The sequence below is a fragment of the Streptomyces sp. NWU339 genome (genome assembly GCF_003143855.1).
In the GTDB taxonomy this organism is placed as follows: Bacteria; Actinomycetota; Actinomycetes; order Streptomycetales; family Streptomycetaceae; genus Streptomyces.
This window is the reverse complement of record NZ_QFRK01000055.1, coordinates 1-50,972: the sequence shown is the minus strand read 5'-3', so window position 1 is coordinate 50,972 and position 50,972 is coordinate 1. Positions and strand designations below refer to the sequence as shown.

Below are 50,972 nucleotides of genomic sequence, written 5' to 3'. Positions count from 1 at the left end.
TGTCGCAGTCGACCGTCTCGCGCATCTGGCGCACATTCGGCCTCAAACCTCACATGGTCGACACCTTCAAGCTGTCCACCGACCCGCAGTTCATCGACAAGGTCCGCGACATCGTGGGCCTCTACCTCGCCCCGCCCGAGCACGCCCTGGTGYTGTGCGTGGACGAGAAGTCCCAGATCCAGGCGCTGGACCGCTCGGCACCGGTGCTGCCCRTGATGCCGGGCATGCCCGAGCGCCGCACCCACGACTACCTTCGCAACGGCACCACCACACTCTTCGCCGCGTTGAACGTGGCCACCGGGGAGGTGATCGGCCAGCTGCACCGCCGCCACCGGGCCACGGAGTTCAAGAAGTTCCTCGCCCGCATCGACAAGGAGGTGCCCGAGGGGCTGGAGGTACACCTGATCTGCGATAACTACGCTACGCACAAGACACCGGCGATACAGCGTTGGCTCGCGGAGCACCCGCGCTTCCACATGCACTTCACCCCCACCTACTCCTCCTGGCTCAACCAGGTCGAGCGGTGGTTCGGACTGCTGACCGAGCGGCAGATACGCCGCGGCGTCCACAAGAACGTCCAGGCTCTGGAACGCGACATCCGCGCCTGGATCAAACTGTGGAACGAAGATCCGCGGCCGTTCGCCTGGGTGAAGACCGCGGACGAGATCCTCGAACGCCTCGCCGGATATCTTCAGCGAATCAAAGACTCAAGACACTAGTGCCCGCGTGCGGGAAGTCCCACGGGGCATGCGCGGAGAAGTGACGACCAGCCGGTAACCCGTCCGGAACTCGGCTTTTACCAGAAGGCCATCCGAAGTAACAGCCACTTCCTCCAAGTTCGCCCGTTTTAGTGATCCCTGGTCGCTGAGGACACGGAAAACAACCCTCTTATCGGTCTCCCCAACCAGCACATCGTGGGCTTAACTTATGGCCATGACCTCCCCCCGCTCCACTTATGGCGGCGGCTACTACTCCGCCTCCTTCCCGGACACCCCGATCTACGACTCGCTCGTGGCCGAGCGGGGCACCCCGCAGATCGCCCCGATCCGGGTCCCCTCCGCCTACGACGTGCCGGGCAGCCATCTCCCTGCACTTCCCTCGGCGTTGCCCGCCCTCCCGGCGGCACCCTCCCAGCCCGCCTACGGTTACCCGCAGGCGCAGCAGCCGGCCCCGCTCCAGCAGGCGCACGCGCCGTACGTCCCGCAGCAGGCCACCGCGTACATCCCGCAGCAGGCGACCGCACCGCGCGGCTATCCCCAGCCCCAGTCGCAGCCGCCGCGTCCGGCCGCTCCCGGCTCGGGCTACGAGGCGATGCGCCCCGCGGCCCCGCGGCCGGCGCCCGCCCCGTACCAGGACCCGTACAACAACCAGCAGTACCGAGGCTACTGATCCCCGGACACGGAGCCGTTCCGCGGGCCGCCCTGCCCCATGGAGCCGTCGCCGCCGGCCGGCACGACGACTCCATGGGGACCGCACTGCTGCACTCGATTCACGTACATCCGGTCAAGGCTTTCCGGAGCCTGTCCCTCCGGGAGGTCTCCGTGGAGCCCTGGGGACCGGCCGGGGACCGGCGCTGGATGCTGATCGACGACGGGGGGAGGGTCGTCACCCAACGCGGGCATCCACGCCTCGCCCTGGCCGCCGCCGACCTCCTGCCCGGCGGCGGTCTCCGGCTGTCCGCGCCCGGAACGGATCCCGTCACGGTGCCCGTCCCTCCTTCGGGCCGCACCGAGCGGGTGCGGATCTTCCGCGACGACATCGAGGTGGTCCCGGCCGCCGACGACGCCGTGCACGCCTGGTGCAGCGCCTTTCTCGGCATCGGCGTACGCCTGGTGCACCTGGACGACCCGGCCACACGACGGCCGGTCGACCCCGAGTTCGCGCTGCCGGGCGAGACCGTCAGCCTCGCCGACGGCTACCCCCTGCTGCTCACCACCACCGCGTCCCTGGACGCCCTCAACGTCCTCGTCGCCGAGGGCGACCACGCGGGTGAGGGGCCCCTGCCCATGAGCCGCTTCCGGCCGAACATCGTGGTCGGGGGGACCACCGCCTGGGCCGAGGACACCTGGTCGCGCATCACCGTCGGCGAGGTCGTCTTCCGTGTCGCCAAGCCCAGCGGACGGTGCGTGGTGACGACCACCGACCAGCGCACCGCCGAGCGCGGCCGCGAGCCCCTGCATTCGCTCGGCCGACACCGCCGGCTCGACGACAAGCTGGTGTTCGGTCAGAATCTGGTCCCCCTCTCCCCCGGCACGATCCGGGTCGGCGATCGGGTCACGGTCCTCGCCTGACCTCCCCGCCCGGTCGGTCCCGTGCGTGGGCCGCGTCCGCCGGCGAAGGGTGATGTCCCTCTCTCTTCCACGGAACCTCGGACGAACCGCTCCGCCGGGAGCTATCACGGAGGTGGGAATCACGGAAGCGGGAAGGCGGTGCGGCCGGTGCGGGCGATCAGCGGACTGTGGCGCTGGCGGCACAACCCGCTGTGCCGCCCGACCGATCTGGCCGAGGGCTGGGTGGGGCTCGTGGCGCTGTTGCTCGTCGTCCTCGCCGCCCCGGCCGCCGGGGTCCTCGCCGGGGGCGCCACCGAGGACGTCCTGCAGCGTTCCGTGCGCGAACAGCACGAGAACCGGCACCAGGTACGGGCCACGGTGATACGCGAGTTGGACCCCTCCCCGCTGAGCGTCGACCCGGAGGGCTCCGTCGGCGGGGAGCTGCGCACCCGGGTCCTCGCCCGCTGGACCGCCTCCGACGGCACCGGGCACAGCGGCCCGGTGTCGACGCGCCTGAAGGACCCTCGGCCGGACGACCGCTTTCCCCTGTGGACCGACGCCGAGGGCCGCATCACAGCACGGCCGATGGACACGGTGACGGCGACGACGCACGCCGTGCTCGCCGGCTTCGGCGTGACCCTGCTGACGGCTGTTCTGATCGAGGGCGTCAGACGGCTGATCGTCCGGCACATGGTCCACCACCGGTACGTCCGCCTGGACCGGGCCTGGGAGCGGGCGGGCCCCGACTGGGGCAGGACCGGCACCGGAAGCTGACGGCCTGGTGCCTCTGGTCAATGCGACAGCCGTACGCACGCTACGGTGGTCCGGCCGGAGCATTCGACGGCAAACCCGCGTACGACAAGGTGGGGGCACAGCTACGCCATGGCACAGGGCACGGTCCAGGTGACGCACACCGGCACATCGCGATGGCGGCGCCGCACAGGTGAATACGCGTCGCTCGCCGCCGCCCTGGAGGCCGCGGCCGAGGGCGACATCCTCACCGTCGCTCCCGGGACCTACCGGGAGAACCTCGTCGTGGAGCGGGCGGTGACCCTGCGCGGACCCGAGGGCTCGCCCGGCTCGGTGCGCATCGCCCCGGTGGACGGGGTCCCGCTGACCGTACGCGCGTCCGCGATGGTCCAGGACCTGCATGTGGAGGGGCAGGACTCCGCGGCGCCGGCCCTGCTGATAGAGGAGGGCGCCCCGGAACTGCGGGACGTACGGGTGGTCACCCGGTCGGCTGTCGGCATAGAGGTGCGCGGCAGCGCCCGGCCGACGGTCCGCCACTGCACGGTCGACAACCCGGCGGGGGTCGGCATCGCCGTACTCGACGGCGGGGGCGGGGTGTTCGAGGAGTGCGAGGTCGTCGCCGCCGGGCAGGCGGGCGTCGCGGTGCGCGGGGGCGCGCACCCCCGGCTCGAGCGCTGCCGCGTGCACCACACGGCCGGCTCGGGACTCACCGCCACCGGGGAGGACTCGGCGCTGGAGGCGGTGGGTTGCGAGGTCTACGAGGTGCGGGGCAGCGGTGTCCAGGTGACCGGCCGGGCGACCGCGCACCTCACCGACTGCGAGGTGCACCGCACCACCGGCGACGGTGTCACCCTCGACACCGACGCGGTACTGACACTGGCCGACTGCCGTATCCACGACATCCCGGAGAACGCGGTCGATCTGCGTTCCCGCTCCGTCCTCACCATGACCCGCACCGTCGTTCGGCAGTTCGGCCGCAACGGCCTGTCGTTGTGGGACCCGGGCACCCGCGCGGACGCCAACCAGTGCGAGATCTCCGACAGCACCGGCGACTATCCGGCGGTGTGGGTGAGTGACGGCGCGACCGTCGTACTGGACTCCTGCCGGGTGCACGACGTGCCGGACGCCCTGTTCGTCCTCGACCGCGGTTCACGCGCGGACGTGGTCGACAGCGACCTGTCGCAGGTACGCAACACCGCGGTGTCGGTGAGCGACGGCGCCACCGCGCAGCTCGACGACTGCCGGATCCGGGAGGCGGCCACGGGAGCCTGGTTCCGGGACCACGGAAGCGGCGGCACCCTCAGCAACTGCACCCTGGACGGCATGCAGACAGGTGTGATCGTCACCAAGGGAGCCGATCCGACCGTCGAGCGCTGCACCATCGATTCCCCGGCCGAGGCCGGTGTCTACGTCTCGGCCGGTGGCCGCGGCAGCTTCCTGGGCTGCCGGGTCACGGGCAGCGGCGGGTACGGCTTCCATGTGATAGACGGCAGCCGGACCACGCTGCGGAAGTGCCGCACGGAGCGCTGCGCGCGCGGTGGTTACGAGTTCGCCGAGAGCGGCGGGGCGACCGGGGCGGGCGGTCCCGTGGTGGAGGACTGCACCAGTGACGAGAGCGGCCATCTCGCGTCGCCGACGGCACCGGAACCGGCCGTGCAGACCGTGGCCCACTCCCCCGGTCTGCTGGGCGCCGTTCCCGGGCCCCGTGCCGAGCAGGCGCCGCCCGCCCCCGCCGCCGAACCGGAGAAGGAGCTGCGGCCGTCGAAGACCGTGCTCGGTGAACTCGACGCGCTGGTGGGCCTGGAGAGCGTCAAACGGGAGGTGCGGGCCCTCACCGACATGATCGAGGTGGGCCGGCGCCGGCAGCAGGCCGGACTGAAGGCGGCCTCCGTCAAGCGCCATCTGGTGTTCACGGGCTCCCCCGGCACCGGCAAGACCACGGTCGCCCGCCTGTACGGCGAGATCCTCGCCTCCCTCGGCGTGTTGGAGAAGGGCCATCTGGTCGAGGTCTCCCGGGTCGATCTGGTCGGCGAGCACATCGGTTCCACGGCGATCCGCACCCAGGAGGCGTTCGAGAAGGCGCGCGGCGGTGTGCTGTTCATCGACGAGGCGTACGCGCTCTCCCCCGAGGACTCCGGGCGGGACTTCGGCAAGGAGGCCATCGACACGCTGGTGAAGCTGATGGAGGACCACCGGGACGCGGTCGTGGTGATCGTCGCGGGATACACGGCGGAGATGGAGCGGTTCCTGTCCGTCAACCCGGGGGTGGCGTCCCGTTTCTCCCGGACCATCACCTTCGGTGACTACGGGTCCGAGGAACTGCTGCGCATCGTGGAACAGCAGGCCGAGGAGCACGAGTACCGGCTGGCGGCGGGTGCCTCGGAAGGGCTGCTGAAGTACTTCACGGAGATCCCCAAGGGTCCCGCGTTCGGCAACGGCCGCACCGCGCGGCAGACGTTCGAGGCGATGGTGGAGCGGCACGCGAGCCGGGTCGCCCAGCTGCCGGAGCCGAGTACGGACGACCTGACCCTGCTCTACGCCGACGACCTGCCCGAGCTGCCCTGATCCCGCCGCCGCGCGTCACGCGGCGCGGGCCTCACGCGGTGGGCGCGCCGGAGCCGCTGTGGACGCCGCCGTCGGGTTCTCCCGGGTGCCGCGGTGCCGGAACCTCCGGCCGCAGCCGGGCCAGCAGCCGTCGGCGTTCCTCGGCGAAGGCCGGGTCCGCCTGGTAGTCGGAGTGGCCGAGGATCGGCGCGGGCAGCGGATGGGCCTCGGTGCGGCCGTACGCCAGGGGGTCTCCCAGCGGAGGGCGGTCCACCTCGGGACCGCAGTCGCCGGGCAGCCGCACCGGGCCGCCGATGGGGTCGGTGAGCCGGTGGAGGTTGCGCCAGCAGTCGACCTCCTGATGCAGGGCGCCGAGAGCGGCGGGTCCGAAGTGGGCCGGGAACCAGCGGCCGTAGAGCCGCTCCAGCGGGGACCCGTAGGTGAGCAGTGCGACGCGGTTGCGGGTGGCGGGGGTGAGCTGCCAGGCCGCGGCGGCGGCGAGGACGCTTCCCTGGGAGTGTCCGGAGAGCACCAGCCGTCCGCCGGTGGACCGCGTCCAGGTCTCGATCCGCCAGGTCAGGTCCGGCACCGCCCGTTCGGCGTAGCAGGGTGGTGCGAAGGGGTGGGCGGCGCGCGGCCAGAAGGTGCCGACATCCCACAGGATGCCGATCGTGCGCCGCGCGGAGGCGTCCTTGTAGGCGCGCCGGCCCCAGGTGACGAACAGGATGAAGCCGAGTCCGATCAGCCAGGAGCCCAGTGCCTGCGCCGTCTCGGCGGCGCCGTGCACCACGGCGTAGGTGCCTTGTGCGGCCTGGCCGGGCGTCCGGTCGGTGGTCAGGGCGCCGACGAGGGCGCCCGCGCCCAGCAGCAGGGTCGCGGCGGAGGTGACGGCGACGATGCGGGGCGCCCGGTCGGTGAGGGTGGCCATGGCGCGGGCGTAGGCGATCCGCCGGGTACGGGCGGGGTCGCCGGTCTCACCCGGGAACTCGTGTGCCACGGCGGCGCGCTCGTCGCGGGCGATGTGCCAGGCCCGCCGGGCCAGCCAGCCGCAGAGCCCCAGCAGCAGGACGAGCAGGGGCGGGATCACGGACGCCTGCCAGGTGAGCACCACCGGTGGCCCGGGAATCGACGCCCCGGTGCCGTCCAGCCAGTCGGAGACCCGCTGGGCCACGCCGCCGGACATCACGCCGCCCAGTGCGCAGGCCAGCATCGCGACCGCGGGTCCGGCCAGTCCCCGCATGGCGGCACGCCGGTCGGGGGCGCTTCGGTGCAGGGCGTGGGCGACTCCGGCGAGCACGATCACGAGGAGGCCCTGTGCGAGGGTGATGGTTCCGAAGGTCGCATCGCCGGACAGCCGGCCCGCCGACTCCCAGCCGGGGCGCTGCCATCCGGCGTACACCAGGGTCAGGACGAGCAGGGCGAGTGCAGCAAGGGGCAGCAGGCGCACCACGCGGGTGTCGAGTTCGCCGTCCAGTCGGCGGTCGGTGCGGCCGCGGCGGCAGACCACCCACACCACGACGGCCGCGCCGGCGAACAGCGCCGCCTCGAGGAGCGGGCCGAGGACACCCAGCACCACGGGGCCGCCTGGAGCACGGTCGTGGCGGGCGGCCGCGCTGCCGACCGCGGCGGCGACGGTGAGCAGTCCGGCGGCGGTGTGCGCGGCGCGCAGCCGGGCGACCAGGCGACGGCCGTACCAGAAGCCGGGCCGGCCCAGGGCGGTGGGGCCGGCTTCCTCCTCGGGCCCCTCGGGCTCGATCTCGTGGGTCATCGGCTGCTGGGACTCGTACGCGCTCCAGGTGCGCAGGGACAGGTACCACAGCAGCCCGGTCAGGGCTGTGGGCACCAGGGCGGCGAGGGCGAGCCGGCGGCCCGGCAGGCTCCACCAGCCGCCGTCCGAGGCCTCGGGCGACAGGAAGCCGAGCCAGGAGTGCCGCGCGGCGCACGCGTGCGTGCCCGCGCACTGCCAGGCCGCGAGGTCCAGGGCGACCTCGCAGGCGGCCGCGACGAGCAGCACCGTCAGGCTCAGTCCGGCCAGCCGCACCAGCAGTCCGTACAGCCTCACGAGGCGTCTGCGGCCCCGGGCCGTCGGGCGCATCCAGTGGGCGAGGTTGACCACCATGAAGGGCAGCAGCAACAGCCACAGGGCGCGGGTGCCGTTGCCGGAGGTGAGGTTGCACCAGACGTACGCCTCGGGGACCGGGCCGTCCTGGCGGTCGGCGGGCCGGCGCTCCGCGTCGGCGTCGGCGTCGTCGGCACGCCGGAACACGGCGGCGATGTCGTCACCCGTGATCCGCACCGTGCGCGGATCGTTCAGCATCTCCTGCGGGGTGGTACCGCCCACCCCGTGGACCAGGAGTTCCAGGGCCGCTCCGGCTTCCCCGGCCCGCTCGGCCGGGTCGCCCGCGCCCCCGGCCGGTCCGTGTTCCCGCGCACGCTCCACTGCTTCGCACTTCCCCCGTGACACGCCGTCGGATCCGTCCGTGCGGGCACAGGATCTCCCCTGCCGGAGCGGCCCACACCTGTTCTCACGGAATCTCCCCGATCCGGGTGAGGTTCGGGCGGCCCGCGGAACGAATCCACGGGACCACGGTGGCATGTCCGCGACGAACAGCCGAGTGCGCTGCCCTTGTACCGGCATGCGAGGATGGGACGCCGACGCACCGGTGACCAGAAGAACGTGCCAGTCGGACCGGGCGTGTGCGGCGTGTCGGACGGCTTGGCGGCGAAAGGACCGGAGCGTACGTGAGCGAGAATCAGAACCTCCTCGCGGAGCAGCGGCGCGCCCTGATCCTCGACGAGGTCCGGCGCCGCGGCGGAGTCCGGGTCAACGAACTGACCCGCAAGCTCGGCGTGTCGGACATGACGGTCCGCCGCGACCTCGACGCGCTGGCCCGGCAGGGCGTCCTGGAGAAGGTGCACGGCGGCGCGGTCCCGCTGGTCGAGGCCAGCACGCACGAACCCGGTTTCGAGGCCAAGTCGGGTCTGGAGCTGAGCGCGAAGGACGACATCGCGCGGGCGGCGGCCGAACTGGTCGCCCCGGGTGCGGCGATCGCCCTCTCGGGCGGCACGACGACGTACGCGCTGGCCGGCCGGCTGCTCGAGGTGCCCGACCTCACGGTGGTCACCAATTCGGTGCGGGTGGCGGACGTCTTCCACGCGGCGCAGCGCACCTCGGGCCCCCGGCAGGGCACGGCCACCGTCGTGCTGACCGGCGGTGTACGCACGCCGTCGGACTCACTGGTGGGGCCGGTGGCCGACCAGGCGATCGCGATGCTCCACTTCGATCTGCTGTTCCTGGGGGTGCACGGCATATCGGTCGAGGCCGGGCTGTCGACGCCGAACCTCGCGGAGGCCGAGACCAACCGGCGTCTGGTGCAGTCGGCACGGCAGGTGGTCGTGGTCGCCGACCACACCAAGTGGGGCACGGTGGGTCTGAGTTCGTTCGCGTCTCTGGACCAGGTGGACACGCTGGTGACGGACTCCGGGCTGCCGGCCGAGGCCCGCCTCGAGGTCTCCGAGCATCTGCGGCACCTGGTCGTGGCGGGGGAACCCGACGACCCTGCGGATCCCGCGGACGGCTGACCCCGCCGTTCGGACCGCCCGAAAGCCGTCAGTCCGGCCAGGCCCCGGTGCGCAGCAGCGTCTCGATCGACGCCGTGTGCGGGGCGATCTCCAGACCCTGGTCGGCCAGCCACGCGTCCGAGTAGTACTTGTCGAGGTAGCGGTCCCCCGGGTCGCAGAGCAGCGTCACCACGCTCCCCTGCCGTCCTTCGGCCACCATCTCCGCGACGATCCTCAGCGCGCTCCACAGCCCGGTACCGGTGGAGCCGCCCGCCTTGCGGCCGATGGCCTGCTCCAGGGCCCGTACGGCGGCGACGGCGGCCGCGTCGGGCACCTTCATCATCCGGTCGATGGCACCGGGCACGAAGCTCGGTTCCATCCGGGGCCGGCCGATGCCCTCGATGCGGGAACCGCTGTCGCAGGTGACGTCCGGATCGCCGGTGGTCCAGCCCTCGAAGAAGCAGGAGTTCTCCGGATCGGCGACACAGACGCGGGTGTCGTACTGCATGTAGTGGACATAGCGCGCGAGGGTCGCCGAGGTCCCGCCGGTGCCGGCCGTGGCGACGATCCACTCGGGCACCGGGAACGGCTCCGACTCCAGTTGGCGGAAAATGGATTCGGCGATGTTGTTGTTCCCCCGCCAGTCCGTGGCCCGTTCGGCGTAGGTGAACTGGTCCATGTAGTGGCCGCCGGTCTCCGCCGCGAGGACGGACGAGGCCTCGTACATCGTGCGGGGGTCGTCCACGAAGTGGCACCGGCCGCCGTGGAACTCGATGAGGCGGCACTTCTCGGCGCTCGTCGTGCGCGGCATGACGGCGATGAAGGGCACGCCGATCAGCTTCGCGAAGTAGGCCTCCGACACGGCGGTCGAACCGCTGGACGCCTCGATCACCGGGCGGCCCGGACGGATCCAGCCATTGCACAGCCCGTAGAGGAAGAGGGAGCGGGCGAGCCGGTGCTTCAGGCTGCCGGTCGGATGCGTCGACTCGTCCTTGAGGTAAAGGTGGACGTTCCACCGCTCGGGCAGCGGGAAGCGCAGCAGATGGGTGTCGGCCGACCGGTTGGCGTCGGCCTGCACCCTGCGCACGGCCTCTTTCAGCCAGTCGCGGTAGCCGGGGTCGCTGTGGTCGACATCGAGGGTGACGCCGCTCGGGGGCTGTTGGGGGGTACTCACTGCAGGCTCCTTACGCTGAGCGCCGACGGCGTCCCGCGCGGCCGACACCCCCGATCATATGCACCCCGGAATCGCCCCTCACCTGCATAAACACCTCTTTGAGCGGCCCAAAGGCAACCCTGGTACCCCAATCTTGGCCCCCCTGCCGGGGGCGCCCGGGGCGCGGCTGTGGGGGCGCATTCGCGCGAGTGCTTCGGGCACCGCGGGGAACGGAGGTGCGTGCACTGGTGCTCGGCGGCGGGGGCGGGCAGACTGCACCGGCGGAGCAGGGTCCCGGACGGGGGCACACTGGATCTGGACATGAGCCGGCCCGCGGAGCACGGTCCGGTACACCGACGCGCACAAGGGGGCGGGTGGCATGGCCGAGCCGGAGTTCACGGCCAGGGGCGTGCGGATCGGCAGGCGGCTGCGGTCGCTCACCCGGGCCGGGCAGGTCCGGATCAGCGACGGCAGGCTCGAGTTGCTCACCAGCCACGGAACCGAGATCGACAGCGCGCCGGTGCAGGCCGTACGCGCCTCCCGGCCCTGGTTCGCACCCGAGGACCGTGCCCTGGCCGACCTCAACGGCCATCGGTACCTGCTGACGCTGGGCGACCACGACCCGGCGCCGGGCGAGCCGGGACCGCCCGCGGCCCGCCGCTTCATCGAAGCCGTACGCCGGGCTTCGGGCCGCGGCGCCTGAGATGCCCGTGAGTTGCGTCACTTCGGGCCCTGCGTCACGCTGTTTTCACGTCACTCTGGGTTTACCGGCGATAACGCTGCGAACCAGCCCGCCGGCCACGACAGCAGGCGGCCATGTCACGCGGGCACCCTGCTGGATCCGTACTCCGTGTTCTTCCGGACGTCCGTCCGGGCCTGACACCGGGGAGTCGCAGCTGTGATCACTCACCCAAGCAGACACTGCACGGTGGAGCTCCAGGCTCTGCCTTCGAGGATCGGCCAGGTCCGCAGAATCGTATCTGCGCAATTGCGCTACTGGCATATGGAGATTTTGATAGACCGGGCCTCGCTCGGTGTGACGGAGCTGTTGTCCAACGTCCACCGGCACGCCCAGCCCGACAAGATCTGCACGGTCGAGCTGGAAGTACTGCTCGACCGGCTCAAGGTCTCGGTGCGCGACCACGACCCGCGGCTGCCGGTCGTGGCGGACGCCGGTCCGCTCGCCACCTGCGGGCGGGGGTTGGCCATGGTGGCCGCGATGAGCGAGAGCTGGGGCGCGCTGCCGGACGGCGAGTCGGGCAAGGTCGTGTGGTTCACGCTGCCGACGCCGTCCGCGGCTCCCGTCGCGGACTGGGAGCGGTGTCCGAGGATCGACGCCGTCGAGCACTCCGCACACCGGTTCGTGGAGGTCGCACTCGTCGAGCACGCCGTCGAGGGACACCGGCACGAACCGGAACCCGCCCGGTCCGCCGTTGCCGGCTGACCGGGCGGTGACTCCGGTGGTCATGCCGCACCGCCCTTGCCGCGCCGGCCGAACTCCTCGTCCAGGACGGAGAGCCGCCGCCCGTACTCGTCCTCGCCGATCTCGCCGGAGGCGAAGCGGTGGCCGGACACCTTGACCGGCGAGTCGTCCGCCACGGCGGGCCGGCCGGGGCCGGGCCACGGCATCCCCGCCGTACCGTGCGGCGCAGCAGTGCGATGCCGCCGCCGATGACCAGAGCCCGGATCAGGGGGGAAGAGCAGGATCCACGGGCCGGGCCCTCCGGCACCGAAGTGCGCCAGGGTCTGCATGATCGTTCAACTCCTCGGATGCGCTGTCGCGTCGTGGTGACGCGACACTTCCGAGAGTCGTCCCCCAGGGGTACCGGGTCGTCGTACGGCCGGCGGTACCGCGTGTACCCCACGGGAAGTGCCCGGGACGACGGCACCTGCTCCCCTCCCCCCGTCGGGTTCAGGTGGACGACTGGTCGCTGTCCTTCATCGCGCCCCAGCCGTGCCAGCGGTCGACCTCGATCCAGGCGCTGACCCGGGCCCGGGCCCGGTTCGGATACGGGTTGCCGGTGTAGTGCCGGGAGAGGCGGTCGATGTCGGCCAGGCCCTCGTCGTCCTTCAGCTCGACGACGCGGCCGATGAGGGTGACATGGGTGTACCAGTTGTCCTCGTCCAGCACGGTGAGGGTGACGCGCGGGTCGCGGCGCAGGTGCTTCAGTCGGACCCTGCCCTCGTCCAGGCTGATCAGCGCGCGGCCGTCCTCCCACACGTACCAGGTGGGCGTGGAGACGGGTGTGCCGTCGGAGCGGAGGGTGGCCATGACGCAGGGGTTGGGGCGGCGCAGCAGGTCGTCGGCCTCGGAAGGCAGCGGGGGCTTGGACACTACGGACTCCTCGGTGGGTCGTCGGACGGTTCCCCGGACGCTTCGTACCGGGTGCTCAGGTGGTGGACTCGTCGTGACGGGCGAAACTGGCGTAATAGGCGGCGGCCATGTCCTCATCACCGTGGCCTTGGGCCGCGGCGCGTTCCAGGCGTTCGGCGCCGGCTGCGGCCACGTCCAGGCGTACACCGTGCTGTTCGCCGGCCCGGACGATCAGACCGGCGTCCTTGGCGGCGGTGGTCACGGCGAACTGGGCCGGGGTCAGCGGCCCGTCCAGGATCAGCCCCGCCTTGGCGCGCAGGTAGCCCATGTCGAGCGGGCCGCCCGCGATGAGGTCGAAGAAGCCGCCGGGGTCGACGTCCAGCGCCTCGGCCAGGGCGAGGGTCTCCCCCACGGCGGAGGTGACCGCGAGGATCCAGCTGTTGACCACGAGTTTGAGCCGGGTCGCGCTGCCGGCCGCCCCGTCCTCGCCGGTCCACACGGTGCGGGCGCCGACGGCGTCGAACACCGGGGTCACCGTGGTCCTGCCTTCGGCCGGTCCGGCGGCGATCACGGTCAGCTGTCCGGCCTCGGCCGGCTGCCGGGTGCCCAGCACCGGGGCGTCGTAGAAGATCAGGCCGTGCTCGCGCGCGAAGCCGGCCAGCTCGGCGACACCCTCGAGACCGGCGGTGGTGGACTGCGCCCAGACGGTGTCGCGCCGCAGGGCGGGGGCGGCCAGCCGCATCGTCTCCAGCGTGGCGGGACCGTCGTAGAGCATGGTCAGGACGACGTCGGCGGACTCGACCGCCTCGGCGGGGGTGCCGGCGACGTGTGCGCCGTCGGCGGCGAGCGGGTCGGCCTTGGCGCGGGTGCGGTTCCAGACACGGACGGCGTGGCCGGCCCGGGCGAGGTTGCGGGCCATCGCGGCACCCATGATGCCGGTGCCCAGGACGGTCACGGTGAGCTGGTCGGTCATGGCCTCGGCTTTCTGCGGGTCGGGGCGGTCGCTCCGTGTGCGGTGGGCAGTGCCGCGTGCTCCGGTCCCGGGTCCGGGGCGAGTGTCCCGGGCTCGGTCGGCGCGCGCACTGTCCGTCAGTGCTTCGCCGATCACTTTTCGTGGATCATTGTGCGGTCCCCGGCCGTGGTTCCGCCTGTCGACTCGGGCATCCGCCTGCCCACCGGCCGGACCGTCATGCCAGGGCCCCCAGCGGATCGTCGAGGACCGGCTGCCAGGCCAGTTCGGCGGCGCCGACCAGGCTGTTGTGGTCCAGGGTGCAGGCCAGGATCGGAACGCCGCCGCTGCGGCCCCACAGGCTGCGGTCGGCAACAACGGCGCGCAGCCGGTCCGGGGCGGCGTCCAGGAGGGTGCCGTGCAGGCCGCCGAGGATGATCCGGTCCGGATTGAGGATGTTCACCAGGCCGGCGAGACCCAGCCCCAGGCGGTCGACGAGGGTGGCGACGGCGGCGCGGACGGCCGGGTCGTCGTAGTGCTCGTGGATCAGTGTGTCGGCCTGTTTGAGAAGGGACATCTCGGGGCCGGGTTCGCGTCCGGCCGCGGTGAGGAAGGCGAGCGGGTCGGCCTCCACGTCCAGGCAGCCCCGGCTGCCGCAGTAGCAGGGGCGGCCCCCGGGGTTGACGGCGAGGTGGCCGACCTCCAGGGCGAGACCGGAACTGCCGGTGTGCAGACGGCCGTCGAGCACCAGCGCGCCGCCGACGCCCCGGTGGCCGGTGGCCACGCACAGCAGGTCGCGCGAGCCGCGCCCCGCGCCGTGCCGGTGCTCGGCGAGGGCGACGAGGTTGACGTCGTTCGCCGCGAAGGCGGGGCCGTCGAGACCGGCGGCGCGCACCTGCTCGGCGAAGATCTCCCGCACCGGGGCACCCGTGGGCCAGGCCAGGCGCAGCGGGCTGAACACCAGCCCCTCCGGTTCGGCCACCGCGGACGGCACGGAGAGCCCCGCTCCGACACACCGGCGTCCGGTCTCACGGAGCAGTTCGGCGCCGGCCGCGACGACGGAGCCGAGCACCTTCGCCGGGTCGGCGTCGAGGACCTCGCTGCCGGGCGCGGTGGCGACGATCCGGCCGCCGAGGCCGACGAGGGCGGCCCGGAACCCGTCGGAGTGCACCTGCGCGGCCAGTGCCACCGGTCCGTCCTCGGCGATCGAGAGCCGGTGCGAGGGCCTGCCCTGCGAACCGGCGGCCGCGCCGGGCCGGGCGTCCACCCTGATCAGGCCGAGTGCCTCCAGTTCGGCGGCGACGGCGCCGGCGGTCGCCCGCGTCACGCCCAGTTCCGCGGTGAGCACCGCACGGGTCGGGGCACGTCCGGTGTGCACGAGCTCCAACGCGGGCCCGAGCGCTCCGCGTCCCCGGTCCAGCCGCGTCCTCGAGGTGGTTCCTTCCCCCGCCGGCCGGGGGTCCGCCTTCCCGCTCATGAGGGTGAGTCTCCCATGATCCGAAACGCCGGCGGGCTGTCGGCCGCCCGCCCGGAGCGGGATGCTCGGCCGCCCGGCAGGTCCCCACTCCGGTGGTGCCGTACCCGTGTGCACGCGTGGGCCCCCGTGGTGGGCGAGCCGTGACGGCCCGTCGAAACGGAGGACACGGGCGTCACCGAGGTCGGGCTGTTCCCCCCGGGCCCGGGGGGAACAGCCCGGTGCCCGAGGTCTCCCTCCCGTCCGACACCGCCCGAGCTGGAACTCCGGGCTCCGCTAGCCTGGTCGCACGATGAACGACCGTATGACGACTCCGTGGGGCGCGCCGGTGCTGGCCCGCTTCCCCGAGGACCCCCGCGACAGGCTGCGCGCCTGGGACGCCTCCGACGAGTACCTCCTCGGGCATCTCGACCGGGAGCCGATCCCGCTGGACGGCACGGTCGTGGTCGTCGGAGACCGCTGGGGGGCGCTGGTCACGGCGCTCGCCGCGCACCGGCCGACGCAGATCACCGACTCCTGGCTGGGGCAGGAGGCGACCCGCGCGAACCTGGCCCGCGCCGGTGTCGAGCCGGGCACGGTCCGACTGCTCACCACACAGGATCCGCCGCCGGGCCGGATCGATGTGCTGCTGGTGCGGGTGCCGAAGAGTCTGGCGCTGCTGGAGGACCAGTTGCTGCGGCTGGCGCCCGCGGTGCACGAGGGCACGGTCGTCGTCGGAACCGGCATGGTGAAGGAGATCCACACCTCGACGCTGAACCTCTTCGAGCGGATCATCGGCCCCACCCGGACCTCCCTCGCCGAGAAGAAGGCGCGGCTCATCTTCTGCACCCCGGACCCTGCCCTGGCCCGGCCCCCCAGTCCCTGGCCGTACAGCTACGCGCTGCCCGACGGCGTCGGCGCGGTCTCGGGCCGGACCGTCGTCAACCACGCGGGGGTCTTCTGCGCCGACCGGCTCGACATCGGCACCCGGTTCCTCCTGAAGCATCTGCCGACCGGGCGGACGGGCCTGCGGGTGGTGGACCTCGGGTGCGGCAACGGCGTCGTCGGTACGGCGGTGGCGCTGGCCGACCCGCGGGCCGAGGTGCTGTTCGTCGACGAGTCGTTCCAGGCGGTGGCGTCCGCGGAGGCCACGTACCGGGCCAACGGCGTACCCGGGCATGCCGAGTTCCGGGTCGGTGACGGCCTGGCGGGCGTGCCGGACGGCAGCGTCGACCTGGTACTCAACAACCCGCCGTTCCACTCCCACCAGGCGACCAGCGAGGCGACGGCCTGGCGCATGTTCACCGGCGCGAGGCGCACCCTGCGCCCCGGTGGTGAGCTGTGGGTGGTCGGCAACCGCCATCTGGGTTACCACGTGAAGTTGCGGCGGCTGTTCGGGAACAGTGAAGTGGTGGCGAGCGACCCGAAGTTCGTCGTTCTGAAGTCCGTGAAACGTTAGCGACGCAGTGCCCTTGACGGCCCGCTTCAGTGGGGGGTGAGCGTCACGATGATGTCCGCCACCGCGCGGGTCATCGCTTCCCGGCCCACGGTCAGGTAGCCGCGGGAGTCGACCGCTTCGGGGTGGGCGGCGAGGAAGTTCCTGATGGCGCCGGTCATGGCGACGTTCAGGGCGGTGCCGATGTTCACCTTGGCGATGCCCGATCCGACGGCCGCGGTGAGTTCGGTGTCCGGCAGGCCCGAGGACCCGTGCAGGACGAGGGGGACGTCCAGGGTCGCGGAGAGGCGTTCGAGGAGAACGTGGTCGAGGGTGGCGGTGCGGGTGGTCATGGCGTGGGTGGTGCCGACGGCGACGGCCAGGGCGTCCACGCCGGAGTCGGCGACGAAGGCGCGGGCCTGGTCGGGGTCGGTGCGGGCGCCGGGCGCGTGGGCGTCCAGCGGCGGCGTTTCGCCCTTGCCGCCGATCTCCCCCAGTTCCGCCTCGATCCACAGGCCCCGGGCGTGCGCCCAGTCGACGGCCGCCCGGGTCGCGGCGAGGTTCTCGGCGTAGGGCAGCCGGGCCGCGTCGTACATCACGGAGCCGAAGCCGGCGTCCGCGGCCTGGCGCAGCAGGGCGTCGCTCCGGACGTGGTCGAGGTGCAACGCGACGGGAACGGCGGCGCGTTCGGCGGCGGCGACGGCGGCGCGGGCGAGCGGCAGCAGACGGCCGTAGCGGAACTTGACCGCGTTCTCGCTGACCTGGAGGACCACGGGGGCGTTCACCGACTCGGCCCCGGCGATGACGGCTTCGACGTGTTCCAGCGTGATGACGTTGAACGAGGCGACGGCGGAGCCTGCCGCGGCGGCGCGGTCGACGAGTTCGCCGGTGGTGGTGAGGGGCACGTGCGCTCCTTTTCGGCCTTTTCCGGTCTTTTCCGGTCCTTCCGGCGGGGTCAGGGCTCGAGAACGACTGAGCGGGTGAGGTGGCGGGGGCGGTCGGGGTCGAGTCCGCGGGCCTCGGCGACGGCGACGGCGAGGCGCTGGGCGCGGACGAGTTCGGCCAGCGGGTCGAGGGTGCCCTGGATCCACGATCCACCGGTGTCCCGTACCTGCGCGGCCAGACCGTCCGGCGCGTCGCCCAGCATCCAGGTAGCCGTACCACGCGTGGTGACGCTGATGGGGCCGTGCCGGTATTCCATGGCCGGGTAGGCCTCCGTCCACGCCAGGGCGGCCTCCCGCATCTTCAGACCCGCCTCGTGGGCGAGGCCCACGGTCCAGCCTCGACCGAGGAAGGTGAACTGGGTGCAGTGCACGAGCCCTTCGGGCAGCGGCCGCGCGAGGGCGGTTCGCGCGTCCTCGACGACCGTTTCGGTGTGCAGGCCGAGGTGGGCGCGGAGCAGGGTGAGGGCCGTGGTCGCGAACCGCGTCTGGACGACGGAGCGTTCGTCCGCGTAGTCGAGTACGACGGTCTCGTCCGCCGATGTCGTCACGGCGGTGTCCGGGTCGGCGGTGAGCGCGGTGGTGCGGGTGCCGCCCTTCAACCGGTCGAGCAGGTCCAGGACTTCGGTGGTGGTGCCGGAGCGGGTGAGGGCGACGACGTGATCGTAGGCACGTCCGTGCGGGAACTCCGAGGCGGCGAAGGCGTCCGTCTCGCCCTGGCCCGCTCCCTCGCGCAGGGCCGCCACCGCCTGCGCCATGAAGTACGAGGTGCCGCAGCCGACGACCGCGACCCGCTCCCCCGGTGCCGGGAGGACCCGGGTGTGTTCGGCCGCCTGCGTCGCGGCCCGCGTCCAGCACTCGGGCTGACTCGTCAGTTCGTCCTCGGCATGCGTCATGTCCGCCCCACCCTTCTCGGTGATTGTTGTTGCAAGATAGAGCGGAGTTTCAAGCACGATCAAGCATCCGAGCAGAGATCGTCGGGTGCGTCGGCGTCTGTCCGGCGGACAGGCGCTAAGGTCGCCGGAGGCCGGGAGACGGCAGGTGACCGCAGGACGGGAGGGCGGATGTCGCGGGACGCCCGCTGGCAGGCGCTGCTGGAACTGCTCGTCGAGCGGGGCCGGCTGGACGTGGACGAGGCCGCCGCCGAACTGGAGGTGTCGGCCGCGACGATCCGCCGGGACTTCGACACCCTCGCCGGGCAGCAGATGCTGGTGCGCACCCGGGGCGGAGCGGTGGCGCACGGGGTGTCGTACGAGCTGCCGCTGCGCTACAAGACCGCTCGCCGCGCTTCCGAGAAGCAGCGGATCGCCGAGGCGGTGGCGGGCCTCCTCACACCGGGCGAGGCGGTCGGGCTGACCGGCGGCACCACCACCACGGAGGTGGCGCGTGCGCTGGTGGTACGCGGCGATCTCGCGGCCGGATCGCCCGCGCTGACGGTGGTGACCAACGCGCTCAACATCGCCAATGAACTCGCCGTGCGCCCACAGTTCAAGATCGTGGTGACGGGCGGTGTGGCGCGGGCCCAGTCGTACGAGCTGGTCGGGCCGCTCGCGGACGGGGTGCTGGGGCAGATCACGCTCGACGTGGCGGTGCTCGGCGTCGTCGCCTTCGACGTCGTGCACGGCGCGGCGGCGCACGACGAGGCGGAGGCGGCGATCAACCGGCTGCTGTGCGAGCGGGCCGAGCGGGTGATCGTGGCGGCCGATTCCAGCAAGCTGGGCCGGCGGGCGTTCGCCCGGATCTGTTCGGCCGAGTCGGTGGACACCCTGGTCACGGACGCGGCGGCGGCCCCGGAGACGGTGCGCAGGTTCGAGGAGGCGGGACTGCGCGTCGTCGTGGCGTGAACCGCGCACCGCGGGCCGGCCGGCCGGGCCTGCCTAAGCTGGCAGACAGAGCGGCACGTACCGCGGGCCAGGGAGGCTGCGATGGACGGAACGGCGAGGGAGCGGGGAACGTCCGGCGGGCAGCGGTACGCGCCGATAGCCGATCACGGCCTGATCGGCGATCTGCGCAGCGTGGCGCTGGTGGCGACCGACGGCACCATCGACTGGTACTGCTGCCCGGACTTCGACGCGCCCAGTGTCTTCGCCTCGATCCTGGACGCCGAGCGCGGGGGCTCCTTCGAGCTGACGGCGGCCGTGCCGGCGCGCACCAAGCAGTTCTACTTCCCCGACACCAATGTCCTGATCACCAGGTTCTTCACCGAGGACGGCGTGGGTGAGGTGCAGGACTTCATGCCGGTCACCGGGGAGCCGGAGCCGACCGAGGAGGGCCGGCACCGGCTGATCCGGCGGGTGCTGTGCGTGCGCGGCGCCCTCCCGTTCCGGATGCGGGCGGCTCCGCGGTTCGAGTACGGCACCCGGCCGCACGCCCTGCGGCTGGCCGGCGAGCTCGCGGTGTTCGAGTCCGAGGCGCTGTCCCTCGCGCTCACCTCGACCGTCCCGCTGGAGGCCGACGGTCCGGACGTGCGGGCCGACTTCAAACTGGCGGAGGGCGAGACCGCGGTGTTCGCCCTGGACCAGGTCGGCGGCGAGGTGGCCCCCCGCCACTGCGCGCACCGGGAGGCGGAGGAGCAGTTCGGCACCACGGTGCGGTACTGGCGGCACTGGCTGTCCTCCTCCCGTTACCGCGGCCGGTGGCGGGAGATGGTGCACCGCTCCGCCCTCACCCTGAAGCTGCTCACCTACGCGCCGACCGGGGCGATCGTGGCGGCGCCCACGACGAGCCTGCCGGAGGAGCTCGGCGGGGAGCGCAACTGGGACTACCGGTACGTGTGGATGCGGGACGCGGCCTTCTGCGTGTACGCGCTGCTGCGGCTGGGCTTCTCCGAGGAGGCCAAGGCGTTCATGGGGTTCGTGTCCCGGCACGTCAGTCCCGGCGCCGGGTGCCCCTCCGGCCCGCTGCAGATCATGTACGGCATCGACGGCCGCACCGACTTGTCCGAGCGCGAACTCGGCCATCTGGAGGGGTACCGGGGTTCGGCACCGGTGCGGGTCGGCAACGCGGCGGCCGACCAACTGCAGCTCGACATCTACGGGGCGCTGATCGACTCCGTCTACCTGTACGACAAGTGGGCCGAGCCGATCTCCAGCGAGCAGTGGGACCGCGTGTGCGCGCTGGTGGACTGGGTGTGCACGCACTGGGACCAGCCCGACGAGGGCATCTGGGAGACGCGCGGCGGACGCAGGAAGTTCCTCTATTCGCAGCTGATGTGCTGGGTGGCGATCGAGCGGGCCGTCCGCATGGCCACCCGGCGCGGTCTGCCCGCCGACCTTCCCGGCTGGCGGGCGAGCCGTGACACCATCTACCGGCGGATCATGAGCCACGGCTGGTCCGAGGCACGCCGGGCCTTCGTGCAGCACGAGGACGGAGACGTGCTGGACGCGGCGGTGCTGATGATGCCGCTGACGAAGTTCATCGCGCCGACCGACCCGAAGTGGCTGTCCACGCTCGACTCCCTCACCAGGGATCTGGTGTCGGACTCGCTGGTCTACCGGTACGACCCGGAAGCGAGCCCGGACGGCCTGCGCGGCGACGAGGGCACGTTCTCCATCTGCTCGTTCTGGTACGTCGAGGCGCTGACCCGGGCCGGACGGCTCGATGAGGCGTCCCTCGCCTTCGAGAAGATGCTGACGTACGCCAACCACCTGGGCCTGTACGCCGAGGAGATCAGCCACACCGGGGAGCAGCAGGGCAACTTCCCGCAGGCGTTCACGCATCTCTCGCTGATCAGCGCCGCGTTCAATCTGGACCGCGCCCTGGGCTGAGTCTCAGTGGCCGCGGCCCGCGCCCTCGCCGGGCGCGGGTGACGCGGGGGTGTGTTTCTCGTCGTGCGCCGGTGCGGGCGCGCTGTCCGCGACGACCGGGTCCAGCCCCTGGCCGACGCCGTAGGCCGTGCCGAAGGTCGCGGCCAGGGCTGCGGCGAATGCGGTGATCTTCAATCCGGTATGCATGCTCATCTCTCCTCGGAAGCTCCTCGGCATCTCCCCGGAACAGCGCGACCGGCCCGGGGCCGGGTCGGTGTCCACACCCTCACAATACCCCTGAGGGGTATCCAATCAAGACTGGGCGATCCTTGAAATCAGATACCTCCGGGGGGTATATCTGGGAAGCGGGAGAGATACCCCCGACCCGTATACTGCAATCGGCTGCCGGCACGTTCCGGCCTGCCCTCGTCACCAGGAGCGCCCATGACCGTCCGTACAGCCGGCAACGAGACCGAGGCCGGGGCCCGGGGAGAGGTGGAGCTGGTCATCGGCGGGATGACCTGCGCCTCCTGCGCCGCGCGGGTCGAGAAGAAGCTCAACCGGATGGACGGAGTCACCGCCACGGTCAACTACGCCACCGAGAAGGCCCGGGTGTCGCACGACGGCGCGGTCACCGTCCAGGACCTGATCGCCACCGTCGAGGCCACCGGGTACACGGCGCGGGAGCCCGCACCGCCCGCGCGCGGGAACGAGCCCGCCTCCTCCGGCTCCACCGGATCCCCCGACGAGCTCCGGTCTCTGCGGGAGAGGTTGATCACGGCCGTGGTGCTGTCGGTGCCCGTCGTCGCGATGGCGATGATCCCGGCCCTGCAGTTCGAGTACTGGCAGTGGCTGTCCCTGACGCTGGCGGCACCGGTCGTGACGTACGCGGCGTGGCCCTTCCACCGGGCGGCGTTCACCAACGCGCGGCACGGTGCGGCCACCATGGACACATTGGTCTCGGTCGGCACCTCGGCGGCGTTCCTGTGGTCGCTGTGGGCGCTCTTCTTCGGCACCGCCGGCACCCCGGGCATGACCCACCCCTTCGAACTGACCATCGCCCGTTCGGACGGCGCCGGGAACATCTATCTGGAGGCCGCCGCGGGCGTCACCGCGTTCATCCTGGCCGGGCGGTACTTCGAGGCGCGCGCCAAGCGGAAGGCTGGCGCGGCGCTGCGGGCGCTGATGGAACTGGGCGCGAAGGACGTCACCGTGCTCCGGCCCGACGGGCGCGAGGAGACGGTGCCCGTCGAGGAGTTGGCGGTCGGCGACCGTTTCCTGGTACGCCCCGGCGAGAAGATCGCGACCGACGGGGCAGTCGTCGAGGGCACCTCGGCGGTGGACGTCTCCATGCTCACCGGAGAGTCCGTGCCGGTGGAAGTGGCCCCCGGGGACGCGGTCACCGGGGCCACGCTCAACGCGGGCGGGCGTCTCGTCGTGGAGGCCACCCGGGTCGGCTCCGACACCCAGCTCGCCCGGATGGCGAAGATGGTGGAGGACGCGCAGAACGGGAAGGCCGCCGCGCAGCGGCTCGCGGACCGGATCTCCGCGGTCTTCGTGCCGATCGTGATCGCGCTGGCCCTGGGCACGCTGGGCTTCTGGCTGGGCAACGGCGCCGGGCTGACCGCCGCGTTCACCGCCGCCGTGGCCGTACTGATCATCGCCTGCCCGTGCGCCCTCGGCCTCGCCACACCGACCGCGCTGATGGTCGGCACCGGGCGCGGCGCGCAGCTCGGCATCCTCATCAAGGGCCCGGAGGTCCTGGAGTCCACCCGCCGCGTCGACACCGTGGTGCTCGACAAGACCGGCACGGTCACCACCGGCCGGATGGCCCTGCTCGCCGTGCACCCGGCCGAAGGGACCGACGAGGCCGACGTGCTGAGGCTGGCAGGCGCCCTGGAGCACTCCTCCGAGCACCCGATCGCCCGTGCCGTCGCCGCCGGCGCCCTGGAGAAGCTGGGCACGCTCCCCTCTCCCGAGGACTTCGGCAACGTGCCCGGACTCGGCGTCCAGGGTGTCGTGGAGGGCCATGCGGTGCTCGTCGGCCGGGAACAGCTGCTGGCGCAGTGGGAACTGAAGCTGCCGGCCGAGCTGGCGCGGGCCCTGGAGACGGCCCAGGCCGCCGGGCGCACCGCCGTCACGGTGGCCTGGGACGGCGAGGCGCGCGCGGTGCTGGAGATCGCCGACGCCGTGAAGGAGACCAGCCCCGAGGCGGTGCGCCGGCTGCGCGCGCTCGGCCTCCGGCCCGTCCTGCTGACCGGCGACAACGAGGCGGTGGCCCGGACCGTCGCCCGCGAGGTCGGGATCGCGCCGGAGGACGTCATCGCCGAGGTGCTGCCGCAGGACAAGGTGGATGTCGTCAAGCGCCTTCAGGCGGAAGGCCGCTCGGTCGCGATGGTCGGCGATGGTGTCAACGACGCGGCCGCGCTGGCCCAGGCCGACCTCGGGCTGGCCATGGGAACCGGCACGGACGCGGCCATCGAGGCCGGCGACCTGACCCTCGTCCGGGGCGACCTGCGGGCCGCGGCGGACGCGATCCGGCTGGCCCGCCGCACTCTCGGCACGATCCGGTCCAACCTGTTCTGGGCCTTCGCCTACAACGTCGCCGCGCTGCCGCTCGCCGCGGCCGGCCTGCTCAACCCGATGATCGCGGGGGCGGCGATGGCCTTCTCCTCGGTCTTCGTCGTCGGCAACTCCCTCCGCCTGCGTACCTTCCGGGCGGCCTGACCGGCGGCGGCCACCCGGACGGGTGTGACGGCCGGGCTGCGGCGGGGGCGCGGAGACGTACCGGGTGGATCACGCGTACCGTGGGCACCTGGTGATTCCCGGTCCACGGTGCGGGTGCGCCCAGGGCCTGTCCGGCGGGTCAGGCCGCGGGAACTCGACGGCGCCTCATCAGCGCCGGTGAGCGGGGCCTGGTGCGGTCAGCTGCAAGGCGGAGGAGGGAGTCGGTCGAGGTCTCCCCCGCTCATGGGGTCCCCCCGCTCGAGCGAAGCCGAGAGTGGGGGAAGCCGAGAGCTTGGGGAAGGAGCCATTGCGATCGACGACAACGCCGCAGGGGGTCCCCTCTGCTCGAAGAGCTTGAGGGGAGGGCGTGCATGCCCCGCGTCTGCGGCATGATCCGCCGGCCAGGCCCTGGCGAGCCCCGAACACACGGACCCCCTCCACAACGCCACCGCGGGAGAGACGAATGAACGAGCCGACCACCACCGACCAGGGCGGTACCCGTCCGCTCACCGAGCCCGCCCGGCCCGCCGACGGACTCCGTCGGATGGCGTCCGCCGTCCTCGGCGATCTCAGGGCCGTGGACGGTGCCCTGTACGCGGCGGTGGCGGCCACTCCCACCCCCACCCTCGACCGGGCCCTGCGCCGCCTCTCGCACGCGGCCGACCATTCGAAGATCTCGTTCGCCATCGCCGGTGCCCTCGCCCTGGGCGGGTCGCGGCAGCGCCGGGCCGCGCTCGTCGGCGTGGGGGCCATAGCCGTGGCGTCGGCGTCGGCCAATCTGCTCGGCAAGCGTCTGGTCCGCAGGGACCGGCCGGACCGGGAAGCCGCCCGGGTGACCGTGGACCGGCATGTCCCGATGCCCACCTCGGCTTCCTTCCCCTCCGGGCACACCGCGTCGGCGGTCGCCTTCGCCACCGCCGTAGGTACGGTCCTGCCCGCGGCCTCCGGCCCGCTCGGCGCACTGGCCGGCGCGGTGGGCTACTCACGCATCCATACGGGCGTGCACTACCCGGGAGACGTCGCCGCCGGCGCGGTTCTCGGCATCGCGAGCGCGGCCGCCGCCCTCGCCCTGGCGTCAGCCCGCCTCCCCGCCTCGTACGGAAGCGGAAGGCCACGCCCGTCCCGGGCCCGGTGACCGCCGACCGGGGAGGATGAACACCGTCCCCGGACCGCGCGGCCCGCCGGTCCCGGGACAGCACGCCTAGAGCCGCGCCCCGCCCCGCGGGCGGACCTCATCGGCCCGCCCGTCGGCCTGCCGCAGGGGTCGTCCGACGAACCGGTAGCGGCGTTCCGGCCGTCCCGCGGCCCCGTACCGCAGCGAGACCTCGGCCGTGCCCACGGTGTGGAAGTGCTCCAGGTAGCGGCGGGCGCTGACCCTGGAGACGCCGGTGAGGGCGGCGCACTCGGTGGCCGACAGCGTGCCGTCGGCCTCGCGCAGGGTGCGCTCGACCAGTTCGGCGGTCTCCACACTCATGCCCTTGGGCAGCATCGGAGCCGCGTACGTCACGACCGGCGCCGCCGCTCCGGCCAGCACCCGGTCCACGTCGGCCTGGCCACGCACGACCGTGCCCAGCAGCCGACCGCGCTGGACGGCGTACCGCTCCAGCCTGGCCCGCAGGTCCTCGAACTCGAACGGCTTGAGCAGATAGTCGACGACCCCGTGCCGGACCGCCCCGCGCACCGTCTCCGCCTCCCGCGCGGCGCTGATGGCCATCACGTCGCAGTCGTGCCCCGCGCTGCGCAGCCGGGGGATCACGTCGAGGCCGAACAGGTCCGGCAGATACAGGTCGAGCAGGACCAGATCGGGACGGAGTTCATCCACCGCGGCGACGGCCTGCTCACCGGTGCTGGCGACGCCGACGACCCGGCACGCCTCGACGCGGTCGACGAAGGCGCGGTGCACGCGGGCCACCATGAAGTCGTCGTCGACCACGAGCACGTCGATCGTGTCGGCGCGCGCGGGCCCGGCGTGCTCACCGTGCGTACTGGTCATCGGCCGGCTCCTTCCGCCACCGCGTCGGCGAGGTGGCTCACGGTCATGCGGGCGGTGAACATCGCTCCGTCCGGGGTGTTGGTCACCGAGATCTCACCGCCGTGACGTTCGCAGACGAGACGGGTGAGCGCCAGTCCGATACCGCGCTCGCCCTCCTGGGCGGCCTTGGTGGTGAAGCCGTGTGAGAAGACCTCGCGGGCCAGTTCGGGGGTGACTCCGGGGCCGGAGTCACGGACGACGATCTCCACACTGGCGGCGTCGGGGCGCAGTTCGACCTCGACCCAGGCGTCGTGCCCTCCCTCTCCGCCAGGGCCCCCGGCCCCCGGATCGGCACCCGGATCGCCCACGGTGGCCGCCGCGTCCACGGCGTTGTCCACGAGGTCGCCCACGACCGTCGCCACGTCGGCGGCGTCCTCGGGGGCCAGCCGGTCGAGGGCGCTGTCGTCGGAGATGCGCAGGGCCACCCTGCGTTCGGCGGCGAGGGATGCCTTCGCCGTCAGCAGGGCGGCGACGGCGGTGTCCCGCACCCGCCGGCTGAGCGTGACGTCGTCCGACGGCGACCCCGACGAGGACACCGTTCTGGCCGTCACCCGGCAGCTCGGGCTCGGCTACCTCGGCTGGTCCTGGAGTGGCAACGGCGGCGGGGTCGAATACCTGGACATGGTCGTGAACTTCGACCCGAACCGGCTGACCAGCTGGGGTGAGTGCCTCTTCAACGGCACCAACGGAATCGCGGCCACCTCCGAGGAGGCCGCGATCTACTCCTCCGGCCCGGGCGGTGACACCACGGCCCCGACCACCCCCGGCACGCCGGCCGTCTCCTCGGTGACCTCGTCGTCCGCCACTCTCTCCTGGACGGCGGCCACCGACACGAACGGAGTGACGGGCTACGACGTCGTCCGGATCGACGACGGTGACGAGACGGTCGTCACCACCACCGGCACCCCCGCGACTCTCACCGGCCTCTCCCCCGCGACCTCCTACACCTTCGCCGTGTACGCCCGCGACGCGGCCGGCAACCGCTCACAGCGTTCCGCCACGGTGACGGTCACCACGTCCTCCGGCGGGAGCCAGGGCACCTGCGAGATCGGCTACCGGGTGACGAACGAATGGCCCGGCGGCTTCCAGGGCGAGGTCACAATCCGCAACACCGGCGGCTCGGCGGTCGACGGCTGGACGCTGAGCTGGGTCTTCCCAGGCGCCCAGCGCATCACCCACATGTGGGGCGGCACCCCGGCCCAGACCGGTTCCGAGGTCAGTGTCGCCTCGGCCCCCTACACCGCGGCGATCCCCGCGGCCGGCTCCGTCACCCTCGGCTTCACGGCCACCACGACGGACCGCAATCCGAGTCCCTCGGCGTTCACCCTCAACGGGTCCGCCTGCTCCGCGGCCTGACGAACGCGCTGCCCGGAAGGGTGCCTTCCTCCCCCCTTCCGGGCAGCGAACCCATGCCGACGTCCGTCCGTGGCGGGCGGTCCGTCCGGGTCAGACCAGGTGGGCGAAGACCACCAGGTTCTCGGTGTAGTCCTTGGCCGCGCGGTCGTAGGCTCCGGAGCAGGTGATGAGCCGGACCTGGGCGTCGTCCGTGTCGGCGTAGACCCGCTCGTTGGGGAAGTCGTTCTTGGCGAACGACTCCGCGTGGTCGATCACGAACGTCGCGTTCCGCCCGTCGGCCCGCTCCACCGTGAACCAGTCGCCCTTCTCGAGTTCGGAGAGCCGGGCGAACACGGCCGGCGAGGTCTTCGTGTCCACGTGTCCGGCGATGATCGACGTTCCGTGCTCACCCGGGGACGCCCCGTCGGCGAACCAGCCGACCAGGTTGGTGTCGTCCGGCGGCGGTGCGTCGAGTTGGCCCGATGCTCCGATGGCGAGATCGGTGAAGGGCGCGTCGACGCCGATGTCAGGGATGCGGATCCGGGTCGGGGCGGACCGCGGCAGTTGCTTGCTCGTCGACGCGGTCATGGCGGGACCGGAGGCCGAAGGGGACGCCGATGGGGACATCACGGCGGAGGCCGCGGGGGGAGAGTGCGGGCCGCGGGCGTCGGCGGAGAGCTCCTCCCCGCCGCCGAGCAGGCTCACCGCAAGCACCAGGGCCGCCGTACCCCAGAAGATCGCCGTCATGAGGGCGCGCAGTCTCCGCCTCGCCGGAGTCGGATCGTTGTGGTCGGGGGAAAGGGGGCGGGCTGCCATCGGGGGACCACCTCATTCGGACACGGCAGCGAACACGGCATACGAAAAGGACGAGCCGGGGCCGCCGTACACGCGTCGCGCGTACGGCGGCCCCGGCTCCTATGACGTCAGGCATGGCTCAGGCCACGCTTCCGAAAGCTTTCTTGCGCTTCAGCGCGTAGGCACCGGCGCCGAGGACCGCCAGGGCAGCCAGGCCGCCGCCGGAGACAGCCGGGTCCGCGAGGCCGCCACCGCCGGCGTGCACTCCGCCGTGCGGCTTCTCCTTGTAGCCGCCCTCGTCGTTGTAGCCGCCCTCGTCGTTGTAGCCACCCTCGTCCTTGTAACCGCCCTCGTCCTTGTAGCCACCCTCGTCCTTCTTGCCCTTGTGCTCGCCGTCGTCGTGCTTGCCGCTCCAATCGCCCTCGTTCACGGCCGCGAGGGCCCCACCGCCGGTGTGCACTCCGCCGCGCGGCTTCTCCTTGTGGCCGCCCTCGCCCTTCTCGCCCTTCTCGCCCTTGCGCTCGTCGCCCCTCTCGTCCTTACCCTCGTCGCACCTCTCCTCCTCGCGCTCCTCGCACCTCTCGTCCTTGTACTCGTCCTCGTCCTCGTCGTTGTACTCGCCGTCGCCCCCGGCCACAGCGGTGAGGGCACCGCCGCCGGTGTGCACTCCGCCGCGCGGCTTCTCCTTGTGGCCGCCCTCGCCCTTCTCGCCCTTGCGCTCGTCGCCCCTCTCGTCCTTACCCTCGTCGCACCTCTCCTCCTCGCGCTCCTCGCACCTCTCGTCCTTGTACTCGTCCTCGTCCTCGTCGTTGTACTCGCCGTCGTCCCCGGCCACAGCGGTGAGGGCGCCGCCGCCGGCGTGCATTCCGCCATGCGGCTTGTCGTGCCTGCTGTCCTCGTCGTGGCGGCTGTCCTCCTCGTGCTCCTTGCTGTAGGAAGACTTGTCGTGGTCCGAGTCGCCCATATGGGCGGCAAAGGCTGCGGGCGCCCCGACCACGAGGGCCGCGGTGGCCGTCGCGGTGGCGAGCAGCATGCGGGCAGAGCGCATCTGACTGTCCTTCCGTCGGCGCACCCGGCTGCTGACACCTGGCCAGCACGGTTGACCGGGCCCCGACGTGATTAACCGTCAGTCATAAGAGTCGCTCCCACCATTCGAGGCGTTCACACGGGTTACGGCTTCACCCCGACGGCGTACCAGCGGGTGCTCACGGCGCCGTGCGGCCCCGGTCGCCGTCGCGCAGGCCGGGTCCGTGCAGTGCGGTCGGGTGAGCTGCTTGCCCGCCCGGCGCCGGGCTGCTTGACTTCGGGAAAGCCAAGCAGGGACTTGTTCCGGGGGCACAGGTGCGGCGGACTCAGGCCGAGCGGGACGCGATCACCATCGAGATCGGCTACGCCCTGTGCAGCGCGGCGTTCGCCGCGGCGGTCCTCTTCGGGGCGGTGGCAGGTCCCGCGCTCCTCTTCAGCCTCCCGGGCACCGTCGGAGGTCTCCTGCTCCATGCCGGGCTGGTGCTCGCGCCGGTTCTCTTCCTCGTGCGTGTGGCCAGTGTGCTGCTGCGGTTCCGGATGGTTTCTCAGCCCAGCCAGCCCGGCCGTACCAGGCCCGACTCGTAGGCCAGGACGACCAGTTGCGCCCGGTCACGGGCGCCCAGTTCGACCATGGGTCGGCTGACGTGGGTCTTGGCGGTGAGCGGGCTGACGACCAGGCGGCGGGCGATCTCCTCGTTGGACAGGCCGATGCCGACCAGGGCCCTCACCTCCCGCTCCCGTTCGGTGAGTTCGGACAGGGCTCCGGTGGCGGGTCCGTCGTCGATACGCGGCCGCAGTCGCCCCGCGTCCTGTTCGACGCGCACGCGCGCGTGCCGCGATCCCAAGTGCCGTATCCGGACACGACAGCAGCAGTCGCGCGAGGGGGTCCAGCGCCATCTGCTCGCCCGCCTGGGCGTGTTCGGCGAAGTGGGAGCCGATCGGCACGAAGGCCGTGAGAAGCGCGGTGGAACGCCGTACCGCCGCCGCCCGGGCGGGCCGGGGCCGCCACGTCCCCGGCGGCCCGCCTCGGCGCCCGTGCTGCTCGTCCATGCCCGTCACGCTGGACGACGGGTGTGGAGAGCGGCACCACCCCGGCGTCGTGATCACGTGTACTCCCGGCGAAGTAAGCCGTCAAGGGTGCCCGGGGACGCCGCTACGTCAGTGCCGGCAGGCCCACGGAGTGGGCGAGTCGGCCCACCGCGTGCCGGAAGAACGTCGCGCGGTCCTCCACGACCCGGTGGAACTGCCCGAACAGTTCGAACCCGATCAGTCCGTACAGCTCGGCCCAGGCCGCCACCATCGCCGCCACCACCTCCGGCGGGAGGTCCGGCGCGAGGTCGGCGGCCATCCGCTCGGCCTCCGGCCGCAGCCCGGCCGGAAGCGGGGGTTTCGCCAGTTCGGAGTCGCGCTGCGCGTCCCGCAGGACGTCCCTGAGCAGGAAACCCACACGAGCGGCGGCCGGGACGGTGGTCTCCGGCGCGCTGTATCCGGGCACCGGCGACCCGTAGATCAGCGCGTACTCGTGCGGGTGCCCGAGCGCCCAGTCGCGCACGCCCTCGCAGACCGCGGTCCAGCGCCGGGCCGGCGCGGCGCCGGCGACCGCACCATGGGCTGCTTCGGCGGCGTCGCCGAGGGAGTCGTAGGCGTCGATGATGAGCGCGGTCAGCAGGTCGTCGCGGCTCGGGAAGTACCGGTACATCGCGGAGGAGGCCATGCCGAGTTCTCGGGCCACGGCCCGCAGTGAGAGCTTGGCGGCGCCTTCCGCCGCGAGCTGCCTGCGGGCTGCTTCCTTGATGGCCGCGGTGACTTCGAGCCTCGCTCGGGCACGGGCGCCGTGTGCAGTACTGCTCATGCAGATCAGTGTCCCACGAACTCAGAGCAGCGCACACAAACAAGAGCAGTGCTCTTGCCTTGTCGCGTCGGCATCGTGCAGACTGAGGACACGGCGAGAGCAGCGCTCACAAAAGAGAGCAGCACTCTCCATGGCATTCCGACCGGAGGTCCCCGATGTCGTCGTCAACGCCCTACTACCGCAAGGGCAGTCCCATGGCCGTCCGGCTCAACAGCGTCATCGGCCGGCTGGCCCGACACGGGGTCAGCCTCGCCGGCGCCGCCGAGATGTCCGTCCGCGGCCGCACGAGTGGACGGATGCAACGCATCCCGGTCAACCCGCACACCTGGGACGGCGCGCAGTACCTGGTCTCGGCGCGCGGTCACTCCCAGTGGGTACGCAACATGCGCGTCGCCGGGGGCGGGGAACTGCGCGTCGGACGCAAGGTCCGCTCCTTCACCGCGGTGGAGCTTCCCGACGAGGAGAAGCTCCCGGTCCTGCGGACCTACCTGAAGAAGTGGGGCTGGGAGGTGAACCAGTACTTCCAGGGGGTCACCGCCGAGTCCTCCGACGAGGAGATCGTCGCGTCCGCCCCCGACCACCCGGTCTTCCGGATCACGGTCACGAACTGACGGACGCGCCCTCGGAGTCGGACCCGCCGCCCGCGGGGCGCCGGTCCAGCGCGGTCATGGCGCGGTGGGCCATCGGGTGGGTGCGGACCAGCTCGCCCAGTGTCGTCGCCCCGCGCGTGATGTCCCGGAACGCCCTCCAGGCGGGGCGGAAGCCGGTGAGGACGGCGTGGAACACTCCGGGACGCCGTTCGAACGCGGCCAGCATCCGTTTGCCGACGCTCATCTCGACCCCGAGTCCCGCCTTGACCGCGAAGGCGTAGTTCAGCGCCTGCCGGCGCGTGTCCACGGCGTCGTGCGCCTCGGCGATACGCACCGCCCACTCCCCCGCCAGCCGGCCCGAGCGCAGCGCGAAGGAGATGCCCTCGCGGGTCCAGGGTTCCAGCAGTCCGGCGGCGTCCCCGCACACGAGCACCCGGCCGCGTGAGAGCGGCGAGTCCTCGGTGCGACAACGGGTCAAGTGACCGGAGGAGATGCTCGGTTCGAAGCCGGCGAGGCCGAGGCGTCCGATGAAGTCCTCCAAGTACCGCTTGGTCGCGGCGCCTTCACCCCGTCGCGAGATCACACCGACGGTCAGCGTGTCCCCCTTGGGGAAGACCCACCCGTAACTGCCGGGCATCGGACCCCAGTCGATGAGCACCCGCCCTTCCCAGTCCTCGGCGACGGTCTCCGGCACCGGGATCTCCGCCTCCAGCCCCAGGTCGACCTGGTCGACCTTGACCCCGACGTGCGCCCCTATCCGGCCGGCGCTTCCGTCCGCGCCGACCACGGCCCGCGCGAGCACGGTCTCACCGCCCTGCAGGACGAGGGCGACCGTGCGGCGGTCCGGCACGGCCGAGCCGTGCTGCTCGACCCGCTGCACGGCGGCGCCGGTCCGCAGTTCGGCGCCCGCCTTCTGCGCGTGCTCCACCAGCCGGTGGTCGAACTCGGGCCGGTTGATCAGTCCGAACAGCATCTGCCTCGACCGGCGGGTGCGGGTGAAGCGGCCGTTGTGGGAAAACGTCACCGCGTGCACGCGGTCCTTCAGCGGAAGTTCGAAGCCGGGGGGCAGCGAGTCGCGCGAGGGGCCGATGATGCCGCCGCCGCAGGTCTTGTAGCGCGGCAGGTCCGCCTTCTCCAGCAGCAGCACGCGCCGCCCCGCGACCGCCGCCGCGTAGGCGGCCGAGGCCCCCGCGGGTCCCGCGCCCACCACGACGACGTCCCATACCTGCCGCGCGTCGTCCGCCGAAGAGTTCTCGCTGCTCACGATGGTCTACTGCTCCCGATCCAGCCGCCTGCCTCCCCCAAGCTCTCGGCTTCGCTCGAGCAGGGGGTACCCCATCTGTCTCCCGCATACTACGGCGACGATCACCCGAGGCCGCTGTGGGAGGATCGGACGGCATGGATGCCCCGTACAAGGGCCTCGCCCGTGCCGAATGATCGTCCCGCACACGAAAGTACGCATCCGTACAACGTCGCACCCACAAGGAGCGTGCCCATGTCGTCGAATCCGGTCGCCGTGACCGTCGCCTCACTGATGCCCCGGGCGAAGGAGGAGCTCGCCGAACTGGTGGCCTTCAGGTCGGTGGCGGACTTCGACCAGTTCCCGCGCAGTGAGAGCGAGGGCGCCGCGCGCTGGATCGCGGACGCGCTCACCGCCGAGGGGTTCCAGGACGTGGCCCTCCTCGACACCCCGGACGGGACCCAGTCGGTGTACGGCTACCTCCCCGGCCCCGAGGGGGCGAAGACAGTGCTCCTGTACGCCCACTACGACGTGCAGCCGCCGCTGGACGAGGCGGGCTGGGACACCCCGCCGTTCGAACTGACCGAGCGGGACGGCCGCTGGTACGGGCGCGGGGCCGCCGACTGCAAGGGCGGCGTGCTCATGCATCTGCTGGCCCTGCGCGCTCTCAAGGCCAACGGTGGTGTGCCCGTCAACGTCAAGGTGATCGCCGAGGGGTCGGAGGAACAGGGCACCGGCGGCCTGGAGCGGTACGCCGAGCAGCACCCCGAGCTCCTGGTGGCCGACACCGTCGTCATCGGTGACAGCGGCAACTTCCGCGCCGGTCTGCCGACGGTGACCGCCACCCTGCGCGGCATGACACTCGTGCGGCTGCGGGTCGACACCCTCGAAGGCAACCTGCACTCGGGCCAGTTCGGCGGCGCCGCCCCCGACGCCCTGGCCGCCCTGGTCCGTGTCCTGGACTCGCTGCGCGCCGAGGACGGCAGCACGACCGTCGACGGGCTGGCCGGCGACAGCACGTGGGACGGGCTGCAGTACGACGACGAGCAGTTCCGCAAGGACGCCAAGGTGCTCGACGGCGTGGACCTGATCGGCTCCGGCACGGTCGCCGACCGTATCTGGGCCCGCCCGGCCGTCACCGTTCTCGGCATCGACTGCCCGCCGGTCGTCGGCGCCACCCCGTCCGTGCAGGCGAGCGCCCGCGCGCTGATCAGTCTGCGCGTGCCGCCGGGTGTGGACGCGGTCGAGGCGACCAAGCTGCTCCAGGCCCACCTGGAGGCGCACACGCCGTGGGGTGCGCGGGTGAGCACCGAGCAGATCGGTCAGGGCCAGGCGTTCCGCGCCGACACCACCAGCCCGGCCTACCGGGCCATGGCCGACGCGATGGCGGTCGCGTACCCGGGCCAGGAGATGAGCTACGCCGGTCAGGGCGGCTCCATCCCGCTGTGCAGCACCCTCGCGGCGCTCTACCCGCGGGCGGAGATCCTCCTCATCGGGCTGAGCGAGCCGGAGGCCCAGATCCACGCGGTGAACGAGAGCGTCTCCCCCGACGAACTGGAGCGGCTGTCGGTCACGGAGGCGCTGTTCCTGCGCAACTACGCGGCCGCCGTGAGCTGATCCCGCCGGGCCCGTCCGGCGTTCCGCCGCGTTGCCGCCGTGCGCGTATCCGGACACACGCGCGGCGGCAACGCTCCGCGCGGGCAGCGGACGCGGCCGGGGCGGCCCGCCGAGCCCACGAGGGCCGAGCGGCCCGCCGTCGTCCCGCGTCCTCTCCTCAGCCGACCGGTATCCCTGCTTCCAGGTACATGGCCTTCCCGCGTTCCCGTGCCCGCAGGGCGCGGCGGAGGCGCTCGTAGCGCACCGGGGGCAGCATGTCGGCGGCCTCCGTCTCGGAGACGAAGCGCCAGTCGCGCAGTTCGGGGCCGGGCAGCAGCAGCCGCGCGGCGTCGGCGGCGGCGAGGCGACCGCCGTCGAAGAGCAGCCGCAGACCGCCGTAGGCGGGCGGCGCGGGTGGTTCCCAGTCGACGACGAGCAGTGCCGGCACGTCGTCGAGGCGGATCCCGGTCTCCTCGGCGACCTCGCGCATGCCCGCCCGCGCGGGTGCCTCACCGGGTTCGACGACCCCGCCCGGGAACTCCCAGCCCGGCTTGTAGGTCGGGTCGACGAGGAGCACTCTGTCCCGCTCGTCGAAGAGGAGGACACCGGCGGCCACGGTCTCGGCGGTCGGCTCGGGTGTCTGCACGATGTCGCAGGCGGGCACCTCTCCGTTGCCGACCGCCTCGGCGATGCGGACGGCGGTGGCGTACGGAGTCAGCGGGCCGGTGTCGACCGGGTAGGCGTCGGCGGTGAGCCAGGAGGCCAGGGCCGCCCGGTACGGCTCGATGTGGTCGTAGGCCCACTGCCGTACCCGCATCTCGCCGTCCGGGAGGTCCGGTGGGACCTCCCGGCCCGCTATCCGCTCGCGCAGGATCGTTTCCGCCGGAGTGAGGAGAACATGCCGGACCGGAATGCGGCGGGCCGCGAGGCCGCCGAAGATCTCGTCCCGGTACTCCTGTCTCAGCAGGGTCATCGGAACGACGAGGGTCCCGCCGAGTTCGGCGAGCATCGCCGCCGCCGTGTCGATCACCAGCCGACGCCATATGGGAAGGTCCTGGTAGTCGCCGACCTCGGCGAGGTGTTTGGGCGGAAGCAGATGGCCCAGCGCCCCGCCGATGACCTCGGGGTCGAAGAGCGTGCTGTTCGGGATCAGTTCGATCAGTTCCCGTGCGGTCGTCGTCTTGCCCGCACCGAACGCACCGTTGATCCAGACGATCACGGTTCCCCCTCTTCTGTTGGCCCCCTGTGGCTTGCCCGCTCCACCCTGCCACGGAAACCAGCCCCAGTTGAGAACGCACACCGACGGCGCCGACGCCCCCTTCCGAGGCGTCGGCGCCGTGGATTTCGTGGTGGGCCCGTCAGCCCCTGGCCTCCCGGTCGTCGTCGGCGAGGACCGGGCTCTCGTCGGCGACGGTCTGGTCGAGGGTGCCGAGGGTGTCGCCGACGGGAAGGCCGTCGAGGCTCTCACCGAGCGCGTGCGACGGGGTGATGGCCGCGACGACGAAGCCGGTGGCGAGGGAGGCGATGGCGAGCATGCTGCGCTTCTTCATGCCGGGCTCAACTGCCGAAACCGCCTCGGGGTCACGCGGCGCGGGGAATACGGCGTGGTGCGTGGGGCCGCCCGCCCTCAGACGCCCGCGGCGGCCGGGGCCTTCCGCTTCGCCAGCGCCGCGGCCGCCGCGCCCACCAGGCCGGCGTCGGTGCCCATCTGCGCCGGTGTCACCACGAGCCGCTGGACGAAGGACAGGGTCGCGTACTCGGCCAGGGCCTGCCGCAGCGGCGCGAAGAGGACCTCGCCCGCCTTGCCCACTCCCCCGCCGACCACGGCGATGTCGATCTCGACGAGGGTCGCGGTGGCCGCGATCCCGGCGGCCAGAGCCCGCGCGGCCCGGGCGAACGACGCCACGGCCACCGGGTCCCCGGCCCGGGCGGCGGCGGCCACCGCGGCGGCGGAGGTGTCGCCGTCCGGTCCGGGGCGCCAGCCGTTCTCCAGGGCCCGTCGGGCGATGTTGGGTCCGCTCGCGATGCGTTCCACGCAGCCGCGTGAGCCGCACGGGCACGGGTCGCCGTCGAGATCCACGCTGATGTGGCCGATGTGCCCCGCGTTGCCGGTCGGCCCGGGGTGCAGCCGGCCGCCCAGCACCAGCCCGCCGCCGACCCCGGTCGAGACGACCATGCACAGCGCGTTGTCATGGCCGCGGGCGGCGCCCTGCCAGTGTTCGGCCGCGGTGATCGCCACACCGTCGCCGATCAGTTCCACGGGCAGCCCGCCGGTCGCCGCCCGGACCCCGGCGACCAGCGGGTAGTCGCGCCAGCCGGGCACGTTCACCGGGCTCACGGTGCCCGCCGAGGCGTCCACGGGGCCCGCGCTGCCGATGCCGACCGCGCCCGCGTTCTCCCACAGCGGGGACGCGGTGAGCTCCGCCAGCACCGCCTTGACCTCCCGCATCACGGTGTCGCCGTCCTCCTCGGCGGGCGTCGGCCGCTGGGCACGGACCAGGATCCGGCCACGGCCGTCCACCAGCGCGCCGGCGATCTTGGTACCGCCGATGTCGAGCGCAGCCACGAGGTCGGTGTGCATGAGTGTCGGATCTCCCCGTCAACCATCAGAAACGCGCCGAAATGACCCATGCCCGGCCAGGAACCGACACACAGGGCGAGCCACACCTCGATCTCGCGGTGATCTGCGGGCCGGAGTGCGCGGTGGACAGTGTCCCCCGAGCCTGACAACGTTGTCCAGGCCCTATGCTCGACGCCACATCCTCATACAAGCCCATGGATCCACGCATCCCATGATCGACAGGACAGGACACCGCACCGTGCCGGAGACGCCCCGTCGCACCAACCGCCTCTCAGGGTCCCGTTACGGCAACCGGCCGACCATGAAGGACGTGGCGGCCCGCGCCGGGGTCGGCCTGAAGACGGTCTCGCGAGTGGTCAACGGCGAGCCCGGGGTCACGCCGGAGACGGAGCGCCGGGTGCAGGAGTCCATCGACGCCCTCGGCTTCCGCCGCAACGACAGTGCCCGGGTGCTCCGCAAGGGCAGCACCGCCAGTGTCGGCCTGGTCCTGGAGGATCTCGCGGACCCGTTCTACGGTCCGCTGAGCCGGGCGGTCGAGGAGGTCGCCCGCGCGCACGGCGCGCTGCTGATCAACGGCTCCAGCGCGGAGGACGCCGACCGCGAACAGGAGCTGGTGCTGGCGCTGTGCGCCCGCCGGGTGGACGGGCTGGTGGTGATTCCGGCCGGTGACGACCACCGGTACCTCGAACCGGAACTCAAGGCGGGCGTCGCCACGGTCTTCGTGGACCGGCCGGCCGGCCGCATCGACGCCGACGTCGTCCTCTCGGACAACTTCGGCGGTGCCCGTGACGGCGTGGCGCATCTGATCGCCCACGGGCACCGGAGGATCGGTTTCATCGGTGACATGCCCGGCATCCACACCGCGTCCGAGCGGCTGCGCGGCTACCGCGCCGCCATGGAGGACGCGGGCATACAGGTGGAGGACGCCTGGATCTCCCTCGGCGTCACCGACCCCGAGCGGGTGCGCCGGGCCACCGAGGAGATGCTCTCCCACCCGGACCCGGTCACCGCGGTCTTCGCGGGCAACAACCGGGTGACCGTCACCGTGATCCGGGTCCTGACCGAGCAGTCCCGCCAGGTCGCGCTCGTCGGCTTCGACGACATCGAACTCGCCGATCTGCTCCAGCCGGGCGTCACGGTCGTCGCCCAGGACGCGGCGGCCCTCGGCCGGACCGCGGCCGAGCGCCTCTTCCGCCAGCTGGACGGCACCCTGCTCGCCCCCGAGCGCATCGAGCTGCCGACCCGGCTGATCACACGCGGCTCCGGCGAGCTGCCCCCGGCGGACTGAGCCCGCGGTGTCCACCGAGGACCGCACCGGCGACCCGGGCCCCGCAGGGCGCACCCTGCGGGCGCTGGGCCTGGCCGAGGCACCGCGTGAGCATCCGTTGCTGTATCCGGGGCCGTGGCCACGGGAGTCGGCGCTGCTCGACGGGGACCGGCTGCTGCCGCTGGACCGCCTGGTCCACGAGGACCGGGCGCCCGTCCTCGCCCTCGGTTCCAACGCCAGCCCCGGCCAATTGCGGTACAAGCTGGCCCTGTTCGGAATTGCCTCACCCGTTCCCATGGTGCGGGCCCGGGCGTCCGGTGTCGACGTGGGTGTCTCGGCGCATGTGAGCCGGATGGGCTATGTGTCCGCTTCTCCGGTCAGGGCCCCTGGTGTCGAACGGGAGTTGTTCGTGATCTGGCTCGACGCCGAGCAGCTCTCGGTGATCGACGCGAGCGAGGGCGTGCCGCTGCCGGACGGCAACTACGACCGCGCCTGGCTGCCCGCACCCGACGTCCGCGTGGAACTCCCCGACGGCACCCCGCTCCACGGCGCCCACGCCTACGTCAACCGGCACGGCGTCCTCCACGACGGCACCGGAGCCCCGCGCACCCACTGCGGGCAGCGCCCCCTGCTCACCGAACTCCTCATGGGATCAAGGATGTTGCGGGAACTGTTCGGCGTCTCCGCCGAACAGTTCAGTGCGCGGGCCCGTGCCGACCGGCTGCTGTGCGCACGGGGCACGCGGGTGTTCGCCGAGGAGCACCTGGTGACGGCGTCGGGTCTGGAGCGGTACGTACGGTCTCAGCGGACCGGGAGCCCGGGCACCGGTGCGTCGTTGTCGCCGCCCCGCATGTAGCCGACGCCGACGACGGGGCTACCGGGCGGATGCCTCCAGGTTGCCGCGGCGCGGGGGCGCGAAGCCCTCCAGGTCGGCGCGGGTGAGGCCGGTCGCCCGCGTGACCTCGGCGATGTCCAGGGCGCCGCAGTCCAGGCCGCGCAGCAGGTGCCCGGCGAGGGCCTTCGCGGTGGCGGGCTCGTCCATGACGTCACCGGCGGTCCGGGCGACGTACCGGGCGAGCCGGGCGGCGGCCTGCTCGAAGCCCTCGCGGTAGAAGGCGAAGACGGCCGCGTAACGGGTGGGCAGGTGACCGGGGTGCATGTCCCAGCCCTGGTAGTAGGCACGGGCGAGGGCGCGGCGGGTGAGGCGGTGGTGCAGCCGCCAGGCCGCGTGGACCTGTGCGGTCGGGCCGACGGGCAGGACGTTGGTGGAGCCGTCCGAGACCCGTACGCCGGTGCCCGCGGCGGCGACCTGCATGACGGCCTTGGCGTGGTCGGCGGCCGGATGGTCACTGGCCTGGTGGGCCGCGGAGACACCGAGGCAGGCGCTGTAGTCGAAGGTGCCGTAGTGCAGTCCGGTGGCGCGGCCCCCGGCGGCCTGGATCATCCGGGCGACGGTGGCGGTGCCGTCGGCGGCAAGGATGGCCTGGCTGGTCTCGATCTGGATCTCGAAGCCGAGCCGGCCGGGCTCGAGACCGCGCGCCTTCTCGAATGCCTCGAGGAGCCGCACCATGGCGGTGACCTGCTCGGGACAAGTGACCTTGGGCAGTGTCAGCACCAGCCCGGCGGGCAGCGGGCCGGCCTCGGCCAGGCCGGTGAGGAAGATGTCGAGGGTACGGATGCCCCGGTCGCGCACGGCGGTCTCGAGGCACTTCATCCGGATGCCCATGCAGGGGGCGGCCGTGCCGTCCCGGTACGCCTCGGCGATCAGCCGGGCCGCACGGGCGGCGGTCTCGTCCTCCTCGGCGTCGGGGCGGCTGCCGTAGCCGTCCTCGAAGTCGACGCGCAGATCCTCGACGGGCTCGCGCTCCAGCTTCGAGCGGACGCGACCGTACACGTCCTCGGCGAGTGCGGGGTCCAGCCCGATGGCGTCGGCGAACGAGGCTGCGTCCGGGGCGTGTTCGTCGAGCGCGGCCAGGGCCTGGTCGCCCCAGGAGCGGAGGGTCCCGGCGGTGAAGGCGTCACCGGGGACGTAGACGGTGTGGACGGGCTGACGGGTGCCGGGGTCTCCGGGGTAGCGCCGCTCCAGTTCGGCGTCGACGGGCGCCAGGAAGGCGCCGATCTCCGCGCCGACGGCGTCCGTGAGGCTCGTCGCGACCTGCTCCTGCCGGTCCTGGGTCATCCCACACCCGCCCCATCTTCCGCGGCACGGAATCAACAATCCGTTGAACGAAGCTATCGGGCGGTCTCCGGACCGGTCAACACCGTCTTACGCCCCGCTCGCGCCCCGATCCACTCCACCGTCTCGGCATGCCCCCCGTGCATCTGGCACTGTCTGTATGCGCTTCCTCCGTCCGACTCGCCCGGAAAACCGCCGCACGGCACCAGCGAAGGAGCCTCTGTGCCGAACCACAGCCGAGTCACGCGACGCCTGGGACTGAGAACCGCGCTCGCCGCCTCCGTCGCGCTCCCGCTCTCCAGTACAGCGCTGCCTCCCGAGCCCGCCTCGGCCCGGGGACGTCCGGGCCGGCCGCTGGAGGTCATGTCGTTCAACCTGCGCTTCGCGAGTACGGCGGAGCCCCACAGCTGGGCCGCCCGCAGACCCGTGACACGCCTGCTGCTGCGCCGCGAGCAGCCGCACGTCATCGGCACCCAGGAGGGCCTCCACCAGCAACTGCGCGACATCGAGGCCGACCTGGGGCCGTCCTACGGCTGGATCGGCACCGGCCGGGCGGGCGGCAGCCGCGACGAGTTCATGGCGGTCCTCTACGACACCCACCGGCTCGCCCCGCTGGAGTACGACCACTTCTGGCTGTCCGACACGCCGTACACGATCGCCTCGAACACCTGGGGCAGCGCCCACCTCCGCATGGTCACCTGGGTCCGCTTCCGCGATCTGCGCGCCGGTGACCGGGAGTTCTACGTCCTCAACACCCACCTGGACAACGCCAGCCAGTACGCACGCGAGCGGGCCGCCGCCCTGATCGCCGAGCGCGTCGCCGGGCTCGCGCGCTCCCTGCCGGTGGTCGTGACGGGGGACTTCAACGTCGCCGCCCACGGGAACCCGGTGTACGACACGCTGCTGGGCGTCGGCCTCGTCGACACCTGGGACGCGGCGGCCGACCGGGGCGAGCCCTACGGGACGTTCCACGGGTACGGGCCGCTGGTCCCGGGCGGTGCCCGCATCGACTGGATCCTGACCACACCCGGCGCCACGGTGCACCGCGCCTCGGTCAACACCTTCGCCCTGGACGGCCGGTTCCCGAGCGACCATCTGCCGGTGCAGGCGTCGCTCACCTTGGGGTAGACGGCGCCGTACCGGAACAGGAGGTGCCGGGACAGGCCGAGGCCCCCACGACCACGGGAACTCGAGGTGCGGTCGCGGGGGCCTCGTACGGTACGGGGGGGTCAGCCCTTGCGGGCCTTGATCTCCTCGGTGAGCCGCGGGACGACGTCGAACAGGTCGCCGACCACGCCGTAGTCGACCAGGTCGAAGATCGGCGCCTCGGCGTCCTTGTTGATGGCCACGATCGTCTTCGAGGTCTGCATGCCCGCCCGGTGCTGGATCGCCCCGGAGATGCCGGCGGCCACATACAGCTGCGGCGAGACACTCTTGCCGGTCTGGCCGACCTGGCTGGTGTGCGGGTACCAGCCCGCGTCCACCGCSGCMCGCGAGGCCCCCACSGCCGCGCCCAGCGAGTCGGCCAGCGCCTCGATSACCGCGAAGTKCTCCGCGCCGCCCACCCCGCGGCCACCGGAGACCACGATCGCGGCCTCGGTCAGCTCCGGACGGCCCGTCGACTCCCGCGGCGTCCGCGCCACGACCCTGGTGCCGGTGGCCTGCGCGGAGAAGGTCACCGACAGCGCCTCCACCGCACCGGCGGCCGGGGCCGGCTCCGCCGCCGCGCTGTTCGGCTTGACCGTGATGACCGGGGTGCCCTTGGAGACCCGGGAGCGGGTGGTGAAGGCGGCGGCGAACACCGACTGCACCGCGACCRGGCCCGCCTCGGACGCCTCCAGGTCGACGGCGTCGGTGATCACGCCCGAGCCCAGGCGCAGCGCCAGGCGGGCCGCGATCTCCTTGCCCTCGGCGGACGAGGAGACCAGCACCGCGGCCGGGGAGACGGCCGCGGCCGCGGCCTGCAGGGCGTCCACCTKCGGCACCACCAGGTAGTCGGCGTACTCGGCGGCCTCGTGGGTCAGCACCTTCACCGCGCCGTGCTCGGCCAGCACGCCGGCGGTGGCGGCGGCACCCGCCCCGAGGGCGACGGCGACCGGCTCGCCGATCCGGCGGGCCAGCGTCAGCAGCTCCAGGGTCGGCTTGCGGACCGCGCCGCCGGCGTGGTCGACGTAGACGAGAACTTCAGCCATGGGACTTCTTCTCTCCTGCTTGCGAAGATTTCGGGGGGGCGGGAAGCGAGCTCGAGCCTGGTGGCTCTAGACGAACTTCTGGCTCGCGAGGAACTCGGCGAGCTGCYKGCCGCCCTCGCCCTCGTCCTTGACGATCGTGCCCGCGCTGCGGGCCGGGCGCTCGGCCGCCGACTCGACCGCCGTGTAGGCGCCGGCCAGGCCGACCTCGTCGGCCTCCAGGTCGAGGTCGGACAGGTCCCAGGCGGTCACCGGCTTCTTCTTGGCCGCCATGATGCCCTTGAACGACGGGTAGCGGGCCTCGCCCGACTGGTCGGTGACCGACACGACGGCCGGCAGGGACGCCTGCAGCTGCTCGGTGGCGGCGTCGCCGTCCCGGCGGCCGGTGACGGTGCCGTCCTCGAGGGMSACCTCGGAGAGCAGGGTGACCTGCGGCACGCCCAGGCGCTCGGCGAGCAGCGCCGGGACCACGCCCATGACGCCGTCGGTGGAGGCCATGCCGGAGATGACCAGGTCGTAGCCGGCCTTCTCGATCGCCTTGGCCAGCACCAGGGAGGTGCCGATGGCGTCGGTGCCGTGCAGGTCGTCGTCCTCGACGTGGATCGCCTGGTCGGCGCCCATGGACAGCGCCTTGCGCAGCGCGTCCYTGGCGTCCTCCGGGCCCACCGTCAGCACGGTGATCTCCACGTCGTCGTCGGAGTTCTCCGCAATCTGCAGCGCCTGCTCGAYGGCGTACTCGTCCAGCTCGGAGAGCAGRCCGTCCACGTCGTCGCGGTCGACGGTCAGGTCCTCGGCGAAGCGCCGGTCGCCCGTGGCGTCGGGCACATACTTCACGGTGACAACGATCCTCAAGCTCACGCCGGCTCTCCTACTGCATCGTCATTTCTGGCTGCCTGCCTTCAGGCAGCATAAGCGCCTCAAACGGCCGTTCCCGATCGGGGCGAAGCACTCTTCCCAACTAAATATTACTCGCCAGTACACCCAGTTCTTTCCCGCTGAGCAAGCGCTTTGAACTGTGACCTTCGCAACGCAGCGTAACCGGAACCCGACGGGCCCGCAGCAGGGAGCCCGACTAGGTCAGTCACGCAGTGCGCGGAAACGGCCCTGATGGTGGACAAGGGGCCGACCGGAGCCGGTGTGGTCGCCGAGCAGGACCTCGGCCAGCACGATCCGGTGGTCGCCGGCGGGCACGCGGGTCACCACCGCGCACACCGCCCGGGCGAGGACGTCGTCCAGCACGGGGACGCCCTCGGGGCCCTCGTGCCAGGCGGTGGCCGCGCCGAAGCGGTCGGCGCCGGGGCTGGCGAAGGTGGCCGCCAGCTCCCGCTGGTGCTCGCCCAGCACATGGACCCCGACGTGCTCGCTCGCGGCGATGGCGGGCCAACTGGCGCCTCCGGTACCGACACCGAAGGAGAGCAAGGGGGGCTCGGCCGAGACCGAGGCGAGGGAGGTGGCGGTGAAGCCGACCGGGCCGGACTCCCCGCGCGCGGTGATCACCGCCACGCCCGCCGCGTGCTGCCGGAAGACGGAGCGCAGCAGCTCCGGCGAGGCGGGCACCCACCGGGGGTGAAGGAGTTCCGAGTACTCCGAGAACATGGTGTCAGGCTGACGACAGGCGCCACGTACCGTCAAGTCGGTCCCGGGATGTGGGAGATGACCCACGGTGGGGCGTCCCCGTCACACCGCCTCCCCCAGCGCGGCGATCACATCGGCCTTGCGCGGCTGCCCGGTGGCCCGCCGCACGACACGGCCGTCGGCGTCGAGGACCAGCACCGTCGGCGTCTTGAGGATCTCGAGTCGGCGCACGAGGTCCAGGTGGGCCTCGGCGTCGATCTCCACATGGGCCACGCCCGGGACCAGGCCGGCCACCTCGCCGAGCACCCGCCGGGTCGCCCGGCAGGGAGCGCAGAAGGCGCTGGAGAACTGCACCAGCGTGGCGCGTTCACCCAGTTCCGCGCCGAGCTCCGGCGCTCGGAGCCGCTTGCCGTCGTCCCGCCCGCGCACCCGTACTCTCCCGCTCCGCCGCCGCCGCGGCACTCCGTGGGCACTCGCCGCCGCGAGCACCAGCACACACCATCAGTCCGGTCAGTCCGGTCATCGACTCTTCGTAGCGTTCACGAGACCGCAAAGATTCCCCGGCGCCCCGTACGGGTTTTCCGTACGGGACACGTGATCCATGGACATCGACGCGGGAGGACCGCGAGATGTACCTGCTTCTGCGGCGGATGACAGTGCGCGCGGGGTAACGGCGACGCAAAAGCCCGAGGTGGATCAAGGGGGTGGACGTGACAAGAATCTCGCCGCAGGCGGCCGTCAGGGCTGGTCCGCCGGTCGTTCTTGGGGCACCATCAGCGACGAGCCGTAAACCTACGGCTGCGTAACTTCGGCTGGGAGTCCCCCTACCCAGGCAGAGACAGGAAGGGTTCCACCGCACCCATGGCAGAACTCGTCTACCGCCCCGTGATCGGTTTCGCCCAGACTCTGTTCAAGGTGTGGGACCTCAAGATCGACTGCCGGGGTTCGGAGAACATCCCGCGATCGGGCGGCGCCGTGCTGGTGAGCAACCACATCAGCTACCTGGACTTCGTCTTCAACGGTCTCGCCGCCCTTCCGCAGAAGCGCCTCGTGCGCTTCATGGCGAAGGAGTCCGTGTTCCGGCACCGGGTCTCCGGTCCGCTGATGCGCGGGATGAAGCACATTCCCGTGGACCGCAAGCAGGGCGAGACGGCGTACGCGCACGCGCTCGACTCGCTGCGGTCCGGCGAGATCGTGGGGGTCTTCCCGGAGGCGACCATCTCGCAGTCGTTCACGCTGAAGAGCTTCAAGTCGGGTGCCGCGCGCCTGGCGCAGGAGGCCGGCGTACCGCTGATCCCGATGGCGGTGTGGGGCACCCAGCGGCTGTGGACCAAGGGCCACCCCCGCAACTTCAAGCGCAGCCACACCCCGATCACCATCCGTGTCGGTGAGGCGCTCGAGGCGTCCAGGGACAAGTACGCGGGCGCGATCACCCGGCAGGTGCGGGAGCGCGTCCAGGAGCTGCTGGAGGCCGCGCAGCGCGCCTACCCGGTGCGCCCCAGGGGCCAGGACGACACCTGGTGGATGCCGGCGCACCTCGGCGGAACGGCCCCGACGCCGGAACAGGTCCGCGCGGCCGAGGCACGCTGAGCCCGGACGAACCCCCTTCGAGAAGGGCGAGAACGGGGGGTTCACCCGCAAGAGCGCGGCCGATCGAGAGTCAACGCGTTCTCGATCGGCCGCACACCCACGCAGTGCCTACGCGCGCGCCATCTCCTCCTTGAGCGCCGCCACGAACGTGTCCACGTCGTCCTCGGTCGTGTCGAAGGCGCACATCCAGCGGACGTCGCCGGCGGCCTCGTCCCAGAAGTAGAAGCGGAAGCGCTTCTGCAGCCGCTCGCTCACGTCGTGCGGCAGGCGGGCGAAGACCGCGTTGGCCTGTACCGGGTGGAGGATCTCCACGCCGTGCACGGCGCGTACGCCCTCGGCGAGGCGCTGGGCCATCTCGTTGGCGTGCCGGGCGTTGCGCAGCCACAGGTCCCGGGCCAGCAGGGCCTCCAACTGCACCGAGACGAAGCGCATCTTCGAGGCGAGCTGCATGGACAGCTTGCGCAGGTGCTTCATGTGCCGGATGCCGTCCGGGTTCAGTACGACGACGGCCTCGCCGAACAGGGCGCCGTTCTTGGTTCCGCCCAACGAGAGCAGGTCGACGCCGGCCGCGTTGGTGAAGGTGCGCATCGGCACGTCCAGGGTGGCGGCGGCGTTGGCCAGCCGGGAACCGTCGACGTGCACCTTCATGCCACGGGCGTGCGCGTGCTCGCAGAGGGCACGGATCTCGTCCGGTGTGTACACCGTGCCCAGTTCGGTGGCCTGGGCTATGGACACCACCTGCGGCATGGCACGGTGCTCGTCCTCCCAGCCGTACGCCTGCCGGTCGATCAGCTCAGGGGTGAGCTTGCCGTCCGGGGTGGGCACGGTGAGCAGCTTGATGCCGCCGACCCGCTCCGGTGCCCCGCCCTCGTCCACGTTGATGTGGGCGCTCTCGGCGCAGATCACCGCGCCCCAGCGGTCGGTGACCGCCTGGAGCGCGACGACGTTGGCTCCGGTGCCGTTGAAGACCGGGAAGGCCTCGGCGGTGGGGCCGAAGTGGCTGCGGATCACCTGCTGGAGGTTCTCCGTGTACGCGTCCTCGCCGTACGCGACCTGGTGTCCGCCGTTGGCCAGGGCCAGGGCGGCGAGCACCTCCGGGTGGGCCCCGGCGTAGTTGTCGCTGGCGAAACCGCGGACGTCCGGGTCGTGATGACGACGTGCGTCGGTCCTGGGTGGGTTCACGGCTTCTCGGTGAGCCACAGACGGGTTCCGTTCACTTCCGCGGCGGGCTTGTCCCAGACGCCGGCGATGGCCTCGGCGAGGTCCTTGACGTCCGTGAAGCCCGCGAACTTCGCGTTGGGGCGGTCGGCACGCATCGCGTCGTGCACCAACGCCTTCACCACCAGGATCGCAGCCGCCGACGTGGGCCCCTGCTCGCCCCCCGCCTTGCGGAAGTAGTCGGCCATGGCCAGCGTCCACGCCTCGGCGGCGGCCTTGGCGGCGGCGTAGGCGGCGTTGCCCGCGGTGGGCTTGCTGGCGCCGGCCGCGCTGATCAGGACGTACCGGCCGCGGTCGCTGCGCTGGAGCGCCTCGTGGAAGGCGAGGGAGGTGTGCAGCACGGTGCGTACCAGCAGCAGCTCCAGCAGGTCCCAGTCGTCCAGTTTGGTCTTGGTGAAGGTTTCGCTGCCGCGCCAGCCGCCGACCAGATGGACCAACCCGTCGACCCGGCCGAACTCCTTTTCGGTGCGGGCGGCCCACTCGCGGGTGGAGTCCAGGTCGAGCAGGTCGACCGTGTCACCGGTGACGGTGGCGCCGCCGTGCGCGTAGCGCGCCGCGTCCACGGCCGCCGCCAGTCGCTCCGGGTCGTTGTCGGAGCCGACCACCGTCGCCCCCGCCTCGGCCAGCCTGAGCAGTGCCGCGCGCCCCGCGGGTCCTCCTGCGCCGGCCACCGCGATCACCGCACCGTCGAGCGCCCCGTTCCCCATGGTCATCGCCTCCTGAGCAGTGGTGTGAATGAGATCGCTCACGCGGCGACCCGCTCGGCGCTGTCCGCCGTGATGCCCCGGGTTGAAGCAATCACGTTCTTCAGCTTCTTGGACAGTGCCTCATAGAACATGCTCAGCGGAAACTCGTCCGGAAGCACGTCATCGACGAGTTTCCGCGGCGGCTGCGTCAGGTCCAGTGCCTCGGGGCCCTTGGCCCACTTGGATCCCGGGTGCGGGGAGAGGTAGGTGGAGACCAGTTCGTAGCCGGCGAACCAGTGGACGAGTTTCGGGCGGTCGATGCCGTCGCGGTACAGCGTCTCGATCTCGGCGCACAGCTGGTTGGTGACCTGGGGGGCACGGTTCCAGTCGATGCTGAGCTTGTTGTCGGTCCAGCGGACGACATCGTGCTTGTGCAGGTAGGCGAAGAGCAGTTGACCGCCGAGGCCGTCGTAGTTGCGGACCCGCTCGCCGGTGACCGGGAAGCGGAACATCCGGTCGAACAGCACCGCGACCTGCACGTCACGTGCCTGCGGGACGCCGTCGCCGGCCAGCTTGACGGCCTCCTTGAAGGCGGTGAGGTCGCAGCGCAGCTCCTCCAGGCCGTACATCCAGAACGGCTGGCGCTGCTTGATCATGAACGGGTCGAAGGGCAGGTCGCCATGGCTGTGAGTGCGGTCGTGCACCATGTCCCAGAGCACGAAAGCCTCTTCACACCGCTTCTGGTCGTGCACCATCGCGGCGACGTCCGCGGGCAGCTCCAGGCCCAGGATGTCGACGGCGGCGGCGGTGACGCGGCGGAAGCGGGCGGCCTCGCGGTCGCAGAAGATGCCGCCCCAGGTGAACCGCTCGGGGGCCTCGCGCACGGCGATGGTCTCGGGGAAGAGCACCGCGGAGTTGGTGTCGTAGCCCGCGGTGAAGTCCTCGAAGGTGATGCCGCAGAACAACGGGTTGTCGTAGCGGGTGCGCTCCAGTTCGGCCAGCCAGTCGGGCCAGACCATGCGCAGCACGACCGCCTCGAGGTTGCGGTCGGGGTTGCCGTTCTGCGTGTACATCGGGAAGACGACCAGGTGCTGGAGGCCGTCCTCGCGGCCCGCGGCGGGCTGGAAGGCCAGCAGCGAGTCGAGGAAGTCGGGCACCTGGAAGCCGCCCTCGGCCCAGCGGCGCAGATCCTTCACCAGGGCCTCATGGTAGGCGCGGTCGTGCGGGAGCAGCGGGGACAGCTCGTCGAGCGCGTCGGTCACCCGGCGCACCTCGGCCTCGGCCTCGGTGCGGGCCGGGGCGTCCTCGGCGTCGAAGTCGATCGAGCCGTCCTTCGCCTGCCAGGGCCGGATCCGCTGCACGGCATCCTTGAGCACGGGCCATGCCGGGTGCTCGACCACCCTTGACACCGGAGGAACGTTCCTCTCCGCACCCACCTGCACAAGAATTTCCGTCATGTCCCATCCTCCGCCAAAGAAACTGCGTACGACGACCGTATACGTATGGGGTTTCTCCCAGCAAGGGGAGTCTCCGCAAATTATCCTGCGCCACCCCGGACATCACCGCATTTTTTCCTGCCCATCACACGGGTGGACGACACTCCTCAGAAACGATGTTCAGCGTCTGGACGGAACGGGCACAGGCGATACGGTCCAGGAGGGCCGTAGGGACGCGGCCCTGCGCCGCCGTCGACGGAAGCGAGTCGGATCTTGAACTTCCTCACCATCGGTCACCGCGGAGTCATGGGTGTCGAGCCCGAGAACACCATCCGGTCCTTCGTCGCCGCCCAGGAGGCCGGCCTGGACGTCATCGAACTCGATCTGCATCTGAGCAAGGACGGCGAGCTCGTCGTCATGCACGACGCGGAACTGGACCGCACGACGGACGGCACGGGTCCGATCGCCGACCGGACCGTCGCCGAACTGCGCGCCCTGGACGCCGGTCGCGGCGAGCACGTCCCCGTCTTCGAGGAGGTGCTGGACGCCGTCCACGCACCGCTGCAGGCCGAGATCAAGGACGTACAGGCGGCCAGGGCGCTGGCCGAGGTGATGAACCGGCGGGGCCTGGCGGACCGGATCGAGGTGTCCTCGTTCCACGACGACGCGATCGCCGAGGTCGCACGCCTGGTGCCCGGGGTGCGCACCGCGCTCGTCGCCAGCCGTTACGGCACGGACGTCGTGGAGCGGGCGGTCGGCGCCGGCGCGGCGACCGTCTGCCTGAACATCCGCCGCCTCACCCTGGAGATCGTCGAGCGGGCCCGCAAGGCGGACCTGAGGATCATCGGCTGGGTGGTGAACACGCAGGACCACCTCAGACTGGTCCGGGCCCTCGGGCTCGACGGCGCGACCACCGACTACCCGGAGATCAAGCGCACCGGCCGGTTCACCGCGTGAGGGCCGTCAGGCAAGTTCCTTGACCAGCAGTTCGAACCGCAGGTCGGCACGGAGCGGAATGCCGAACCGCTCGTCGCCGTACGGGAAGGGCGTGGTCCTTCCCGTACGGCGGTAGCCGCGCCGCTCGTACCAGGCGATCAGGTCCTCGCGCACCGAGATCACGGTCATGTGCATCTCGTTCGCGCCCCAGGTCTCGCGCACCAGCCGCTCCGCGTACGCGATGATCGCCTTGCCGAGCCCGGCGCCCTGGAGCTCGGGGCTGACCGCGAACATGCCGAAGTAGGCGTGGTCGCCACGGTGTTCGAGCTGGCAGCAGGCGACGACCCGGCCCTCGTGCTCCACCGTCAGCAGCCTGCTGTCCGGCGACTCTACGACCTCCCGCACCCCCTCGGGGTCGGTCCGCTGCCCCTCGAGGATGTCCGCCTCGGTGGTCCACCCGGTCCGGCTGGAGTCACCCCGGTACGCCGACTCGATCAGCGCGACGAGAGCGTCCACATCGGCGTCAACGGCATCACGGAAGGTCAGCGCGCTCTCGGTGACGGTATCCATGGGGCACTTCTCCGGTTTCTCGCTCGCCTCTTCATCACTTCGAGGCTGTCGCACAACTCCTGCCCGGTGAAGGTCAAGAGCGAGTTCTGGCCGTGTGGCTGAGCAGTTTGTTGAGGTTGTGGACCGTGCCGAGGAGCTTGATCTCGGCGTCCACGGCCGGGCGGCCGCGGTAGTTGAGGTGGCGCCCGAATCGCTGGAAGAGCTGGGCGAATCCCGGCTCGACCAGGGCACTGCGTTGCCGGTACTGGGCCCGACCGGTTGGGGTGGCGAGGCGGGCGGYCATCGCGTGCTGGCCGGCGCGGGCGTGTCGGCGCTTCGCGGGRAGGCCTGCCYGGTGGGCTTCGCTGGTGACCGAGACCAGCAGCGGAAGGGCGGTGAGGGCTTCGAAGGCGGCGGGGGGGGGGTATCCGCTGTCGGCGAGCCAGAGCTGGATGTCACC

General features: G+C 72.0%; 47 protein-coding genes and 4 pseudogenes. 22 read left to right on the top strand and 29 right to left on the bottom strand.

All coding sequences use genetic code 11. From position 1 onward, the window contains the following. The 5 genes from DIZ27_RS37135 to DIZ27_RS37115 all read left to right on the top strand — a co-directional run. On the top strand, positions 1 to 719 hold a 719-nt coding region (locus tag DIZ27_RS37135; protein ID WP_109382794.1), incomplete at its 5' end, for an IS630 family transposase. A 214-nt stretch (positions 720 to 933) separates the two neighbouring features. After that, complete coding sequence (locus tag DIZ27_RS37130) at positions 934 to 1,389, top strand: DUF6643 family protein (RefSeq protein ID WP_109382798.1); 456 nt, start codon at positions 934 to 936, stop codon at positions 1,387 to 1,389. 74 nt (positions 1,390 to 1,463) lie between these two features. After that, a complete protein-coding gene (locus tag DIZ27_RS37125; protein ID WP_109382793.1) occupies positions 1,464 to 2,291 on the top strand; it encodes an MOSC domain-containing protein in 828 nt (275 codons plus the stop codon). A 147-nt stretch (positions 2,292 to 2,438) separates the two neighbouring features. Further along, the gene (locus DIZ27_RS37120) at positions 2,439 to 3,044 is read left to right on the top strand and encodes a hypothetical protein (protein ID WP_109382797.1); all 606 of its coding nucleotides are present in this window, start codon (positions 2,439 to 2,441) and stop codon (positions 3,042 to 3,044) included. A 108-nt stretch (positions 3,045 to 3,152) separates the two neighbouring features. Then, positions 3,153 to 5,585, top strand: a complete 2,433-nt coding sequence (locus DIZ27_RS37115) for a right-handed parallel beta-helix repeat-containing protein (protein ID WP_181383876.1) — start codon at positions 3,153 to 3,155, stop codon at positions 5,583 to 5,585. Between the two features lie 31 nt (positions 5,586 to 5,616). Here the strand turns inward: DIZ27_RS37115 and DIZ27_RS37110 are convergent, their stop codons facing one another. After that, the gene (locus tag DIZ27_RS37110; RefSeq protein WP_109382791.1) at positions 5,617 to 8,004 is read right to left on the bottom strand and encodes a hypothetical protein; all 2,388 of its coding nucleotides are present in this window, start codon (positions 8,002 to 8,004) and stop codon (positions 5,617 to 5,619) included. Positions 8,005 to 8,306: 302 nt separating this feature from the next. Between DIZ27_RS37110 and DIZ27_RS37105 the strand changes: the two genes are divergently transcribed. Then, complete coding sequence (locus DIZ27_RS37105) at positions 8,307 to 9,146, top strand: DeoR/GlpR family DNA-binding transcription regulator (protein WP_109382790.1); 840 nt, start codon at positions 8,307 to 8,309, stop codon at positions 9,144 to 9,146. Positions 9,147 to 9,174: 28 nt separating this feature from the next. Here the strand turns inward: DIZ27_RS37105 and DIZ27_RS37100 are convergent, their stop codons facing one another. After that, positions 9,175 to 10,299: a PLP-dependent cysteine synthase family protein gene (locus DIZ27_RS37100; RefSeq protein ID WP_109382789.1), complete on the bottom strand. Its 1,125-nt coding sequence runs from the start codon at positions 10,297 to 10,299 to the stop codon at positions 9,175 to 9,177. 358 nt (positions 10,300 to 10,657) lie between these two features. Between DIZ27_RS37100 and DIZ27_RS37095 the strand changes: the two genes are divergently transcribed. Together DIZ27_RS37095 and DIZ27_RS37090 are read left to right on the top strand one after the other, a co-directional pair. After that, the gene (locus tag DIZ27_RS37095) at positions 10,658 to 10,981 is read left to right on the top strand and encodes a hypothetical protein (RefSeq protein WP_109382788.1); all 324 of its coding nucleotides are present in this window, start codon (positions 10,658 to 10,660) and stop codon (positions 10,979 to 10,981) included. A 195-nt stretch (positions 10,982 to 11,176) separates the two neighbouring features. Continuing rightward, on the top strand, positions 11,177 to 11,722 hold the full coding sequence (locus tag DIZ27_RS37090) for an ATP-binding protein (protein ID WP_181383875.1): 546 nt from the start codon (positions 11,177 to 11,179) through the stop codon (positions 11,720 to 11,722). A gap of 20 nt (positions 11,723 to 11,742) precedes the next feature. On the opposite strand, the pseudogene DIZ27_RS37085 reads toward DIZ27_RS37090, so the two are convergent. The 4 genes and pseudogenes from DIZ27_RS37085 to DIZ27_RS37070 form a co-directional block, all read right to left on the bottom strand. Next, positions 11,743 to 12,030: pseudogene (locus DIZ27_RS37085) on the bottom strand (SHOCT domain-containing protein). A gap of 160 nt (positions 12,031 to 12,190) precedes the next feature. Then, positions 12,191 to 12,613 carry a PPOX class F420-dependent oxidoreductase gene (locus DIZ27_RS37080; protein WP_109382786.1) on the bottom strand — a complete coding sequence of 141 codons (423 nt, stop codon included), beginning with the start codon at positions 12,611 to 12,613 and terminating at the stop codon, positions 12,191 to 12,193. A 55-nt stretch (positions 12,614 to 12,668) separates the two neighbouring features. Further along, positions 12,669 to 13,565 (bottom strand): NAD(P)-dependent oxidoreductase, encoded by an 897-nt coding sequence (locus DIZ27_RS37075; protein WP_109382796.1) that lies wholly within the window; start codon positions 13,563 to 13,565, stop codon positions 12,669 to 12,671. Between the two features lie 214 nt (positions 13,566 to 13,779). Beyond that, positions 13,780 to 15,018: an ROK family protein gene (locus tag DIZ27_RS37070; RefSeq protein WP_109382785.1), complete on the bottom strand. Its 1,239-nt coding sequence runs from the start codon at positions 15,016 to 15,018 to the stop codon at positions 13,780 to 13,782. Positions 15,019 to 15,319: 301 nt separating this feature from the next. Between DIZ27_RS37070 and DIZ27_RS37065 the strand changes: the two genes are divergently transcribed. Next, positions 15,320 to 16,453 (top strand): methyltransferase, encoded by a 1,134-nt coding sequence (locus DIZ27_RS37065; protein ID WP_109382784.1) that lies wholly within the window; start codon positions 15,320 to 15,322, stop codon positions 16,451 to 16,453. 26 nt (positions 16,454 to 16,479) lie between these two features. Here the strand turns inward: DIZ27_RS37065 and DIZ27_RS37060 are convergent, their stop codons facing one another. Both DIZ27_RS37060 and DIZ27_RS37055 read right to left on the bottom strand, forming a co-directional pair. Beyond that, entirely contained in the window at positions 16,480 to 17,334 is an 855-nt protein-coding gene (locus DIZ27_RS37060) for a class II fructose-bisphosphate aldolase (RefSeq protein ID WP_109382783.1), read from the bottom strand. A gap of 50 nt (positions 17,335 to 17,384) precedes the next feature. Further along, positions 17,385 to 18,266, bottom strand: coding sequence for an SIS domain-containing protein (locus DIZ27_RS37055; protein WP_109382782.1), 882 nt, complete (start codon positions 18,264 to 18,266; stop codon positions 17,385 to 17,387). A 168-nt stretch (positions 18,267 to 18,434) separates the two neighbouring features. Between DIZ27_RS37055 and DIZ27_RS37050 the strand changes: the two genes are divergently transcribed. Together DIZ27_RS37050 and DIZ27_RS37045 are read left to right on the top strand one after the other, a co-directional pair. Continuing rightward, positions 18,435 to 19,214, top strand: a complete 780-nt coding sequence (locus DIZ27_RS37050; RefSeq protein WP_109382781.1) for a DeoR/GlpR family DNA-binding transcription regulator — start codon at positions 18,435 to 18,437, stop codon at positions 19,212 to 19,214. Positions 19,215 to 19,295: 81 nt separating this feature from the next. Next, on the top strand, positions 19,296 to 21,137 hold the full coding sequence (locus tag DIZ27_RS37045; RefSeq protein ID WP_109382780.1) for a glycoside hydrolase family 15 protein: 1,842 nt from the start codon (positions 19,296 to 19,298) through the stop codon (positions 21,135 to 21,137). 3 nt (positions 21,138 to 21,140) lie between these two features. Here DIZ27_RS37045 and DIZ27_RS37040 read toward each other — a convergent pair whose 3' ends face one another. Then, a complete protein-coding gene (locus DIZ27_RS37040) occupies positions 21,141 to 21,323 on the bottom strand; it encodes a hypothetical protein (RefSeq protein WP_146229060.1) in 183 nt (60 codons plus the stop codon). Between the two features lie 237 nt (positions 21,324 to 21,560). Here DIZ27_RS37040 and DIZ27_RS37035 point away from each other — a divergent pair, with 237 nt between their 5' ends. Continuing rightward, entirely contained in the window at positions 21,561 to 23,843 is a 2,283-nt protein-coding gene (locus DIZ27_RS37035) for a cation-translocating P-type ATPase (protein ID WP_109382778.1), read from the top strand. A 463-nt stretch (positions 23,844 to 24,306) separates the two neighbouring features. Beyond that, entirely contained in the window at positions 24,307 to 24,978 is a 672-nt protein-coding gene (locus DIZ27_RS37030) for a phosphatase PAP2 family protein (RefSeq protein WP_109382777.1), read from the top strand. Positions 24,979 to 25,044: 66 nt separating this feature from the next. Here DIZ27_RS37030 and DIZ27_RS37025 read toward each other — a convergent pair whose 3' ends face one another. Together DIZ27_RS37025 and DIZ27_RS37020 are read right to left on the bottom strand one after the other, a co-directional pair. After that, positions 25,045 to 25,836, bottom strand: coding sequence for a response regulator (locus DIZ27_RS37025; RefSeq protein ID WP_109382776.1), 792 nt, complete (start codon positions 25,834 to 25,836; stop codon positions 25,045 to 25,047). After that, positions 25,833 to 26,384, bottom strand: a pseudogene (locus tag DIZ27_RS37020) (sensor histidine kinase); the annotation flags it as partial. The gene DIZ27_RS37025 and the pseudogene DIZ27_RS37020, both read right to left, overlap by 4 nt. A gap of 1 nt (position 26,385) precedes the next feature. Here DIZ27_RS37020 and DIZ27_RS37015 point away from each other — a divergent pair. Beyond that, positions 26,386 to 27,231, top strand: a pseudogene (locus tag DIZ27_RS37015) (cellulose binding domain-containing protein); the annotation flags it as partial. A 90-nt stretch (positions 27,232 to 27,321) separates the two neighbouring features. Here DIZ27_RS37015 and DIZ27_RS37010 read toward each other — a convergent pair. Both DIZ27_RS37010 and DIZ27_RS37005 read right to left on the bottom strand, forming a co-directional pair. Beyond that, complete coding sequence (locus tag DIZ27_RS37010; protein ID WP_375232047.1) at positions 27,322 to 28,026, bottom strand: class F sortase; 705 nt, start codon at positions 28,024 to 28,026, stop codon at positions 27,322 to 27,324. A gap of 118 nt (positions 28,027 to 28,144) precedes the next feature. Then, on the bottom strand, positions 28,145 to 29,053 hold the full coding sequence (locus DIZ27_RS37005) for a hypothetical protein (protein ID WP_109382773.1): 909 nt from the start codon (positions 29,051 to 29,053) through the stop codon (positions 28,145 to 28,147). A 293-nt stretch (positions 29,054 to 29,346) separates the two neighbouring features. On the opposite strand from DIZ27_RS37005, the gene DIZ27_RS37000 reads away from it, so the two are divergent. Further along, positions 29,347 to 29,616: a DUF6332 family protein gene (locus tag DIZ27_RS37000; protein WP_109382772.1), complete on the top strand. Its 270-nt coding sequence runs from the start codon at positions 29,347 to 29,349 to the stop codon at positions 29,614 to 29,616. On the opposite strand, the pseudogene DIZ27_RS36995 reads toward DIZ27_RS37000, so the two are convergent. Together DIZ27_RS36995 and DIZ27_RS36990 are read right to left on the bottom strand one after the other, a co-directional pair. Further along, positions 29,577 to 29,792: pseudogene (locus DIZ27_RS36995) on the bottom strand (response regulator transcription factor); the annotation flags it as partial. The gene DIZ27_RS37000 and the pseudogene DIZ27_RS36995 sit on opposite strands and share 40 nt — an antisense overlap. A gap of 392 nt (positions 29,793 to 30,184) precedes the next feature. After that, entirely contained in the window at positions 30,185 to 30,883 is a 699-nt protein-coding gene (locus DIZ27_RS36990) for a TetR/AcrR family transcriptional regulator (protein WP_109382771.1), read from the bottom strand. Between the two features lie 155 nt (positions 30,884 to 31,038). On the opposite strand from DIZ27_RS36990, the gene DIZ27_RS36985 reads away from it, so the two are divergent. Continuing rightward, entirely contained in the window at positions 31,039 to 31,494 is a 456-nt protein-coding gene (locus DIZ27_RS36985) for a nitroreductase/quinone reductase family protein (RefSeq protein WP_109382770.1), read from the top strand. On the opposite strand, the gene DIZ27_RS36980 is transcribed toward DIZ27_RS36985, so the two are convergent. Beyond that, positions 31,484 to 32,737: a geranylgeranyl reductase family protein gene (locus DIZ27_RS36980; RefSeq protein WP_109382769.1), complete on the bottom strand. Its 1,254-nt coding sequence runs from the start codon at positions 32,735 to 32,737 to the stop codon at positions 31,484 to 31,486. The genes DIZ27_RS36985 and DIZ27_RS36980 overlap by 11 nt on opposite strands. Before the next feature lie 231 nt (positions 32,738 to 32,968). Between DIZ27_RS36980 and DIZ27_RS36975 the strand changes: the two genes are divergently transcribed. After that, on the top strand, positions 32,969 to 34,330 hold the full coding sequence (locus DIZ27_RS36975; RefSeq protein WP_109382768.1) for a dipeptidase: 1,362 nt from the start codon (positions 32,969 to 32,971) through the stop codon (positions 34,328 to 34,330). Between the two features lie 157 nt (positions 34,331 to 34,487). On the opposite strand, the gene DIZ27_RS36970 is transcribed toward DIZ27_RS36975, so the two are convergent. From DIZ27_RS36970 to DIZ27_RS36960, 3 genes are all read right to left on the bottom strand, one after another. Further along, positions 34,488 to 35,528 (bottom strand): NUDIX hydrolase, encoded by a 1,041-nt coding sequence (locus DIZ27_RS36970; RefSeq protein ID WP_109382767.1) that lies wholly within the window; start codon positions 35,526 to 35,528, stop codon positions 34,488 to 34,490. A 139-nt stretch (positions 35,529 to 35,667) separates the two neighbouring features. Further along, positions 35,668 to 35,859, bottom strand: a complete 192-nt coding sequence (locus DIZ27_RS36965; RefSeq protein ID WP_109382766.1) for a hypothetical protein — start codon at positions 35,857 to 35,859, stop codon at positions 35,668 to 35,670. A gap of 77 nt (positions 35,860 to 35,936) precedes the next feature. Next, entirely contained in the window at positions 35,937 to 36,890 is a 954-nt protein-coding gene (locus DIZ27_RS36960) for an ROK family protein (RefSeq protein WP_109382765.1), read from the bottom strand. A gap of 211 nt (positions 36,891 to 37,101) precedes the next feature. Here DIZ27_RS36960 and DIZ27_RS36955 point away from each other — a divergent pair, with 211 nt between their 5' ends. Beyond that, a complete protein-coding gene (locus DIZ27_RS36955; RefSeq protein WP_181383874.1) occupies positions 37,102 to 38,178 on the top strand; it encodes a LacI family DNA-binding transcriptional regulator in 1,077 nt (358 codons plus the stop codon). A 7-nt stretch (positions 38,179 to 38,185) separates the two neighbouring features. Beyond that, complete coding sequence (locus DIZ27_RS36950) at positions 38,186 to 39,013, top strand: hypothetical protein (RefSeq protein ID WP_109382764.1); 828 nt, start codon at positions 38,186 to 38,188, stop codon at positions 39,011 to 39,013. Between the two features lie 18 nt (positions 39,014 to 39,031). On the opposite strand, the gene DIZ27_RS36945 is transcribed toward DIZ27_RS36950, so the two are convergent. After that, positions 39,032 to 40,336 (bottom strand): DUF6986 family protein, encoded by a 1,305-nt coding sequence (locus DIZ27_RS36945; RefSeq protein ID WP_109382763.1) that lies wholly within the window; start codon positions 40,334 to 40,336, stop codon positions 39,032 to 39,034. Positions 40,337 to 40,555: 219 nt separating this feature from the next. Here DIZ27_RS36945 and DIZ27_RS36940 point away from each other — a divergent pair, with 219 nt between their 5' ends. Further along, entirely contained in the window at positions 40,556 to 41,461 is a 906-nt protein-coding gene (locus tag DIZ27_RS36940) for an endonuclease/exonuclease/phosphatase family protein (protein WP_109382762.1), read from the top strand. A 101-nt stretch (positions 41,462 to 41,562) separates the two neighbouring features. On the opposite strand, the gene DIZ27_RS36935 is transcribed toward DIZ27_RS36940, so the two are convergent. From DIZ27_RS36935 to DIZ27_RS36920, 4 genes are all read right to left on the bottom strand, one after another. Further along, positions 41,563 to 42,525, bottom strand: coding sequence for an electron transfer flavoprotein subunit alpha/FixB family protein (locus tag DIZ27_RS36935; protein ID WP_109382761.1), 963 nt, complete (start codon positions 42,523 to 42,525; stop codon positions 41,563 to 41,565). Positions 42,526 to 42,591: 66 nt separating this feature from the next. Beyond that, positions 42,592 to 43,380 carry an electron transfer flavoprotein subunit beta/FixA family protein gene (locus tag DIZ27_RS36930; protein WP_109382760.1) on the bottom strand — a complete coding sequence of 263 codons (789 nt, stop codon included), beginning with the start codon at positions 43,378 to 43,380 and terminating at the stop codon, positions 42,592 to 42,594. A 219-nt stretch (positions 43,381 to 43,599) separates the two neighbouring features. Next, positions 43,600 to 44,118 carry a flavin reductase family protein gene (locus DIZ27_RS36925; protein ID WP_109382759.1) on the bottom strand — a complete coding sequence of 173 codons (519 nt, stop codon included), beginning with the start codon at positions 44,116 to 44,118 and terminating at the stop codon, positions 43,600 to 43,602. Positions 44,119 to 44,199: 81 nt separating this feature from the next. Next, positions 44,200 to 44,586 (bottom strand): thioredoxin family protein, encoded by a 387-nt coding sequence (locus DIZ27_RS36920; protein WP_181383873.1) that lies wholly within the window; start codon positions 44,584 to 44,586, stop codon positions 44,200 to 44,202. Between the two features lie 372 nt (positions 44,587 to 44,958). On the opposite strand from DIZ27_RS36920, the gene DIZ27_RS36915 reads away from it, so the two are divergent. Further along, entirely contained in the window at positions 44,959 to 45,687 is a 729-nt protein-coding gene (locus tag DIZ27_RS36915; protein WP_109382757.1) for a 1-acyl-sn-glycerol-3-phosphate acyltransferase, read from the top strand. A gap of 108 nt (positions 45,688 to 45,795) precedes the next feature. Here DIZ27_RS36915 and DIZ27_RS36910 read toward each other — a convergent pair whose 3' ends face one another. From DIZ27_RS36910 to DIZ27_RS36900, 3 genes are read right to left on the bottom strand one after another with little or no spacing between them, the layout of a single operon-like run. Continuing rightward, the gene (locus DIZ27_RS36910) at positions 45,796 to 46,869 is read right to left on the bottom strand and encodes a low specificity L-threonine aldolase (RefSeq protein WP_109382756.1); all 1,074 of its coding nucleotides are present in this window, start codon (positions 46,867 to 46,869) and stop codon (positions 45,796 to 45,798) included. After that, positions 46,866 to 47,612, bottom strand: a complete 747-nt coding sequence (locus tag DIZ27_RS36905) for an SDR family NAD(P)-dependent oxidoreductase (RefSeq protein ID WP_181383877.1) — start codon at positions 47,610 to 47,612, stop codon at positions 46,866 to 46,868. The genes DIZ27_RS36910 and DIZ27_RS36905 overlap by 4 nt, the downstream gene beginning before the upstream one ends. A gap of 38 nt (positions 47,613 to 47,650) precedes the next feature. After that, positions 47,651 to 49,048, bottom strand: coding sequence for a DUF6421 family protein (locus DIZ27_RS36900; RefSeq protein WP_109382754.1), 1,398 nt, complete (start codon positions 49,046 to 49,048; stop codon positions 47,651 to 47,653). Positions 49,049 to 49,300: 252 nt separating this feature from the next. Between DIZ27_RS36900 and DIZ27_RS36895 the strand changes: the two genes are divergently transcribed. After that, a complete protein-coding gene (locus DIZ27_RS36895) occupies positions 49,301 to 49,984 on the top strand; it encodes a glycerophosphodiester phosphodiesterase family protein (RefSeq protein WP_109382753.1) in 684 nt (227 codons plus the stop codon). A 6-nt stretch (positions 49,985 to 49,990) separates the two neighbouring features. Here DIZ27_RS36895 and DIZ27_RS36890 read toward each other — a convergent pair whose 3' ends face one another. Then, on the bottom strand, positions 49,991 to 50,533 hold the full coding sequence (locus DIZ27_RS36890; RefSeq protein WP_109382752.1) for a GNAT family N-acetyltransferase: 543 nt from the start codon (positions 50,531 to 50,533) through the stop codon (positions 49,991 to 49,993). Positions 50,534 to 50,606: 73 nt separating this feature from the next. Next, a partial coding sequence (locus DIZ27_RS36885) for a transposase (protein ID WP_181383872.1) occupies positions 50,607 to 50,972 on the bottom strand: 366 nt, incomplete at its 5' end.

Bases quoted from the DNA above. Each gene is read 5' to 3' on its own strand.
- DIZ27_RS37115 (WP_181383876.1), top strand. From the start codon at position 3,153: ATGGCACAGGGCACGGTCCAGGTGACGCACACCGGCACATCGCGATGG.
- DIZ27_RS36955 (WP_181383874.1), top strand. From the start codon at position 37,102: ATGATCGACAGGACAGGACACCGCACCGTGCCGGAGACGCCCCGTCGC.
- DIZ27_RS37065 (WP_109382784.1), top strand. From the start codon at position 15,320: ATGACGACTCCGTGGGGCGCGCCGGTGCTGGCCCGCTTCCCCGAGGAC.
- DIZ27_RS37045 (WP_109382780.1), top strand. From the start codon at position 19,296: ATGGACGGAACGGCGAGGGAGCGGGGAACGTCCGGCGGGCAGCGGTAC.
- DIZ27_RS36975 (WP_109382768.1), top strand. From the start codon at position 32,969: ATGTCGTCGAATCCGGTCGCCGTGACCGTCGCCTCACTGATGCCCCGG.
- DIZ27_RS36985 (WP_109382770.1), top strand. From the start codon at position 31,039: ATGTCGTCGTCAACGCCCTACTACCGCAAGGGCAGTCCCATGGCCGTC.
- DIZ27_RS36965 (WP_109382766.1), bottom strand. From the start codon at position 35,859: ATGAAGAAGCGCAGCATGCTCGCCATCGCCTCCCTCGCCACCGGCTTC.
- DIZ27_RS36890 (WP_109382752.1), bottom strand. From the start codon at position 50,533: ATGGATACCGTCACCGAGAGCGCGCTGACCTTCCGTGATGCCGTTGAC.
- DIZ27_RS36900 (WP_109382754.1), bottom strand. From the start codon at position 49,048: ATGACGGAAATTCTTGTGCAGGTGGGTGCGGAGAGGAACGTTCCTCCG.
- DIZ27_RS36960 (WP_109382765.1), bottom strand. From the start codon at position 36,890: ATGCACACCGACCTCGTGGCTGCGCTCGACATCGGCGGTACCAAGATC.
- DIZ27_RS36925 (WP_109382759.1), bottom strand. From the start codon at position 44,118: ATGTTCTCGGAGTACTCGGAACTCCTTCACCCCCGGTGGGTGCCCGCC.
- DIZ27_RS37125 (WP_109382793.1), top strand. From the start codon at position 1,464: ATGGGGACCGCACTGCTGCACTCGATTCACGTACATCCGGTCAAGGCT.
- DIZ27_RS36905 (WP_181383877.1), bottom strand. From the start codon at position 47,612: ATGGGGAACGGGGCGCTCGACGGTGCGGTGATCGCGGTGGCCGGCGCA.
- DIZ27_RS36990 (WP_109382771.1), bottom strand. From the start codon at position 30,883: ATGAGCAGTACTGCACACGGCGCCCGTGCCCGAGCGAGGCTCGAAGTC.
- DIZ27_RS37010 (WP_375232047.1), bottom strand. From the start codon at position 28,026: ATGGCAGCCCGCCCCCTTTCCCCCGACCACAACGATCCGACTCCGGCG.
- DIZ27_RS36945 (WP_109382763.1), bottom strand. From the start codon at position 40,336: ATGACCCAGGACCGGCAGGAGCAGGTCGCGACGAGCCTCACGGACGCC.
- DIZ27_RS37030 (WP_109382777.1), top strand. From the start codon at position 24,307: ATGAACGAGCCGACCACCACCGACCAGGGCGGTACCCGTCCGCTCACC.
- DIZ27_RS37070 (WP_109382785.1), bottom strand. From the start codon at position 15,018: ATGAGCGGGAAGGCGGACCCCCGGCCGGCGGGGGAAGGAACCACCTCG.
- DIZ27_RS37035 (WP_109382778.1), top strand. From the start codon at position 21,561: ATGACCGTCCGTACAGCCGGCAACGAGACCGAGGCCGGGGCCCGGGGA.
- DIZ27_RS37040 (WP_146229060.1), bottom strand. From the start codon at position 21,323: ATGCATACCGGATTGAAGATCACCGCATTCGCCGCAGCCCTGGCCGCG.
- DIZ27_RS37025 (WP_109382776.1), bottom strand. From the start codon at position 25,836: ATGACCAGTACGCACGGTGAGCACGCCGGGCCCGCGCGCGCCGACACG.
- DIZ27_RS37055 (WP_109382782.1), bottom strand. From the start codon at position 18,266: ATGACGCATGCCGAGGACGAACTGACGAGTCAGCCCGAGTGCTGGACG.
- DIZ27_RS37095 (WP_109382788.1), top strand. From the start codon at position 10,658: ATGGCCGAGCCGGAGTTCACGGCCAGGGGCGTGCGGATCGGCAGGCGG.
- DIZ27_RS37075 (WP_109382796.1), bottom strand. From the start codon at position 13,565: ATGACCGACCAGCTCACCGTGACCGTCCTGGGCACCGGCATCATGGGT.
- DIZ27_RS37130 (WP_109382798.1), top strand. From the start codon at position 934: ATGACCTCCCCCCGCTCCACTTATGGCGGCGGCTACTACTCCGCCTCC.
- DIZ27_RS37050 (WP_109382781.1), top strand. From the start codon at position 18,435: ATGTCGCGGGACGCCCGCTGGCAGGCGCTGCTGGAACTGCTCGTCGAG.
- DIZ27_RS37005 (WP_109382773.1), bottom strand. From the start codon at position 29,053: ATGCGCTCTGCCCGCATGCTGCTCGCCACCGCGACGGCCACCGCGGCC.
- DIZ27_RS36915 (WP_109382757.1), top strand. From the start codon at position 44,959: ATGGCAGAACTCGTCTACCGCCCCGTGATCGGTTTCGCCCAGACTCTG.